The organism is Pseudomonas sp. B21-059 (genome assembly GCF_026016285.1).
GTDB classification, from domain to species: Bacteria; Pseudomonadota; Gammaproteobacteria; order Pseudomonadales; family Pseudomonadaceae; genus Aquipseudomonas; species Aquipseudomonas danubii.
In genome coordinates, this window is the sequence record NZ_CP087201.1 from 579,249 (window position 1) to 636,262 (window position 57,014).

A 57,014-nucleotide genomic window follows, 5' to 3' on the forward strand; every position below is an offset into this window, starting at 1 on the left:
GGGTACAGCATTGGCCGCGGCAGTTATGGCTTGCCTGAGGTGCATGACTGGCAGGAAGGTTCGACCCTGAGCATCGGTGCTTACTGCTCGATCGCCGAAGGCGTGCAGATTTTTCTTGGTGGTCACCACCGTGCGGATTGGGTCAGCACCTACCCCTTTCCCGCAATGCTACCCCAGGCCGCGCATATCAGCGGTTACGCCGGCACCAATGGCGATGTGCGGGTGGGCAGTGATGTATGGCTGTGCTCCAACAGCACACTGTTGTCCGGTGTGACCATTGGCCATGGCGCGATTGTCGCGGCGGGGGCTCTGGTCACCAAGGATGTGGAGCCCTATGCGGTGGTCGGTGGCAATCCGGCGCGCTTCCTGCGGTGGCGCTTCCCCGAAGAACAGCGCCAGCAGTTGTTGCAGAGTGCCTGGTGGGACTGGCCGGAAGCCGAGTTGCACGGGCTTGCCGACAAGCTGTGCAGTGATGATATCGAAGGCTTCCTGGCCTATGCCCGGCAGCGTCAGGCCTGACGTTCAGCGGCTCAATCCCCTATGACCTGATTCCCTGACAGCCTTGTGCGACTGTCAGGGTGCAGATGTGGTTGCAGGGTTTCAGTGAGCGCCTTGGCGCTCGTCGTTCGCAGGCAGTTGCTTCAGCAGGCCGGTTGCACGGGACATCGAGGTAGGCAGCGCATACCCCGCCTGTAGTGCATTCAGGTGCTCCTGGAACAGCCAGTTACTGTCTTCGCTATAGCGCTGCATGTGCCGCAGATTGCGCTGGCGCAGTGAAGTTCTCAGCGAGGAGGGGTAAACCCGCAAATCGGCAAGATCGATCAGGCCGAATTCGCCGTTCTCCAGGACCAGCACATTGGCCAGGTGAAGCGAGCGAAAGTACACCCCTTGTTCATGCAGGCGAGCCATGAACGTACCGAAGTCCTTGATCAACTGCGCGCGCTCTTCTGCCGAGCCTGCCAATTGCAGGCGCTGGCGTAGGGTCTGCCCAGGCAGTGGCTGGTAGCGCACGGCGTTGCTGCCGTCGGCAAGTCGGTACAGGCCCAGGATGACCGGGGTGGTAATGCCCAGATCACGCAGTTGCTCGCTGTTTGCGGCAAAGCGCTCGGAGTAGGGGTTGAACCCTCCCGAGGTGTACCAGCGACGAGGGCGGAACAGCTTGAAGAAACTGCCATCCTCCAGACGCAGGACCTTGGGCCCCAGGCCATCGGCTTCGATGACCTGGGCATTGGCGAGCAGTTGTTCGGCTGCGGCCGGGGGCAGTGAGGCTACCTGCACAGGTGGCGAACGTCTGGCGCGCTGGTGAATGCACAGGGCGGCGATCATGGCCAGGGGGATCCACAGCAGGAACCAGTGCTCCTTTGGACGCGAAAGAATCCCGCCGCCTTCTGTCAGGCCGGCGCCAATGCCAAAGACCAACCAGCTGGAAGCCAGGATCAGCAACGGTGTGGTACGAAGCTGCCAGCTCTTGAGCAGGGCCCAGGCCTGCATGAACAGCCACGGCAGCAGGCCGAAGATGCCCACATAGTAGAGAACCCCCAGGGCGAAGTTGTGTGGCTCTTCCAGAAGGAAGCCGATACCCGGGTCCAGGGACAGGCTGGCGTTATAGCCATGACCGATCCAGGGATGATTGACGATCTGCTCCAGCGCTAGGCGCCAGAGGTCGAAGCGCGAAGAGCTGCCACGCTCCAGAAGCATCTGCGAGAACAGGAGCAGGACCGCCGCGCCGCCTACTGCCATGCCCGCAAGCAACATCAACGAGCGGCGGTTCCAGCTGATGAAGCTCAGCCAGAGAGCGGCCAGGGTCAGCCCCACCAAGGGCGTCCTGGAGCCGGTGGCAATCAGTGCGGCAAACATGATGGCCATTGCCGGAATGCTCAGCCAGAGCATCTGGTAGCGGCGACAGGTCATGCTCAGGCTCAGCCAGTAGACGCAGAAGAAACCGAAGACGTGGGAGCTCAGCAGCGGATTGTCAAAGGCTCCGACACCCACCATGCGCAGATCGGGGGTGTGGTAGCGAACGAAGACGTACAGGTTGAAGATCGAGGCGAGCAGGGCAACGATCGCCGCGCAGAAGATCAGTGGCTGCACTATGTCATTGCGATAGCGCACCAGCAGGGTACAGCCGGCGAACAGCATCAGCGTATGCAAAGGGGTCTTGATCTCTCCCAGCACGCTGTCGACCGGCGGGCTCCAGGCCAGGCTGACGATGGCCCAGGTACAGAACAGCAGCATGGCGATGAAGATAGGCTCGCGCAGCAGTCCTTTCAGTTCGCTGGGGCGTGTGCACAAGGCAATCAACGTCGGGATGCTGAACAGGCCGTAGTACAGCTTGTGCAACTGACTGCGGCCGGGGAGGAAAAACAGCGCGCAGAGCAGCAATAGATACCCTAGCGGCAGAATCCACAGGCAAATGAAATCGAATACTCGATTCGACGTGTTGCGAAGAGCGTTGGGTTGCATGCTTAGACGTTCATCCCGGAAGTTAAGCCGGCAATCATAGCGATTAATACTAGGTGGTGTCGTTGGTCAGCTGAACAATCTCGGTCCCTTGGGAGTGCCGGTACCTCGAACAAGCTGTGCTAAAGTCAGCCTCCTTTTTGACGACATTCCCGTGATATGACCGACTCCAGTCCCAGCGCAAGCCCTTCGAGCTTGAAAATCTACTTCCGTCTGCTTGGCTATGTGCGGCCCTATATTGGTCTGTTTCTCATCAGCATCGTCGGGTTCCTGATCTTCGCTTCGACCCAGCCCATGCTCGGCTACATCCTCAAGTATTTCGTCGATGGCCTGTCCAATCCCGAGGCTGCGCTGTTTCCCACTGTGCCCTACCTGCGAGACATGCGGCTGCTGCAGGCGGTGCCACTGTTGATCGTGCTGATCGCTGCCTGGCAGGGCCTGGGTTCCTACTTGGGCAACTACTTCCTGGCCAAGGTTTCCCTGGGCTTGGTGCATGACCTGCGGGTGCAGTTGTTCAACAACCTGTTGACCCTGCCCAACCGCTACTTCGACAAGCACAACTCGGGACACCTGATCTCGCGCATCACGTTCAACGTGACCATGGTTACGGGGGCCGCGACCGATGCGATCAAGGTGGTGATCCGCGAAGGCATGACGGTGATCTTCCTGTTTGCCTCGTTGTTGTGGATGAACTGGCGCCTGACCCTGGTGATGATTGCCATCCTGCCGCTGATTGCGATCATGGTGCGTACCGCCAGCAAGAAATTCCGTAAGCAAAGCAAGAAGATCCAGGTGGCCATGGGCGACGTGACTCACGTTGCCTCGGAAACCATCCAGGGCTATCGCGTGGTACGCAGCTTTGGCGGCGAGACCTATGAGCAGCAGCGCTTTCTGGCAGCCAGCCAGGGCAATACCGACAAGCAACTGCGCATGACCCGCACCGGCGCGATCTACACGCCGCTGCTGCAACTGGTGATCTACAGCGCCATGGCGGTGCTGATGTTCCTGGTCCTGTATCTGCGTGGCGATGCGTCGGCGGGGGAAATGGTGGCCTACATCACCATGGCCGGGTTGCTGCCCAAGCCCATTCGTCAGCTGTCGGAAGTCAGCTCCACCATCCAGAAAGGCGTGGCCGGCGCGGAAAGCATTTTCGAACAGTTGGACGTCGAGCCCGAGGTCGATCATGGCACGGTGGAACACGCCAGCATCAGCGGACACCTGGAAGTGCGTAACCTGAGCTTCACCTATCCAGGTACCGAGCGTCAGGTGCTGGACGACATCAGCTTCAGCGTCGAGCCCGGAAAAATGGTCGCCCTGGTGGGGCGTTCCGGCAGCGGCAAGTCGACCCTGGCCAACCTGATCCCGCGCTTCTATCACCATGACAAGGGCCAGATCCTTCTGGACGGCACCGAGGTTGAAGATTACCGCCTGCTGAACCTGCGTCGGCATATCGCCCAGGTTACCCAGCACGTCACCCTGTTCAGCGACACCGTGGCCAACAACATTGCCTATGGCGACCTGGCCGGGGCACCGCGGGCGGACATCGAAAAGGCCGCGGCCGACGCCTACGCCATGGACTTCATCGCCCAGTTGCCAGAAGGCCTCGACACTCAGGTGGGGGAGAACGGCGTGCTGCTTTCGGGTGGCCAGCGTCAGCGCCTGGCGATTGCCAGGGCCTTGCTGAAGAACGCTCCGCTGCTGATTCTCGACGAGGCCACCTCAGCCCTGGACACCGAGTCCGAGCGGCATATCCAGGCTGCCCTGGACAAGGTCATGAAGGGACGTACCACCCTGGTGATTGCGCACCGTCTGTCCACTATCGAGAAGGCGGACATGATCCTGGTCATGGATCAGGGACGGATTGTCGAGCGCGGCACTCACGCCCAGTTGCTGGCCCAGAATGGCTACTACTCGCGGTTGCACGCCATGGGTCTGGAAGAGCCTGCACCCACCGGGATCGCCTGAGTCTTTCCGGGGAGCGAGCCCGCTCGTTCCCCGGAGCCTCCAGGGTGTGCAAGGCACCTTGGCATCATTTGTATGGCCCGTCTTACAGTCTTGACCAAGGCTAAATAATTCTGCGTTTCACGCTTGTTATGGTTCCCGCCTGAATCTTCGAATGGATCGAGAGGGCCATCCTTCTCGCGTGGGTACCGCAATGCTGCAACGTTTTGTGTGGAAGTTATTACCCAAGACCCAGCGTCATTTCCTGTTGGGTCGCCTGTCGGTGGTGGATCGTCAGGTGGTGAACAAGTCCATGTCCGCCAATGTGCGGTTCCCCGATGCTTTTGCCCGTCATTCCTGTCTGTTTATCCATGTTCCCAAGTGTGCCGGCAGCAGCGTCTGTTCGGCCCTGTTCGACGGGTGGATGCCGGGGCATCTGCCGTTGTACTGGTATGAGCAACAGTTCCCCCGGGAGTTTTCCAGCAGCTTCAAGTTCGCCTTCGTCCGCGATCCCCTGGAACGCGCCTATTCGGCCTATGCCTTTTTGCGGGGCAACCGCCTGGGGCGACGGGATCAGGCGGCCCAGAGCCTGGTGACGCACTACCGGGACTTCGACGACTTCGTCGGCCGCTGGCTGCACTCGGAGAATATCCACAGGCAGATGCATTTCGCGCCCCAGAGCGACTTCCTCACCGACTCCCTGGGGCGCCTGGCCCTGGACTTCATCGGCTATCAGGAATACTTGCAACGTGACTTCCAGCTGTTGTGCCAGCAGTTGGGGGTCGATGCCCAACTGCCCCATGTCAACGGCACTGCTCAACGCCGCACTACCCCTGTCAGGGAATTCTGCTCGGTACGCACCCGTCGCCTGGTGCGCCGTGTCTATCAACGCGACTACGAGATGCTGGGTTATGAATAAGCTCGCTTGTGCGCCTTTGGAGCAACTGCAGATCCGCCCCTACAGCCTGTCGCTGTCCATCGAGGCCCGGGCCGCCCTCAAGCAGCAGAAGCCCTGTTGTCTATGGCTGACGGGCCTGTCGGGGGCCGGCAAGTCGACCCTGGCCAACCTGCTGGAACTGCGCCTCAACGAGTTGGGCATGCATACCTTCGTCCTTGATGGTGACAATGTGCGCAGTGGGCTGTGCCGTGACCTGGGAATGGGGGCCGAGGCACGCAAGGAAAATATCCGCCGCATGGCCGAGGTGGCGCGGCTGATGGTGGAGGCTGGGCTGTTGGTGATCGTGTCGGCGATTTCACCGTTTCGCGCCGATCGTGATGCTGCCCGGGCGCTGTTCGGGGCTGGACAGTTTATCGAGGTGTACATCAGCACGCCGTTCCAGGCCTGTGCCCGGCGTGACCCCAAGGGCCTGTATCAGGCGGCCCTGGAGGGCCGTATCAAGGATTTCACCGGGCTCGACAGTCCTTACGAAGCGCCGCTGCAAGCCGATTGCGAGATCGATACGTCCTGCGTGGAGTTGCCGGAGGCGATCCGCCAGCTGCTGCAACTGCTGCCGTGCAAATGAATCGTAGAAAATCTTCGCCGGCCTCACTCAAGGCATAGAACTAGGCGGCGCCAACCCTGTGTTAATATCGCGCCCCTGTTCATTTTGTATGTGGGATGCTCCATGAAGTTGTCCATGCCGCGATTCGATCAAGCCCCTGTCTTGGTGGTCGGCGATGTCATGCTCGACCGTTACTGGCATGGTGGTACCTCACGGATTTCCCCTGAGGCGCCGGTGCCGGTGGTCAAGGTCGAGCAGATCGAGGACCGCCCGGGTGGTGCCGCCAACGTTGCCCTGAACATCGCCGCACTCGGTGCGCCCGCCTCCCTGGTCGGGGTGACCGGTGACGATGAGGCTGCCGACAGCCTGGCCAACAGCCTGCAAGGTGCGGGCGTACGTGCACTGTTCCAGCGCATTGCCCACCAGCCGACCATCGTCAAGCTGCGGGTCATGAGCCGTCACCAACAGCTGCTGCGCATCGACTTTGAAGAACCCTTTGCCACCGACGCCCTGGCCCTGGCGGCCGAGGTCGACGCTTTGCTCGACGGCATCAAGGTGCTGGTGCTGTCCGACTATGGCAAAGGCGCTCTGCGCAACCATCAGGTGCTGATCGCGGCCGCGCGGGCCCGTGGCATTCCGGTGCTGGCGGACCCCAAGGGCAAGGATTTCTCCATCTACCGTGGTGCCAGCCTGATCACGCCGAACCTCAGCGAGTTCGAAACCATCGTCGGCGGCTGCGCCGACGAGCACGAACTGGTGAGCAAGGGCGCCAAGCTCATGCACGATCTGGAGCTGGGGGCGCTGCTGGTGACCCGTGGCGAGCACGGCATGACCCTGTTGCGTCCGGATCATCCGGCCTTGCATCTGCCGGCCCGTGCCCGTGAAGTGTTCGACGTCACTGGGGCCGGTGATACCGTGATTTCGACCCTGGCGGCAGCGATTGCCGCCGGTGAAGAGCTGCCCCACGCGGTGGGCCTGGCCAATCTGGCCGCGGGCATTGTGGTTGGCAAGCTGGGTACGGCGGCCATCAGTGCACCGGAGCTGCGTCGGGCGATCCAGCGCGAGGAAGGTTCCGAGCGCGGTGTTCTGAGTCTCGATCAGCTGTTGCTGGCCATCGATGATGCCCGGGCGCACAACGAGAAGATCGTGTTCACCAATGGCTGCTTCGACATCCTTCACGCGGGGCATGTGACCTACCTTGAACAGGCCCGGGCTCAAGGGGACCGATTGATCGTGGCGATCAACGACGATGCTTCGGTCAGCCGCCTCAAGGGGCCTGGACGTCCGATCAACAGTGTCGACCGGCGCATGGCGGTGCTGGCGGGGCTGGGGGCCGTGGACTGGGTGATCAGCTTTTCTGAAGGCACTCCGGAAAACCTGCTGTCCCAGGTCCGCCCGGACGTGCTGGTCAAGGGTGGCGACTACGGCATCGATCAGGTGGTGGGCGCCGATATCGTCACGGCGTATGGCGGCACGGTGAAGGTGCTGGGATTGGTGGAGAACAGCTCGACCACCGCCATCGTCGAGAAGATCCGCAAGACCGACAAGGCCCAGTAACGGTTGCAGTCTGAAAAAACGGCGCCTGCTCCAGGCGCCGTTTTTTTTGCCTCAGCCTTGGCGCCTGGCCTTGGCGGGAACCATCTTGCGCAGGATCTGCCGGGCCTTGCCGGTCAGGCGCGAAAGTTTCGAGTCCTTTTCCGGTTCGCTCAGGCCTCGTTGCCTGAGCCAGTCCTTCCAGCGAATCCGCTCCTCACGCACCACCCAGCCTTCCTGCTGGGCGAAGCTTTCCGCCAGGTACAGGCCGCGGGTGCTGGCCGGGTGCAGTTGATCCTTCTTCAAGGTGTACAGCTCGGCACAGGGCTGGCCATTGTCCAGGGGCATCAGGTACAGATCCGGCCGCTTGCGGTCCAGGCGCGCCACCAACTGGTCGCCTTCCAGCCGCTCGTCGACGTGGAACAGGCTCAGCGACTTGGCTTCCTTGGGGACGTCCAGGCGCAGGTCGTAGATCAGTTGCAACGAGGCGGTGGGCAGGTGCACGTAGGCCCGGGGTCGCTCCAGCAATTGCAGGTTGGCGCAGCGTACCGGTCGCGCGGCTCCGGACAGTGGAGTCAGGCGAAAGGGCAGGGCCTCGCGATAATGCAGGGCCCCGGCGTAGGGGGCCGGTAGCCAAGTGTCGTTGAAGCGTCCGCCGAGCCAGCCTTCCGGGGTTTCCAGCAGGCATTCCTCGGCGATTTCCTGGATGGCCGTGTGCAGCGGCAGGTTCAGTTCATGGGCGGGTACGTAGCCGGAGATCAGCTTGAGCACCACGTCGCCGCGGTCCTGGCGTCGCTGGCGCACCAGCACCCAGTAGTCACGGTTCTGCCAGTGCAGGGTCAGGCGTACAGAAACCCCGAGGTTGGCCAGTTCCAAGGCAAACCTTTCGTGGTCTGCCACCGTCACCGCGCGCCGGCGCTGCAGGGTCTGAGCGAAGTTCAGCGGCCTCCCGACGCTCTGGTAGCAGAGGCCTTCGGGAGTCGCTTCGACGAACAGCGGCAGGGTCTTGAAGTTGCTGGGATTCTTTCTAATGAGCGGTCGCGACATCTCGGCTCCTTCTTGCGTCGGGGTCGGCCGCGTCGGCGGCATCAGTTTTTGCCTAAAACCTGTGCCACGGTCGCCACGTTATGGGCCAGGTGCAACGGGTTGATGGTCCCGACGATAGCACTGGCAACGCCGGGCCGCTCAAACAGCAGTTCGAAGCTGGCCCGAACCGGGTCGATGCCCGGACTCAGGCAGACATGGCCGCTGGCCAGGGCCTTTTTCACCAGGATGCCCTTGTGGTGGTCGGCGGCATAGTCAATGACCGCCCGCTCGGCCTGTTCGTTCAGATTGTAGGTAACCATGGCGCAATCGCCTTGTTCCAGAGCCTTCAGACCGCCGTCGACGGTCTTGCCGGAGAAGCCGAAGCCACGGATCTTGCCCTCCTGCTTGAGCTGCGCCAGGGTCTGGTAGACCTCGCTCTGGTCGAGAATGGCCAGGTCGTTGCCGTCGGAATGCACCAGCACCAGGTCGATGAAGTCGGTTTCCAGGCGTTGCAGGCTGCGTTCCACGGACAGTCGGGTGTGAGCGGCACTGAAGTCGTGGCGGGACACGCCGTCGGCAAACTCTTCGCCGACCTTGCTGACGATCACCCATTCCTGGCGCTGGCCGCGTAGCAGGGGGCCCAGGCGCTCTTCGCTGCGGCCGTAGGCGGGGGCGGTGTCGATCAGGTTGATGCCCAGGTCGCGGGTCAGCTTGAGCAGCATGCGGGCTTCCTGGTCATCCGGGATCTGGAAGCCGCTGGGGTACTTCACCCCTTGATCACGGCCCAGCTTGACCGTGCCCAGGCCCAGAGGCGAAACCATCAGGCCGGTGCTGCCGATCGGGCGATGCAGGTTATGCAGGGTCGGCTGGCTCATGGCAGCAGTTGCTCCCAGGCCGGTTGTGCCAGGGGCGGCTTGGGCAGGGCGGGAAGTGGATCACTGTGGCCTGGACGAATGCCGTCGCGCTCCAGAGCCGCGAGAACGCGGTCGGCGAAGTCCGGCGCCAGGGCCAGTTTGGTCGGCCAACCCACCAGCAGGCGATCCTGCTCGGCGAGGAAGGCGTTATCCGGCCGGGTCAGGCCCGATTGCGCCGGCTCGGCCCGATCCACTCGCAAGGTGGCCCACTGCGCTTGGCTCAGGTCGACCCAAGGCAGCAACTGTCCCAGTTCCTTTTGGGCAGCAGCGATCTGCGCCGCCGGTTCCCGGGCCACGCCTTCGGCTTCGGCGAGATCGCCTCCCAGGTACCAGACCCATTGGCCGTCGGCAGCCGGGTGAGTGGTGACGGTGATCCGGGGTTTGGGGCCGCCGCCCAGGCAATGGGCGTACAGGGGTTTAAGGGTTGGCCCCTTGACCAGCACCATGTGCAGCGGACGTTGCTGCATGGCCGGCTGACTCAGGCCGATAGCCTTGAGCAGGTCGGCATTGCCGGCACCGGCGCTGAGGACGATGCGTTGCGCGCGGATCTCGCGTTCATCGATCCGCAGGCCCACCAGATGATCATTCTCCAGTAGGGGCTCGATCTTCTGTCCGGCCAGCAGGCTATCGCCGCCGAGGTCTGCCAGACGCTGGATGACGCTAGGCACATCCACCACCAGCTCGGCCAGGCGATAGACCTTGCCTTTGAAGCGTTTGTCTTGCAGGGCCGGGGGCAGTTGTTCGCCCTTGACCTGATCGACCCGGCCGCGCACGGCCTTACTGGCAAAGAAGCTGGTGAGGTTGCCGGCCAGGGTGCCGGGAGACCAGAGGTAATGGGCGTCGGACAGCAGGCGCACGCCGGACAGGTCCAGCTCGCCGGTGCCGGCCAAGGCTTCGCGCCAGCGCCGCGGCATGTCGGCGATGGCTTCCGAGGCACCGGTGAGGGCGCCGTGCAGGGCGTATTTGGCGCCGCCGTGGATGATCCCCTGGGATTTCACGCTCTGTCCGCCACCGAGGCTGGCGCTTTCCACCAGTACAGTGGAAAAGCCCTGGCGCCGCAGGCGGGCGTTCAGCCAGAGACCGGCGACGCCTGCGCCGACAATCAGCACATCGGTAGAAATAGCGGATGGCATGCAGCGACCTCAGTGTTCAAAACGAGAGGCGCAGTATACAGGCTCGTGAATCTGTAGGAGCGGCCAGGCGAACCCCGTGACAGGTTGTCACGCGGTGGGCTGCTCGCCGGCAAGCCGGCTCCTGCATGAGCAGAGGGTCAGTGCCCGGCGGTTTTCGAGAACAGCTGGATCACCACCACGCCGAGGACGATCAGCGCCATGCCCAGCATGGCCGGGATATCCAACTTCTGGCCGTAGAGAAACAGGGCGGCGATGCTGACCATGACGATGCCCATGCCAGCCCACACTGCGTAGGCCACGCCTACCGGGACGGTGCGCACTACCAGGGTCAGCATCCAGAACGCCACGCCGTAGCCGACGATGATCAGCGCCAGGGGCAGCGGTGTGCTCAAGCCCTTGACCGCTTTCATTGAAACAGTGGCAATTACTTCCGCGCAGATGGCGATGGCCAGGTAGTAGTAAGCGTTCATGGGAGGGTTCCTCGTGTCTGGGACTGCTTTTCTGAGGTCGGCATTCTAGAGACTGTTCAGATGGGGTAAAGTCATTACCTATCTGTTATGAAGATAGGTTGCCCTATGAACATGCAATGGAACCTGGAGCAGTTGCGGCTGTTTGTCAGTGTTGCCGAGCTGCGCTCGTTTTCTGCAGTAGCCCGCCAGCAACGCAAGGCTCAGTCCGCCATCAGCAGTGCCATTGCTCTGCTGGAAGAGGACCTGGGAGTGAGCCTGTTCGAGCGCAGCAGCGGCCGTCAGCCAAAGCTCACCGAAGCCGGCAGTGCCTTGTTGCAGGAGGCCCGGGAAATCCTCCGCCAGTGTGATCGCCTCAATGGCCGGGCGCTGGCCTTGATGCGGGGCCAGGAGGCGCGGTTGCGCCTGGCCCAGGATGAGGCGATGCCCTATCAGCCGGTGCTCGACAGCCTGGAGGCACTGGCCGAGCGCTTTCCCAGCCTGGAAGTGCAACTGGCCAGCGGTGCTCAGGGGGACGTGGCGCGCAAACTGGTGGAGCGTCGGGCCGACTTGGGGCTGCTGTTTCACCATGAGCAGATGCCGGAAACCCTGGAGCGCCAAGCCCTGGGCAGCGTCGAGATGGTCACCGTCTGCGCCGTGGGGCATCCGCTGGCCCATGAGAAACGGGTCAATCGCCAGCTTCTGGCCCGGCACCGGCAGTTGTTGATCGCTCCCCAACTCAGCGGTTATCCCGGTGGCGAGCAGGTCAGCCCCCAGGTCTGGCGGGCTGACAGTTTTTATGTCATGGCTGAATGGCTGATGCGCGGCCTGGGCTGGGCCTGGCTGCCGCGGCATGTGGTGCAGTACCCGGCTTACCAGCATCAGATGGTCGAATTGGTCAGCGAATGGACCCCGCCGGCGCTGGTGGTGGAGTTGGCCTGGCGCCGCGACGAACCTCTGGGGCCGGCGGCGCGTTGGCTGGCGGAACGTTTTGCCGTGCACCTGAAGGCGATCGGCTAAAAAACCGATAAACTCCGCCGCCATGAATAGAACTCTCTATACCGCACTGTTTTACCTGGGGCTGCCATTGGTAGCGATTCGCCTGTGGCTGCGTTCGCGCAAGGCTCCGGCTTATGCCAAGCGCATTGGCGAGCGTTTCTCCCTTGGCTTGCCGGCCATGCAGACTGGCGGCATTTGGGTGCATGCGGTGTCTGTGGGCGAGAGCATCGCCGCCGCGCCAATGATTCGTGCCCTGTTGGCCCGTCATCCCCAGTTGCCGATCACCGTGACCTGCATGACGCCCACCGGCTCCGAGCGTATCCAGGCGCTGTTCGCCAATGAGCCGCGAATCCAGCATTGCTACCTGCCTTACGATCTGCCCTGCGCCGCGGCGCGGTTTCTGGATCGGGTGCAGCCCAAGCTGGCGGTGATCATGGAGACCGAGCTGTGGCCCAACCACATTGACCAGTGCGCCCGGCGCGGGATTCCGGTGGCCCTGGCCAATGCCCGGCTGTCCGAGCGTTCGGCCAAGGGCTATGGGCGTTTTGCCCGCCTGACCGCGCCCATGCTGGGGCAAATGAGCCTGTTCGCGGTGCAGACCGAAGCCGAAGCCGAGCGTTTCCGTCAACTGGGTGCACGTCCCGAGACGGTGGAAGTCACAGGCTCGATCAAGTTCGACCTGAGCATTGACCCGCAACTGCTGGAGCGTGCCCGGGATCTGCGCAAGCAATGGCAGGCCATGGAGCGCCCGGTGTGGATCGCCGCCAGTACCCACGAAGGTGAAGACGCCGTGGTGCTCGACGCCCATCGGCAACTGCTGGCCAGTTACCCGAATGCCTTGCTGATCCTAGTGCCACGGCACCCGGAGCGCTTCAACTCGGTGTTCGAGCTGTGCCAGCAACAGGGATTCGCGACGGTTCGCCGCTCCGCCGGGGAACCGGTGGGCGCCACCACCTCGGTGTTGCTGGGGGACACCATGGGTGAGCTGCTGTTCCTCTACGCCCTGGCCGACAGCGCTTTTGTCGGCGGCAGTCTGGTCGCCAATGGCGGGCACAACCTGCTGGAGCCGGCGGCCCTGGCCAAACCGGTGATCAGCGGGCCGCACCTGTTCAACTTCCTGGAAATCGCCGCGATGCTGCGCGAGGCCGGTGCCTTGCAGGAGGTGGATGACGCTGAGGGACTGGCGGTGGCGGTGCAGCGCCTGTTCGAGTTGCCCCGGGATGCACAGAAGATGGCCGAGGCCGGGCTCAAGGTGCTCAAGGCCAATCAGGGCGCTTTGCAGCGTTTGCTCGATGGGCTCGACCGTTTGCTCAAGGAGCGCTGAGTCGTAGCTCCGAAAGCGCTTTGCCGGCATGCAAAAAGGCCACCCGCTGGGGTGGCCTTTTTTATGGCTGCGGCCTTCAGGGGCGAGCCTTGAGTTGCTCTTGTGCGGCCTTGGCCAGGTCCGGCGGCAGGAAGTCGCGGTCCGGGTTGTAGTCGGCCTTGAGGTAGCGCGACAGGTCTTGCAGATCACCGGGGTTGAGGGTGCCGGCGGCCTGCTTCAGGCGCAGGTTGTCGAGGATGTAGTCGTAGCGGCTGTTGTTGTAGTTGCGCACCGAGGTGTACAGCTGGCGCTGGGCATCGAGCACGTCGACGATATTGCGCGTCCCCACCTGATAGCCGATTTCCGTGGCTTCCACCGCACTCTGGTTGGAGATGATCGACTGGCGTCGGGCCTGGACCTGCTCGACATCGGTGTTCACTGCGCGGTGCAGGTTGCGGGTGTTCTCCACCACCTGGCGGCGCAGGGATTCACGCTGCTGTTCGGTCTGGCTCAGGCGCGAATAGGACTCGCGAACCTGGGAGCTGGTCAGCCCGCCGCTGTAGATCGGGATGTTCAGCTGCAGGCCGATGGAGCGCTGTTCGACATCGCTGCCGTAGCGCGTCAACGGATTGGGGTTGCTGAAGCCCAGGGCGTCGTTGTCGCCTTTCTTGTACTGCGCCACGGCGTCCAGGGTCGGGGCGTGCCCGGCCTTGCGCTGCTTGAGGGTTTCCTCGGCGGCGCTGACCGCGTAGTTGCTGGCCAGCAGGTTGAGGTTCTGCTTGGCGGCGGTGTCGACCCAGGCCTTGGCATCGTTGGGGGTCGGCGCCAGCACCGGCAGGGTATGGACGATGCCCTGGATCGCGTTGTACTCGCGGTTGGTCAGGGTGATCAGGGCCTCGAAGGCGTCGTCCACCTGGCGCTGGGCAAGGATGCGGTTGGCCCGGGCGGTGTCGTAACTGGCCTGGGATTGCAGTACGTCGGTCTTGTCCGACAGGCCCACATCGAAGCGCTCGTTGGACTGATCCAGCTGGCGTTTGAACGCGGCTTCCTCGGCCTTGGTCGAGGCCAGGTTGTCCTGGGCGCGCAGCACCGCGAAGTAGTTCTCCGCGCTTTGCAGGATCAGGTTCTGCTCGGTGGCCGAGAGTTGCAGGGAGGCTTGCTCGTTGATGTCCTTGGCGGCTTGCAACTGGAACCAGCGATCGGCACGGAACAGCGGCTGGGCCAGGGTCGCCTGGTAGACGTTGCCGCTGCGGGTCGAGGTCATGGAAGGCTCATCGAACTTGGTGCGGGTATTGCTCATGTCCGCGCCGGCCGAGAGGTTGGGCAAAAGCCCGGCGCGAGCCTGGGGCACCACTTCCTTCTGGGCGCCGTACTGGGCGCGTGCAGCGGCCAGATCGGCATTGTTGTCCACCGCTTCCTGATAGACGCTGACCAGGTCGGTCTTGGTGGTCAAAGGCGCTTCTACTGCCCAGGCCATTCCATTGGACGCACAAGACACGGCAACAGCCAGTGAGAGTTTGCGCAGCATTCGGCGATCCCTAGAGTTGATATTACGGAGATAATCCAGGCGCCAAGGCTAAGGCGCGACCCATAGAGCGTCAAGGTTCGACACAGGGCAAGGAGTGTAGAGCCGCTGGCAGGTCGCAACAATCCGCTAATTACGCCATTCATCCTGCTTATTGCACGGGGGTTGGCGTTCTGTCCCGGCTTTGTCTAGACTGGCCCGGTTCTTGTCGGGGTGCCTTGCTATGAGGCTGAGATCGGATAATCCGGATCCCGTTGAACCTGATCAGGTTAGCGCCTGCGTAGGGAACAAGATTTCTCGTCACCCGGCGAGTCCTCTTGTGCTTCGTCCGGGATGTTGTTCGACAATCGAACACCCCTCGAGTACCAAGCACTGCACTCACTAGTTGCTTAGACAGGGTGCGTCCGTCCGTTACAGGTTCGCTCCGACAAAATCCCACTGCCTGGATGCTGTCTGGAGAGCCCGTGATGACGACAAAACTAAAAAACGCTAGCAACCTCAGTGAGTCGGCCCAAGTCGACCAACAATCGGTGCAGCCCTTTACCCGCTCGCAAAAAGTCTATGTCCAGGGTTCCCGCCCGGACATCCGCGTGCCCATGCGCGAAATTACCCTGGACGTGACCCCCACCGATTTCGGCGGCGAGATCAACGCGCCGGTCACTGTGTACGACACCTCCGGTCCCTACACCGATCCGAACGTGGTGATCGATGTGCGCAAGGGCCTGGGTGATGTACGTTCGGCGTGGATCGAAGACCGTGGCGACACCGAGCGCCTGGCGGGCCTGAGCTCCAACTTCGGTCAGCAGCGTCTGGCGGACCCGGAACTGACCAAGCTGCGTTTTGCCCACGTCAACAACCCGCGCCGAGCCAAGGCCGGGGCCAACGTCAGCCAGATGCACTACGCGCGCAAAGGCATCATCACCGCCGAGATGGAATACGTCGCCATCCGCGAAAACATGAAGCTGCAGGAGGCCCGCGCCGCCGGCCTGCTGAAGCAGCAACACGCCGGTCACAGCTTCGGCGCCAGCATTCCGAAAGAAATCACCCCAGAGTTCGTCCGCGAGGAAATCGCCCGCGGCCGCGCCATCATCCCGGCCAACATCAACCACGTTGAGCTGGAGCCGATGATCATCGGCCGCAACTTCCTGGTGAAGATCAACGGCAATATCGGCAACAGCGCCCTGGGTTCTTCCATCGAGGAAGAAGTGGCGAAACTGACCTGGGGCATCCGCTGGGGTTCGGACACGGTGATGGACCTGTCCACCGGCAAGCACATCCATGAAACCCGCGAGTGGATCATCCGCAACTCGCCGGTGCCGATCGGTACCGTGCCGATCTACCAGGCCCTGGAAAAGGTCAACGGCGTGGCCGAGGACCTGACCTGGGAGCTGTTCCGCGACACCCTGATCGAACAGGCCGAGCAGGGCGTGGACTACTTCACCATCCATGCCGGCGTGTTGCTGCGCTATGTACCGCTGACCGCCAAGCGCGTCACCGGCATCGTTTCCCGCGGCGGTTCGATCATGGCCAAGTGGTGCCTGGCGCACCATAAAGAGAACTTCCTCTACACCCATTTCGACGAAATCTGCGAAATCATGAAGGCCTACGACGTCAGCTTCTCCCTGGGAGATGGCCTGCGTCCGGGGTCGATTGCCGACGCCAACGACGAAGCACAGTTCGGTGAGCTGGAAACCCTCGGCGAGCTGACCAAGATCGCCTGGAAGCACGATGTGCAGTGCATGATCGAAGGCCCGGGCCACGTGCCGATGCAGTTGATCAAGGAGAACATGGACAAGCAGCTGGAGTGCTGCGACGAGGCGCCGTTCTACACCCTGGGCCCGCTGACCACCGACATCGCTCCGGGCTACGACCACATCACTTCCGGTATCGGCGCGGCGATGATCGGCTGGTTCGGTTGCGCCATGCTTTGCTATGTCACGCCCAAGGAGCACCTGGGCCTGCCGAACAAGGATGACGTGAAGACCGGGATCATCACCTACAAGATCGCGGCCCATGCTGCCGACCTGGCCAAAGGTCACCCTGGCGCGCAGATCCGCGACAACGCCCTGTCCAAGGCGCGTTTCGAGTTCCGCTGGGAAGACCAGTTCAACCTGGGCCTGGACCCGGACACCGCACGCTCCTACCACGACGAAACCCTGCCTAAGGATTCGGCCAAGGTGGCGCATTTCTGTTCCATGTGCGGGCCGAAGTTCTGCTCGATGAAGATCACTCAGGAAGTGCGCGAATACGCGGCCAACCAGCGCATCGAAGCGGTGGACGTGGACGTCGCCAAGGGTCTGGCCGAGCAGGCCGCGCGCTTCAAGCAGGAAGGCAGCCAGCTGTACAAGAAGGTCTAAGCCACGAGCTGCAAGCTGCAAGCTGCAGGCTGCAAGCGGAAAGCAAAGGCCGAAGTGCTTTTTCTTGACGCTTGAGGCTTGAGGCTTGCAGCTTGCTCCTGTTCTTTCTGAGATAGATCCCTTGCGCAGGGCAAGTACCTACTCTCCCGATCTCGCGGTGCCGGCCGACCAGCGCGTGTTTCGCGCCATTGGCCCAGTACCAGAGCTTCCTGCTGTTGATCGGCTCGGCATTTGCGCCGTTGTTTGGCGTGGTGCTGGTGGATCACTTCATACTGCGTCGCCGCAGCGGGCAGATCCCGCACGCAGCCCTGCGCTGGACGGCGCTGCCGGCCCGGTTGGGTGGGGTGAGCACCTATCACCTGCTGGCCAATTTGTATCCGGAAGTCGGTGCAACCCTGCCGTCACTGGTACTGGCAGGGCTGTTGCAATGGCTGCTGGGGCGGGCGTTCAGTTCTCGGGAAACAGCTCGGGCTTGAGCACGCCCTTGAGGCGGTCGTAGGGAATCTGCAATTCGATATGACCTAGGACCGATGGCGCAATGGTGGTGACGTCGTACTTGAGGGTCACGGCTTTCTGGGTCAGGGCCACGTTCGGGGTTTTCTGGAACGGCCAGGTCTTGACGAATTCGGCTTCGCGATCCAGGTGGGTGCTGATCAGCCAGTTGTTGTGGGCAACCCGCGCAGCCTTCCAGAACATGTCCTCCTGGCCGGGCAGGAGCATGTCTGCCAGGTTCAGGGCCTTGTGTTGCTGGCGCGAGTAGTTGACGAAGCCCCGTCCCGGGGTGCCATTGGCGGCGCCGGTGTCCAGGTAGCTGGCCAGTTCGATGATCACCAGTCCGTCATGCTGCTCGCGTACCTTGGATTGCAGGTACATGCCGTGGCGGTCTGCTGCGCTGCGCAGGAACTGTTCGCGGTAGGCGCTGAGGCTGGCCGGCAGTGGTGCGTCGGGGCTGGTGCGGGTCATTTGCAGCAAGCGTTTTTCGACGATGGCGTCCAGTTGCGGCTCGGCGGGAAAGTGCACGGTGTCAAGGTTGACCAGTGGGCATTCGGCGCCACTGCAGCCGGGTTTGAGTTGTTCGGATTTCTCGCGCTTGGTTTCCAGCGGGGTGTTGTAGCTTGGCTGAAACAGGCTTTGGCAGGCGCCCAGGGTCAGGGCGATACAGGCCACGGAGGCGATTTTGACAAGCGACATGGGCGTCCTTCATAAACCAGGGGGGAGGCAAAAGTTACCGGCTTCGACTGTCTGCGAGGCAGTCGGTTCGCCACTAAGCTCAATAGAAGCAATTAGAGTAGGTTTAGCCCCTCGCCGTCTATCCCGCTGAGGGTAAAGGGGCTGCATCGGCAGCCACGGGCGCGTTAGGATGGCGCGAAGTCGAGGGGGATCCTCGGGTCGAATACGCTGTACACGAGGATTGTTATGACTGACTTTGCCAACTCCACGCCAAGTGCCGTTGAGATCATCCGGCGTGAAAACTGCTTCCAGGGGTTCTACCGGCTCGATCGCTTGCAATTGCGCCACGAGCTGTTCGCCGGTGGCATGGGGCGGGAAATCAATCGTGAAGTCTTTGTCCGTCACGATGCGGTCTGCGTACTGCCGTACGATCCGCAACGCGATGAAGTGGTGCTGATCGAACAGTTCCGCGTTGGCGCCATGGGCAAGACCGCTACGCCCTGGCTGGTGGAACTGGTGGCCGGGCTGATCGACAAGGACGAGCAACCGGAACAGGTTGCTCGGCGTGAGGCACAGGAGGAAGCTGGCCTGGACATCTCTGCGCTGTGGCCGATGACCCAGTATTTTCCGTCGCCGGGGGGCAGCACCGAGTTCGTCCACCTGTTCCTGGGCCGTTGCGACAGCAGCGCTGCCGGCGGGCTGCATGGGCTGGAAGAAGAGGCGGAAGACATCCGGGTTTCGGTGATGGCTTATGAGGATGCGTTGCAGGCCATGCGTGACGGGCGGATCTGCAATGCCGCCAGCATCATTGCCTTGCAGTGGCTGGCGCTCAATCGCGCTGAAGTGAGGGGGTTATGGTCGTAAACAAGGTACGCGACCGCTATCGGGTTGATCTCGCGGGGCTGCAAGCGTCCTGCGAGGCCAACTACGCTCGGCTGATGCGCCTGTTGCCTGACATGCGCAATCAGCCTGTGGCACGGCGCATTGCCGTGACCCAGGGCGACCAGATGCTCGGCGTACTGGCCCTGGAAGTGGTGCTGGCCTGCCCCTACACCACCACCTTGCAGGTGCGTCAGGAGCACAGCTTGCCGTGGCTGCCCGTGCCGCAACTGGAAGTGCAGGTCTATCACGATGCGCGGATGGCGGAGGTCATCAGTGCCGAGCATGCCCGGCGTTTTCGCAGCATCTATCCCTATCCCAATGCCTTTATGCATCAGCCGGATGAAAAGGCTCAGTTGAATGTCTTTCTTGGGGAGTGGCTGAGTCATTGCCTGGCCTGTGGCCACGAGTTCGAAGCCGTGCGCTAGATGTGAACTGGGTCCGTTTCCCAGGTTTCCTCTTTTGCATTTCCCCCAGCATAATTGCCGCCTTCATCATGCTTTGTGCCCTTGCTCCGGGAGAACGCCGTGCCAAGCGTATCCGCACTGACTGCCGACGATTCCGTACTGCTGGTGCAACTATCTGACAGCCATCTGTTTGCCGACGCTGATGGCACCTTGCTGGGCATGAACACCGCCGACAGTCTGCAGCGAGTCATCGAGCAGGTGCTGGCGCAGCAGCCGCGGATCGACCTGATGCTGGCCACCGGTGATCTGTCCCAGGACGGCTCCCTGGAGTCCTATCAGCGCTTTCGTCAGTTGACCCGACAGATTCCGGCACCGGGCCGCTGGCTGCCGGGCAACCATGACGAGCCGCAGGTCATGCAACTGGCGACGCAGGACAGTGACTTGCTGGAGCCGGTAATGGATATCGGCAACTGGCGCATCACCTTGCTGGACTCGGCGGTGCCCGGCTCGGTGCCGGGTTACCTGCAGGACGACCAACTGCAATTGCTGGCCCGCTCCCTGAGCGAGGCGCCTGAGCGCCATCACCTGATCTGCCTGCACCATCACCCGGTATCCATTGACTGTACCTGGATGGAGCCCATTGGCCTGCGCAACGCCGAGGCACTGTTCGCCGTGCTCGATGCTTTCCCTCAGGTCCGTGCCTTGCTCTGGGGGCATGTGCATCAGGAAATCGACCGCCAGCGCGGCGCCGTGCGGCTATTGGCCTCACCCTCGACCTGCATCCAGTTCGAGCCCGGCAGCGACGACTTCAAGGTCGAGGAGCAGGTGCCTGGCTATCGCTGGCTGCGGTTGTGGCCCGATGGACGGTTGGAAACCGGCGTGGAACGGGTCCTGGGCTACGAATTCACCATCGACTACGGTAGCAACGGCTACTGAAGCGGCTTCGTAACCTGTCGTCATCCCTGTAAACTGCGGCTTTTGCCCAGGTGCACAGGGAGTTCGCATGTCCGGTTCGATCCTTTATATCCACGGCTTCAACAGTGCTCCCGCGTCGACCAAGGCCTCTCAGCTGCGGCGTGTCATGGAGCAGTTGGGGCTGGCTGAACAATTGCGGGTACCGGCCCTGCATCATCATCCGCGACAGGCCATTGGCCAGCTGGAGCAGGCGATTGCCGAGCTCGGTCGACCATTGCTGGTCGGCAGCTCGCTCGGCGGCTACTATGCGACTCACCTTGCCGAGCGCTACGGGCTCAAAGCCCTGCTGATCAACCCTGCTGTCAGCCCGCACCGGATGTTCGACGGTTATCTGGGCACGCAGAAAAACCTGTATACCGATGAAACCTGGGAGTTGACCCATGACCATGTGGCGGCCCTGGCAGCGCTGGAAGTAGCGCCGCCTCAGGACCCACAGCGTTATCAGGTGTGGTTGCAGACTGGCGACGAGACGCTGGACTATCGCAGCGCCGAGCGCTATTACCGTGCCTGCGCCTTGCGCATTCAGGCCGGCGGCGATCATAGTTTCCAAGGTTTTGCCGGACAATTGCCGGCGATGTTGAATTTTGCCGGCATCACTGCCGATCAGTACCAGGCGATCGACTTCACGGCACTGTGAAGCCTCGCCCCATATTCATTGAACGACTAACGACGAGAACCCATGGCCACTCCCAGCGCTAGCTCTTATAACGCAGACGCCATCGAAGTCCTCTCGGGACTCGACCCGGTGCGCAAACGCCCGGGCATGTACACCGACACCACGCGGCCCAACCATTTGGCCCAGGAAGTCATCGACAACAGTGTCGACGAAGCCCTGGCCGGCCATGCGAAGTCGATACAGGTCATCCTGCACGCCGACCATTCCCTGGAAGTCTGCGACGACGGCCGCGGCATGCCCGTGGATATCCATCCGGAAGAGGGCGTGTCCGGGATCGAGCTGATCCTCACCAAGCTCCATGCCGGCGGCAAGTTTTCCAACAAGAACTACCAGTTCTCCGGCGGTTTGCACGGGGTGGGTATTTCCGTGGTCAACGCCCTGTCGAACCAGGTGCGGGTGCGGGTCAAGCGCGACGGCAACGAATACCAGATGACCTTCGCCGACGGTTACAAGGCCACCGAGCTGGAAGTGGTCGGCACCGTGGGCAAGCGCAACACCGGTACCAGTGTGTACTTTGCCCCGGACCCGAAATACTTCGATTCGCCGAAATTCTCCGTCAGCCGCCTCAAGCATGTGCTCAAGGCCAAGGCGGTACTGTGCCCGGGGCTGCTGGTGAGCTTCGAGGACAAGTCCAGCGGCGAAAAGGTCGAGTGGCATTACGAAGATGGCTTGCGCTCCTATCTGGTGGATGCGGTCAGCGAATTCGAACGCCTGCCCAGCGAGCCGTTCTGCGGCAGCCTGGCCGGTAACAAGGAAGCGGTGGACTGGGCCCTGCTGTGGCTACCGGAAGGTGGCGACAGTGTTCAGGAAAGCTACGTCAACCTGATCCCCACGGCCCAGGGCGGCACCCACGTCAACGGCCTGCGCCAGGGCCTGCTGGATGCCATGCGCGAGTTCTGCGAATTCCGCAACCTGCTGCCCCGTGGCCTGAAGCTGGCTCCGGAAGACGTCTGGGAACGGATCGCCTTCGTCCTGTCGATGAAGATGCAAGACGCCCAGTTCTCCGGCCAGACCAAAGAGCGTTTGTCGTCCCGTGAGGCGGCGGCTTTCGTTTCCGGTGTGGTCAAGGACGCCTTCAGCCTGTGGCTCAATGCCAATCCCGAGCTGGGCATGCAACTGGCGGAGTTGGCCATCAGCAACGCCGGTCGCCGCTTGAAGGCCAGCAAGAAGGTCGAGCGCAAGCGCATTACCCAGGGCCCGGCGCTGCCCGGCAAGCTGGCGGACTGCGCCGGCCAGGACCCAATGCGCTCCGAACTGTTCCTGGTGGAAGGTGACTCTGCTGGCGGTTCGGCCAAGCAGGCGCGGGACAAGGAATTTCAGGCGATCCTGCCGTTGCGCGGCAAGATCCTCAACACCTGGGAAGTGGACGGCAGCGAAGTCCTGGCCAGCCAGGAAGTGCACAACATCGCTGTGGCCATCGGGGTCGATCCAGGCGCCGAGGACATGAGCCAACTGCGCTACGGCAAGATCTGCATCCTCGCCGATGCCGACTCCGACGGTTTGCACATCGCCACCTTGCTCTGTGCCTTGTTCGTCCAGCATTTCCGCCCGTTGGTGAATGCCGGTCACGTCTATGTGGCCATGCCGCCGCTGTACCGCATCGACCTGGGCAAGGACATCTTCTACGCCCTCGATGATGCCGAGCGCGACGGCATTCTCGATCGCCTGGTGGCCGAGAAGAAGCGCGGCAAGCCCCAGGTCACCCGATTCAAGGGGCTGGGTGAGATGAACCCGCCGCAACTGCGTGAAACCACCATGGACCCGAACACTCGGCGCCTGGTGCAGTTGACCCTGGACGACGTCGAGGCCACCGCAGAAATCATGGACATGCTGCTGGCGAAGAAGCGCGCCGGTGATCGCAAGTCCTGGCTGGAGTCCAAGGGCAACCTGGCCGAGGTGCTGGCCTGATGCACAGAGGTTTTGCCCTGGCCCTAGCGCTATTGGCAACCTCGGTGGTGGCCGCGCCAGTGCCCGAACTGACCTTGTTGTCCGAGCATCCTGTGGAAGGCATGCGCGGCGGCAATCTGTCCGGGCTGGCACTCTGTGGCCAGGATTTGTGGACGGTTTCCGACCGCGATGACGATCAGATCTACAAGCTCGATACCCGCGACAGTGCTTGGCAGGCCGATGCCGTCAAGCTGGAGGTGCCTGCAGTACCCGATACCGGCTTGCCCTGGGGCTTGAAGTCACGGACCTGGGCGGCGTCCTTCGTGCGTGGTGGCGACCTGGATTTCGAAGGCATCTCCTGCGACGCCGCCAGCAACAAGTATGTGATCAGCGAGGCTCATGCCGCGGTGCTACAAGTGCCGGCGCAAGGCGCGCCGGCCTGGTTGAAGATCTCCCCGATCATGGTCCGTGAAGCGCGGGCCAGTGGCATGCTCCTGCATTTCAACGCCTTGTTCGAAGGCCTGGCGGTGAGCCCTGCCGGCGACCGTATCTGGTTGGCGGCGGAGCGTGAGCGGCGCGGGCTGTTGCTGATCAAGCGCGGGCAGACCACCTGGGACTGTGATGGTGGTTGCGTGCTGCTCAGTGAGGCTGGCTCGGAAATGCAGCCGGAGCAGGTGCCCAATGCCAAGGCGGTGTCCCGGGATTTTGCCGACGTGTCGCTGTTCGACGGCAAGTTGTTCACCCTGGAGCGTAACGCCTATCAGATCTGTCGCCGGGATGCGCAGACCGCCAAGGTCGAGCAGTGCTGGTCCTATGCCGCCGAGGCGCTGGTGGAGCATCGACGTTATCCACAGCCCTATGGGTTGGCGGAAGCCTTGGTGGTGGATGCCAAGGGGGCCTGGATCGGTGTGGACAACAACAATGGAGCCCGCGCCGATGGCGAGGCCCGTCCCATCGTCTGGCGTTTTGCTGCGCCTGAAGGTGGCTGGAGTAGCAAGTCATGAGCCAGCAACCGGGCAAGAGTGCCGGACGCGTGATGCTGATCATGGCCTGGGCCGCTGCGCTGTTTCTGACCACGCGGTTCTTCGCCGATTGGGAGGCCCGTCAGGAGAACCCGAACACGGTCGTCAGTTCGCAACAACATGAGGGTTATATCGAAGTGAAACTGGTCGGCAACGGCCAGGGGCATTTCGTCGCCAGCGGCCATATCAACGGGCAGCCGGTGCAATTCATGCTCGATACCGGCGCCACCGAGGTGTCGATTCCTTCCGGGCTGGCCGAGCGTCTGGGCCTGGAACGTGGGGTGCCGGTCACCCTGAGCACGGCCAACGGGCGCAGCGAGGGTTATCGGACCCGCATCGAGCGTTTGCAACTGGGGGATATCGTTCTCCAGGACGTCAGGGCCCTGGTGGCCCCGGGGCTCGACGGCGACCAGATTTTGCTGGGTATGAGCGCTTTGAAGAAACTTGAATTTACTCAGCGCGGCGGCACTATGCTGCTGCGCCAGACAACGAACCAATGAGGCCCGCATGAGCGACTCCCTTGATCTCAGCCTGGATGGCGTAGAACGCCGGTCACTGGCTGACTTCACCGAAAGTGCCTACCTCAACTACTCCATGTACGTGATCATGGACCGTGCTTTGCCGCATATCGGCGACGGCCTGAAACCGGTACAGCGGCGTATCGTCTACGCCATGAGTGAGCTGGGGCTGGATGCCGATTCCAAGCACAAGAAATCCGCGCGTACCGTGGGTGATGTGCTCGGTAAGTTCCACCCTCACGGGGATTCCGCCTGCTACGAAGCCATGGTGCTGATGGCACAACCCTTCAGCTATCGCTACACGCTGGTGGACGGCCAGGGCAACTGGGGTGCGCCGGACGATCCCAAGTCCTTCGCGGCCATGCGTTATACCGAGGCGCGTCTGTCGCGCTATTCCGAAGTGCTGCTCAGCGAGCTGGGCCAGGGCACTGCGGACTGGGGGCCGAACTTCGACGGCACCTTGCAGGAACCTCTGGTATTGCCGGCGCGTCTGCCGAATATCCTGCTCAACGGCACCACCGGTATCGCCGTGGGCATGGCCACCGACGTGCCGCCGCACAACCTGCGGGAAGTGGCTTCGGCCTGCGTGCGTCTGCTGGACGAACCCAAGGCCACGGTGGAGCAGCTCTGCGAGCATATCCAGGGGCCGGATTACCCCACCGAAGCGGAAATCATCACCCCGCGCGCCGACCTGCTGAAGATCTATGAAACCGGCCGTGGCTCGGTGCGCATGCGCGCCGTGTATCGGATCGAGGATGGCGACATTATTGTCACCGCGCTGCCGCATCAGGTCTCCGGGGCCAAGGTGCTGGAGCAGATTGCCGCGCAGATGCAGGCCAAGAAACTGCCGATGGTGGCCGACCTGCGGGACGAGTCGGATCACGAGAACCCCTGCCGCATCGTGATCATCCCGCGCTCCAACCGGGTCGATCCCGATGAACTGATGCAGCATCTGTTCGCCACCACCGAGCTGGAGTCGACCTACCGGGTCAACATCAACATCATCGGTCTGGACGGCAAGCCGCAGTTGAAGAACCTGCGGGCGTTGCTGGTGGAATGGCTGGAGTTCCGGGTTAGCACTGTGCGCCGGCGCCTGCAGTTCCGCCTGGACAAGGTCGAGCGTCGCCTGCACCTGTTGGACGGTTTGCTGATCGCTTATCTCAACCTGGATGAGGTGATTCACATCATCCGTACCGAGGAGCATCCGCGGGCCAAGCTGATCGAGCGTTTCGCCCTCAGCGAAATCCAGGCCGACTATATCCTCGATACGCGCCTGCGGCAGTTGGCGCGTCTGGAAGAGATGAAACTGCGGGCCGAGCAGGATGAATTGCTCAAGGAGCAGGCCAAGCTGCAAGCCCTGCTCAACAGCGAGAGCAAGCTGAAGAAGCTGGTACGTACCGAATTGCTGCAAGACGCGGAAACCTACGGCGACGACCGTCGCTCCCCGATCGTTGCCCGTGCGGAAGCCAAGGCACTGTCGGAAAACGAACTGATGCCCACCGAGCCGGTGACCATCGTTTTGTCGGAAAAAGGCTGGGTTCGCTGCGCCAAGGGGCATGATATTGACGCCACTGGTTTGTCTTACAAGGCCGGTGACGGTTACAAGACTGCTGCTGCGGGGCGTTCCAACCAGTTCGCGGTGTTCATCGACTCCACCGGCCGCAGTTACTCGGTGGCGGCCCACACGCTGCCATCGGCCCGTGGTCAGGGTGAGCCGTTGACCGGTCGTCTGACGCCGCCACCGGGTGCGACGTTCGAGTGCGTACTGTTGCCCGATGACGATGCCTTGTATGTGATCGCTTCTGACGCGGGCTATGGCTTCGTGGTCAAGGGCGAAGATCTGCAGGCCAAGAACAAGGCGGGCAAGGCGCTGTTGAGCCTGCCGAACAACGCCAAGGTCCTGGCGCCGCGGCCGGTGGCCGACCGCGAGCAGAACTGGCTGGCCTCGGTGACCACCGAGGGGCGTCTGCTGGTGTTCAAGATCAGCGACCTGCCGCAGCTGGGCAAAGGCAAGGGCAACAAGATCATCGGCATTCCCGGTGAGCGCGTGGCCAGCCGCGAAGAGTACGTCACTGACATCGCGGTGCTGCCCGATGGCGCGACCCTGGTGTTGCAGGCGGGCAAGCGCACCTTGTCGTTGAAGGCCGATGACCTTGAACACTACAAGGGCGAGCGCGGGCGTCGTGGCAACAAACTGCCTCGCGGTTTCCAGCGGGTCGATGCGTTGTTGGTAGAGCCGCTCAGTTAAGGGCGGGCTAGAGCGTTCGATCTTGGACTTAAGCGCCAGATCAACGCTAGAACACTGGAGTCATGGCGCATATTCACGGATGATATGCGCGTTTCAAACGCTGGCGTGGCCGGGCGTTATTCAATTTTTTTGAGTATTTACACTGTGGCCAGCCTTGTGGCCGCCACTTGGATGGGATGATGACTGCTCTGCGCCTTCCTCTTGTTTTCTTGCTCGCGGGCGTTTTTGGCCTGGCGGGTTGCAGCGTACACCAGCCGGTGTCGCTGTATCAGCTGGACAGCGGAAGTCCAGCTCAGCCGGCCAGTGCCGGCATGTCGGTATTGTTGGGGCCGGTGTTGATCGCTGACTACCTGCAACGGGAAACCCTCCTGCAACGCCAGGACGATGGCAGCCTGCAAGCCTCCACCGATGGTCGTTGGGCCGGTAGCTTGTCTTCGGACATCGACCAGTTGCTGTTGCGCCAGGTGGCCGGCCATCTGGACAGCCAGCGCGTGGTACTGGCGCCGGCCACCAGCGGCTTCACTCCGGATGTCCAGGTACTGCTGTCGATCACTCGCCTGGATTCCGGCAAGTCGCAACCGGCGGTACTGGATGCTCAGTGGCGCTTGATCGATCGTCGTGGTCAGGTGCGGGACAACCGCATTGTTCACCTGCAGGAGCAGCATGCGGGTACCACGGCGTCTCAGGTCCAGGCCCAGGGCGTGTTGTTGCAGCGTCTGGCTGAGCAATTGTCGGTCGCCCTCAAACCCTTGGCCAATCAGCCGGCGGTGGCAGAAGTGCCACGCAAGGCGCCGCCGGCACCTGCGCCCAAGCCTGCCGAGCATGAGAAGCAGCCGAAGATCCCAATGGCCACGCCAATCCGGACGGATATGGAAGTGTTCAGATTCTGAGTTGAGCCGCTGCAAGACAAGGCCCGCCTAATCCGCGGGCCTTTTCGTTACTGGCTGTGGCAGGTGTTCCATATGGCCAGCACCATCCCTGCATTCTGCGAGCAGGCCGCAGTCATGCCTCGCGCTAAAGCTCCTTCGGGGCTTGTTGCTGGCTGCGTCAGTGGCTACACGAAGGCCACAAAAAAGCCCGCACTTGGCGGGCTGTTTCTTGCACGGTGCCAGCCTTACAGCTTGGCCCGTGTCTCATGCATGCGCGCCAATTGCCGTTCCAGCATTGATGGATAGGGCTCCATCAGCCGTTCGACACAGCAAGCTCCTTCCGGGCTGGCGATAGGGCGGATACGTGCGCGCTGACGGATCAGCGCGTCGTCATTGATCTGGCGCTCCACCAGCAGCAGATTGCGGCTGTGCTGGGATAGCGCCAGGGCGTCCTGGGCGGTTTCGGTCAGCAGCAGGTCGATCTGGCTCAGGCCGAACAGTCCTTCGCCCAGCGTCAGGCCCAATTGCAGTTGCAGGGTGATGCCGCTGTCCGCCACTTCGATCTGCAGGGCATGGCCCAGAGCACGCAACAGCTCGCCGCAGCAGATGGCGTTGGTGAGGTAGTCGTCGCCGCTGTCTTCGCTATGGAACAGCATCAGCGTGCTGCCATCGTTCAGGGTGTGCAGTTCGCTCTGGTACAGCGAGGCCGCCTGGTCGAGGCAATCGCGATAGCGCTCCAGCAGTTCCATCAGCCGCGCGCGGGGCAGGCGGCGCAGTTGCTCCTGGGCTCCCAACTGCACTGCGAGTACTGCGCTGTGCTGAGGCTGTGCCGGGACCTGAGGTTGCAGCGCAGGTTTGGGGGCGGGAGTCGAGGAGTGATCACGCAGGTCGGCGAACGGATCTTCTTCGTCCAGTTCGTCCTCCTCGGCGCTGACCAGATGCCGTGGCGCAGGCTTCAGACCGGCGAGCGGGGTACTTTCATCAAAGCTTGGGTCACGCAGGTTACGCACTTCGAACGCGGCTTCGTGTTCCTCGTCATCCTGCTCTTCGAGCTCTGGCTGCGGCTCTGGCTCGGGCTTTTCCGGTACCAGGCGAGCGTGCAGTTGGCGCGCCAGATCACCAATTTCGTCCTGGCGCTGGGTCGCCGGGGTGTGCTCATCCAGGTCCCGCAGCCAGACCCGCAGTTGCAGCAGCGGGGTGGAGATGTGGCGACCCAGACGCAGGCTCAGGGCCAGGGCCAGGGCCAGCAGGATGGCGCTGAGAATGCCCATGCTCTGCAGGCTGATGGTCATCGGCTGCTGGAACTGCGCCATGTCCAGGCTGATCCGCAGGTTGCCGGCGGTCACGTCCTGGAAGGTGATCTTGGTCTGGTAGACACCCTCGGTTTCACCCAGCAGGCTGCTCTTGGGGCGTTGCCCGGCTTCGGCGAGGATGCGGTTGTCGACGCTGTAGATCGCCGCATGGGCCACGAGCGGGTTCTTGGTCAGGTTGTTGAGCAGGACGTTGAGGCTGAGGATGTCATTGGACACCAGCAGCTCGGTGGCCGAAGTGGCGGTCTGGGTGGTCAGGCTCTGACCCAGGGCGTCGGCTTGTTCGTGCATGGCTTGCTTGAACTGCAGGCCCATCACGCCGGCATAGATCACCAGGGCCAGGGCGACCAGGATCACGTTATGGCTGGCAATGCGCAATGCAATCGGCACACGGCGGTGGCGCAGTGCACGGAAGATCAGCAGGAAGAAGTTATCGGTTTTAACTGGCGTGGGCCGGTTCACTGAGCTCGGCTCTTTTGTCCGTGAAGTTGACGCGCAGTATAGCGACAGGCCCTAGACCGGCAAAGCGCTGGCTGTGCCCGATGGTCACCGAAAGTGGGTAGAATGCGCTTTTTTTCCACCTCGGGGGTGCGCCTTGCGCGAAATTGTCCTGATAAACATCACCGGCGAAGATCGTCCCGGTCTGACTGCGGCCATTACGGGTGTTCTGGCCCAGGGTGGTGTGAACATTCTCGACATCGGTCAGGCGGTGATCCACGACACCTTGTCGTTCGGCATCCTGGTTGAAATTCCCAGCAACGAGCAGAGTTCGTCGGTGCTCAAGGACATTCTGTTCACCGCCTACAAGCTCGATCAGCAGGTGCGTTTCACACCGGTGTCCGAGGAGGACTACCAGCAGTGGGTCGACGGGCAGGGCAAGCAACGCCACATCGTCACCCTGCTGACGCGCAAGGTCACCGCCGAGCAGTTGCAGCGAGTGAGTTCGATCACCGCCAAGTACGGTCTGAACATCGATCACATCGATCGCCTGTCCGGGCGCATGCCCCTGGATATGCCAGCCGATCAGGGCAAAGGCTGCATCGAGTTTTCCGTGCGTGGCGAAGCCGCCGATCCGCAAGCCCTGCGAGCCGAATTCCTCAGCGTGGCCCAGGAGCTGAACGTCGACATCGCCTTCCAGGAAGATTCGCTGTTCCGCCGCAACCGCCGCCTGGCGGTGTTTGACATGGACTCGACGCTGATCGAAGCCGAGGTCATCGACGAGCTGGCCAAGGCGGCAGGCGTGGGTGAGCGGGTGGCAGAAATCACCGAGCGGGCCATGGCCGGCGAGCTGGATTTTCGTGCCAGCTTCAAGGAGCGCCTGGCGTTGCTCAAGGGGCTGGACGTCAGCGTGCTGGATTCCATCGGCGCGTCCCTGCGTCTGACCGAGGGCGCCGAAACCCTGTTTGCCGAGCTCAAGCGCCTGGGCTACAAGACCGCGATTCTCTCCGGCGGCTTCACCTACTTTGCCAAGCAGTTGCAGGCCAAGCTGGGTATCGATTACGTGTTCGCCAACGAACTGGAGGTGGTGGACGGCAAGGTCACCGGCGTCGCCATCGAGCCGATTGTCGACGCTCAACGCAAGGCCGATCTGCTGCGCGAGCTGGCCCACAAGGAAGGCCTGCGCCTGGAGCAGACCATCGCTGTGGGTGACGGCGCCAACGATTTGCCGATGCTGGGAATTGCCGGCTTGGGCGTGGCGTTCCGTGCCAAACCGCTGGTCAAGCAATCGGCCAAGCAGGCGATCTCGACCCTGGGTCTGGACGGCGTGCTGTATCTGCTGGGTTTCCGCGATCGCGACGGGCAGCTCTGAGTCCCGGGAAAAATCCCCGCCCATAAAAAACGCCGCTGATCAGCGGCGTTTTTTGTGTCCGGCATTCAGGTCTCAAGCCTTGGGCAGACCCATACCCTGGCCCATCCGCACTGGCGAGCCGGCGGCCAGTTCTTCAGCCCACTGCACCTGATCCGGGCCAAACAGCACGATGGCCGTGGAGCCCAGTTTGAAGCGACCCATCTCTGCGCCTTTTTCCAGATGGATGGGCGCGCGGGCTGCTTCGTCGTAGCGCACGGTCTTGAGCTCGCGTTTGGGTGGCGTTACCAGGCCGGCCCAGACGGTTTCAATCGAAGCGACGATCATTGCGCCGACCAGTACCAGCGCCATCGGGCCGCGCTCGGTGTCGAAAATGCACACCACGCGTTCGTTGCGGGCGAACAATTCCGGGACATTCTCGGCGGTGGTCTGGTTGACCGAGAAGATCCGCCCGGGCACGTAGACCATTTCCCGTAGGGTGCCGGCCAGGGGCATGTGCACTCGGTGATAGTCCTTGGGCGACAGGTAGACGGTGGCGAAGTCGCCGCCCATGAAAGGCGCGGCCAGGGCCGGATCGCCACCCAGCAGTTCCAGCACGCTGTAGCTGTGGCCCTTGGCCTGGAACACCCGGCCGTGTTCGATTGGCCCCAGTTGGCTGATGGCACCGTCGGCGGGGCTGAGGATTGCGCCTGGGGTTGGGTCCAGCGGGCGTGCGCCCTCTTTCAGGGCGCGGGTGAAGAAGGCATTGAAATGTTCGTAGGCCGTCACGTCCTCCACCTGGGCTTCGGACATGTTCACTTGGTACTGCTTGGCGAACCAGCTGGTGAACGCATTCTTGAACCAGCGCACACGGCACTCGGCAATGCAGCCGGCCAGGCGCGACAGCAGGTGATGAGGCAGCAGGTACTGACTGAGGATGAACAAACGCTTTTTCATTGGGTGTCCTTAAAAACCTTAAATCTCTACGGGCGTATCGGGATGATTGCCCCATTCGCCCCAGGAGCCGGCGTAGCCCTTGACCCGTGGGTAGCCCAGCGCCTTGGCCACCAGATAGGTGAAGCCCGAGCGGTGGTGGGTCTGGCAGTGGGTGATCACTTCTTTGTCTTTGCTGATGCCCAGGTCCGCGAGGATCTGTGGCATGTCGCGGCGGATGCGCAGATGGCGCGCCTGGTCCATGCCGGCGGTCCACTCGAAGTTCACCGCGCCGGGAATGTGTCCGCCCTTGGCGGCCAGGACTTTCTCCCCGGAATATTCCAGCGGGCCGCGAGCGTCCCAGATGGCCAGGTCGGCTGCGCCGAGACGGCTTTGCAGGTATTCGCGGGTGGCGGTGGGTTCGTCATGCAGGATCAGGGGCACTGGGCCGCCTGCCGGGGCTGGGACTTCGGTGGTCACTGGCAGGCTTTGTGCCAGCCAGGCCGTGAGGCCGCCGTCCAGATAGTGGTAGTGACTGTGGCCGATCACGTCCAGCAGCCAGATGAAGCGGCCGGCCCAGCCTCCGCCTTCGTCGTCATAGACCACGTAGACCGCGTCCGGGTTGTGCCCGAGCTCGCCGAAGAGCGCTTCAAGGGCGTTCTGTGGCGGCAGCAGTCCGGGGGCGGGGGGCTGGCCGAGCTGGGTGCGCTTGGGGTCGACGAAGCGCGCCCCGGGAATATGCCCGGTTGCATAGCGGGCAGCGCTGGTCAGGTCGACCAGGATTAGTTCGCGGGCGTCGAGGCGGGCGAGCAAGTCGCTCGGTTCGATGACCAGCGGCAAGCCAGAGAAGTCAGACATGTCAGGTCCCCAGGGCACAAAGGGAAGGATTGTAGCGCAAGCGTCATTGGCTGCGGTTGGTAAAGCTATGCAAGGCTTTTTCGATGCACTGAGCGGTCTTGCCGAACGCCTGGACGCTGATTTCCGAGAACGGAACGCCGCCCTGATCGGCCACGGCCAGCATCAGTACCCGGCCGTTGCACGACAGGGAGCGCATCAGCAGGTGCTCGCCCCGAAACAACTGGCGCAGGGAGGTTGGCAGGTGGGCGGAGAACTGCCCATTGTTGGCCGGCGTCAGGCGCACCTGGGCAGATTTTTCCAGCAGACGTTGCAGGACCGTGCTCTGTTTGGCCTGCAGTGTCAGCCCTGCTGTTTCCTTGGGCAGACCGTAGAGTTGCTGTACCCGCAGGTGGCTTTGGCTGCGGTCAACCATCAGTAACAGCACTCGACGCATGCCGCAGGCCACCAGGGCATCTCGGGCAAAGCTGGTGAGGTGCACGGCATTGGTGAAGGGGCTGGGTTCCAGTAGAAGTTCGCTGCAGAGCTTGCGCCATTTGGCCAACTCCTCGGCTGTCGGAGCCGGTACCGGCTGTTCACCGTTGTGCAGGCGCCGGACATCCCAGGGCCAGACCAGGGCCTGGGCTGGGTGCCAGAGATCGGGTTGGCTGTCATTGCGAGCGCTGGTTGCGGCCTGCTGGTGTAGCTGTTGCTGGACCTGGGCGACCGGCATTTGTAGATACAGGCCGGTGAGGTTTTGCCAGCGTCGGCCATGAGCGTTGTTCCAGGAGTGCTGCGCCGCCAGGGCCAGGCCGTTGGCCAGCAGGACGCAGTTGGCTGGCTGGTTCAGCCAGCGCTGCAGGTCCGGATCGGCATCCAGGCGCTGTTGCTGGCGCAGCGGATGTTCGCTGTCGCGGGCGATCAGCATGACCTTGGCCAGTTGACGCTGCTCTTGGGTCAGCAGGCGATAACCCTGCCGCACCCAGATTGGCAGGTGCCAGGCATGGACCAGGGCCTGGCACAATTCCATCAGCCGAACGCCGAACAGTTGCATTTCTACCTGGCGAGCCGACTCGTGCTTATAGATGACTCGCAGTTCCCATTCTTCCACGAGCTTGGGGTAGACCAGGGCCATGGCCCACAGTGGCGAGAGAAACAGCAGGCTGCCCCAGTGAATGTCCTGCCACAGTCGCGCCAGGCGCCCGGCGAAAAAACCGTTGGCTTGCTGGGTGGCGTGCTGGCTGATCAGTTGCAACTGACGCAGAGCCTGCGGAATTTGTTCCTCTGGCAGGGTGGGCAGTTGTTCGAGCAGTTCTTCGGTGCGCTTGAGTCCCAGGCGGTTGACCGCGACCTCCAGGTTTTCTGCCGGTTCGCTCATGCTACCGTGGGAGTGCCGGTTGGCTTCGCGGATCACGCTCAGGGCCAGCGCCGGGCTGTTTTGCATCAGTTCGGCAATGTCCCGCAGCGAACTGCGATTGTTGGCGATGGCTTTGCACACTCGATCATGACTGGCTTGCGGCACGGGCAAGCGCACGCCATTGAGGAGCTTTACCCAGGCGTCGAGAGAGGTGGGCGGGGAATGTGGGACGTTGGTTTCATTAGACATGGTCGGGCGCAATCATCGTCTGCTGTGAACACGCCCAGAGCGGGCCAAACTGGCTTTTCGCCTTAACTGGCTATAGTCTGGCGCAGTTTTGCCGATAAGTAGAAGAAGAGTTTTAAGAACTTCCGAATATGACCTTGAACCCGACTCAGTAAGTACTCTCCTACCTATGGCTAAAATTATCGGCATCATCGTCGTATTCGCGAGCGTGCTCGGCGGATACGTGCTTTCACACGGCAAAATCGCGGCACTGATCCAGCCTTTCGAGGTTTTGATCATTGGTGGTGCTGCCTTTGGCGCATTCCTCCAGGCCAACCCAGGCTATATGACGATGCATGTCATCAAAAAGTCGTTGGGTATGTTCGGTTCGCGCTTTACTCACACCTTCTATCTAGAAGTGCTGGGGCTGATCTACGAGATCCTCAACAAAAGTCGTCGCGAAGGCATGATGGCCATCGAGGGTGACATCGAGGACGCTGCGGCCAGTCCGATTTTCGCCAAGTATCCTGCGGTGCTCAAAGATGAGCGCATGACCGCTTTTGTCTGTGACTACCTGCGCATCATGTCCTCCGGCAACATGGCTCCTCACGAGCTGGAAGGGTTGTTCGACATGGAACTGTTCAGTCTCAAGGAAGACCTTGAGCATCCCTCCCATGCAGTCACCGGGATCGCCGATGGCATGCCCGGTTTCGGTATCGTGGCGGCGGTATTGGGGATCGTGGTGACCATGGCGTCCCTGGGGGATGGCGACCAGGCGTCCATTGGCCTGCACGTAGGTGCAGCCTTGGTCGGGACCTTCTTCGGTATCCTCGCGGCCTATGGTTTCTTTGGTCCGTTGGCCACTTCCCTGGCGCACGATGCGAAGGAAGAGCTGAACGTCTACGAAGCCATCAAGGCGTCCCTGGTCGCTTCGGCTTCCGGCATGCCGCCTTCGCTGGCGGTGGAGTTCGGGCGCAAGGTTCTGTACCCAGCGCACCGTCCTAGCTTCGCCGAGCTGGAACAAGCGGTTCGCGGTCGCTAAGTCATGGAAAATAATCAGCCGATTATCATCAAGCGCGTCAAGCGCTTCGCTGGCGGGCATCACGGGGGCGCTTGGAAAATCGCCTTCGCCGACTTCGCCACGGCGATGATGGCGTTCTTCCTGGTGCTGTGGCTCTTGTCCACCGCAACCCCGGAACAGAAGATCGCCATCGCCGGTTACTTCAAGGACCCGATCGGCTTCTCGGAAAGCGGCACACCCTACATCATTGATCTGGGTGGCTCTCCCGAACTGGCGCCGGATAACACCCTAAACCCCGAGATCAAGTCCCAGCCGCAACCGGACAAGGTCACGGTGGATGCCGATCAGGTGGAGGGCATGGCCGAGCAGGTGGAGCGCGAGCGTCTTGAACTGCTGCTACAAGAGTTGCAGAACAAGGTTGAAGAGAATCCCCAACTGCAGAAGTTCAAGGACCAGATCCTCTTCGAAATCACTCCGGACGGCTTGCGGATCCAGATCATGGATGCCGAGAACCGGCCTATGTTCGACTCTGGCAGCGCACGTCTGAAGCCGTATTTCGAAGACATCCTGCTGGCCATGGCCGACACCATCAAGGCGGTGCCGAACAAGATCAGCATCAGCGGTCATACCGATGCCACGCCCTATGCCGGCAGTGGTGAATTCGGCAACTGGGAACTGTCCGCCAACCGTGCCAACGCTGCGCGTCGGGCTCTGGTGGCTGGCGGTTATCCCGATCCGCAAGTGGCGCGGGTGGTGGGCTTTGCCTCCTCTGCGCTGTTCGACCGCAAGAATCCGGTCAACCCGGTCAACCGGCGGATCGATATTGTGGTGCTGACCAAGAAGGCCCAGCGCGCTATCGAAGGCGAGCAGACGGATCCAAACGCTCCTGCGCCCAACCAGGGTACTGGGGCGCCAGGTGAAGTGCCGGGTGCGGCGGCGGACCCGAATGCCTTGCCGCCGGGTAGCGAGCCGTTGCCCGCTCATGAAGTGCGCCAGCGCATGAACATCTTCGAGGATGGCGTACTGAGGATGGATGAGCAGGGATCGGCCGGCCAGGCGCCGGCTCCCAAGCCGGTTGCTCCGGCTCCCAAGCCGGTTGCTCCGGCTTCTGCGCCGGGAACCGTCAGGTGACAAACAACAAGGCCGCGAAGATCGCGGCCTTGTTGTTTCTACGGTGCTCGGCTCAGTAGCCGCTGTCTGGCAGGCTGGCGAGGATCGAGCGGTAGCTGTTCATCCGTTGCTGCTGGATGCGCCCGTCTTCCAAAGCCTTGAGTAATGCACAACCCGGCTCGCGATCGTGCTTGCAGTCGCGGAAGCGGCAGGTACCCAGCAAGTCGTTGAACTCGATGAAGCCAGCTTCTACATCGGCGCGGCTGACATGCCCCAGGCCAAATTCGCGGATGCCGGGGGAGTCGATCAGCTCGCCGCCGCCCGGGAAGTGGAACAGTCGCGCGGTCGTGGTGGTGTGGGTGCCCTGTCCGGAGTATTCCGACAGCGGGCCGACTCGGGTTTCGACTTCCGGCAGCAGGCTGTTCACCAAGGATGACTTGCCCACCCCCGATTGCCCCACGAATACGCTGATGCGTCCGTCCAGCAAGCCTTGCAGTTGCTCCATGCCGTCGCCGTGGTGGGCCGAGACTTCCAGCAGCGGATAGCCCAGTTGGCGATAGACCGCCAGCAAGGCGTTGAGTGCCGGAGCGTTCTGCTCGTCGATCAGGTCGGCCTTGTTCAGCAGCAGCAGCGGCCGAATCCCGGCGTGCTCGGCGGCAACCAGGTAGCGGTCGATAAGATTGGCGTGGGGTTCGGGCATGGGGGCAAACACGATCACGATCATGTCGACGTTGGCGGCCACCGGCTTGAGCTGGCCACGGCTGTCCGGTCGGCACAGCTCGGTGCTGCGCGGCAATTGCGCGACGATCACCCCGATGCCCTGATTGCCGGCGCGCCAGACCACCTGATCACCAGTCACCAGCGCTGGCAGGTTGGCTCGCAGGTAGCAGCGGAACACCTGGCCTGCCAGCTCACCTTCCCGGGCTTCGACCTCGACCTGCACGCCGAAGTGAGCAATGACCAGGCCGGTCTGTTCCGGGCCGAGGTCGCCACCCTCCAGCGCCTCTACGGCGGAGGACTCGCGTTTGGCGGCGCGGGCAGCGCGCTCACCCTGAATCTTTTCGATGCGCCAGTTTTGGCGACGATTGAGCTGGCGTTTGGCCATTGGTGTTCCGTGTTGATAATTACGGCGGATAGGTAAAACGGCGGCGAGTTTAGCACGCCGGGCAGGCCCTCTAGGCTAAACTGCGCAACTACGCCGAGGAGCCCCCCATGCAAAACCCACAGAACCTGATTTGGATCGATCTGGAAATGACCGGTCTGAACCCCGACACCGACGTCATCATCGAGATGGCGACCATTGTCACTGACAGCAATCTGAACACCTTGGCTGAAGGGCCGGTCATCGCTATCCACCAGAGCGACGAGATCCTTGCCGGCATGGACGAGTGGAACACTCGTCAGCACGGTGGTTCCGGCCTGACCCAGCGGGTTCGCGAAAGCCGCATCAGCATGGCCGAAGCCGAAGCCCAGACCATTGCCTTTCTGGAGCAGTGGGTACCCAAGGGCAAGTCGCCCATCTGTGGCAACAGCATCTGCCAGGATCGGCGCTTCCTCTATCGCCACATGAAGGCTCTGGAAAGCTACTTCCATTACCGCAACCTGGACGTTTCGACCCTCAAGGAGCTGGCCGCCCGCTGGGCTCCTGACGTGCGCGACAGCTTCAAGAAAGGCAGCACCCATCTGGCCCTGGACGACATCCGCGAGTCCATCGCCGAGCTGCAGCACTACCGCAAGCACTTCATCAAATTCTGACCTGCAGGAGCCGGCTTGCCGGCGAACGGGCGCACGCTGCAAGCGGCGCCCGTACCCGCCCTCTTTTGGTGCTCGCCTCAACTGAGTAGACTGCGCGCCTTCCTGTAAGGACCGCCATCATGCTGTTGATGCTTTATCTGATCGCCATTACCGCCGAAGCCATGACCGGCGCCCTGTCTGCCGGCCGGCGTGGCATGGACTGGTTTGGCGTGGTGCTGATCGCCTGTGTCACTGCGCTCGGCGGTGGTTCGGTGCGTGATGTGCTGTTGGGGCATTACCCGCTGACCTGGGTCAAGCACCCGGAATACCTGGTACTGACCTCGGTGGCGGCGTTGGTGACGATCTTTATCGCGCCCCTGATGCGTCACCTGCGTTCGCTGTTTCTGGTGCTCGACGCCGTGGGACTGGTGGCCTTTACCCTGATCGGCTGCATGACCGCCCTGGAAATGGGCCACGGCATGCTGGTGGCGTCGGTCAGCGGGGTGATCACCGGGGTCTTTGGCGGCATCCTCCGGGATATCTTCTGCAACGACATTCCCCTGATCTTCCGCCGTGAACTGTACGCCAGCGTGTCCTTCGCCGCGGCCTGGTGCTACATGCTGTGCATCTATTTGCAGCTGCCCAGCGAGCAGTCGATCCTGGTCACCCTGTTCGGTGGCTTTCTATTGCGCCTGCTGGCGATCCGTTTTCACTGGGAAATGCCCAAGTTCGTCTACAACGACGAGCATTGACGGTTGGCGTGCTGCGCCAGGGCCCATTGCACGTGTTCGCGGACCAGTTCCGAGGGATAGTCCTGGCGGGCCTTGAGCGCTTCCAGCACCGGAATGCTTGAGGGCGCGTTGCCCAGACCCACCGCCAGGTTGCGCAGCCAGCGCTCATAGCCGGCACGGCGCAGGGGCGAGCCTTCGGTGCTGCTGAGGAACTTGTCCTCGTCCCACATGAACAGTTCTGCCAGTTCGGCATTGTCCAGGTTGTGCCGGGGTTTGAAGTCGCCTTCTCCCGAGGGGCGGGCGAAGCGGTTCCAGGGGCAGACGATCTGGCAGTCATCGCAGCCGAATACCCGATTGCCGATCAGTGGGCGCAGGTCTTCGGGAATGGCGTTTTTCAGCTCGATGGTCAGGTAGGAAATGCAGCGCCGGGCATCCAGTACATAGGGGCCGACGAAGGCATTGGTCGGGCAGATGTCCAGGCAGGCGGTGCAGCGTCCGCAATGTTCAGTGGCGTGGGGCTCGTCCACGGGCAGCGGCAGGTCGACGAACAGCTCGCTGAGGAAGAAGTAGCTGCCGGCCTTGCGGTTGAGCACCAGGGTGTTCTTGCCGATCCAGCCGAGCCCGGCCTGCTCGGCGATGGCTTTTTCAAGCACCGGTGCGCTGTCGACGAACGCGCGATAGCCAAAGGGGCCAATGGCTTGCTGGATGCGTTCGGCCAACTGCTGCACACGTTTGCGGATGAGCTTGTGATAGTCGCGGCCCAAGGCGTAGCGCGAGACATAAGCCTTGGACGGTTCGGCCAGGCGCTGGGCCATCTGGGTGTCGCCGGGCAGGTAGTCCATGCGCAGCGATACCACCCGCAGCGTGCCGGGCACCAACTGATCGGGATGGGAGCGTTTGCTGCCATGGGCGCCCATGTATTCCATTTCGCCGTGGTAGCCGGCGGCGAGCCAGCGCTCCAGATGCTGCTCATGCTCGGCCAGGTCCAGGCCGCTGATACCGACTTGTTGAAAGCCCAGTTCGCGGCCCCAGTCCTTGATCGATTGGGCGAGAGCGGGGAGATCCTGGGTAATAGCGGGCATGAGGCGAGAGAAACCGGAGCTGAGGTGCGTATAATTCTGCCAGACATCGGAGCCCGAAGACGCATGCCGCAGACAAAACACCCTTTACTCGACGTTCAACTGCTGACTGACACTCATTTGCCGCGATTGGAGGCTCGTCCTCTGGATGCTCATAAGGGGCAATTCGGTCATTTGTTGCTGATCGGTGGCGACCGCGGCTTTGCTGGCGCCGCGTTATTGAGTGCGGAAAGTGCCTTGCGCAGTGGTGCGGGGCTGGTGTCCCTGGCAACTCGCAATGAGCACGTAGCGGCGGCCGCTGCGCGGCTGCCGGAAGTCATGACCCAGGGCACTCATTCGGCCAACCAACTGATGGGGTTGTTGGCGCGGGCCACGGTACTGGTGGTTGGTCCCGGACTGGGGCAGGGCGCCTGGGGGCGCAGCCTGTTGTCGGCAGCGGCCAACGCGCCTTTGCCTCAGGTATGGGATGCCGATGCCTTGAATCTCCTGGCCTTGGGCGGTCTACAGCTGCCGGCGGCCAGCGTGATCACCCCCCATCCCGGGGAGGCGGCTCGTCTGCTGGGGATCTCCATCGCCGAGGTTCAGGGTGATCGTCCGGCGGCGGCCCGAGCCTTGAGCGCAAAATACGCCGCGGTTGCCGTGCTCAAGGGTGCTGGCAGCCTGATCGCCAGCCCCGAGGGGCAAGTGGCCCGCTGTGATGCTGGGCATCCGGCGATGGCCACGGCGGGACTGGGGGATGTGCTCGCAGGATTGATCGGTGCGTTGCTGGCGCAGGGACTGTCGACATTCGATGCGGCTTGCCTGGCGGTCTGGGTACACGCCCGCGCTGGCGAGCAGCAAGGCAAATTGGGCCGAGGGCTGGCGGCCAGTGATCTGATTCCAGCCATTCGTCAGTTGTTGGAGGAGCAATCACCGTGTCTGAGTTAACCCTTTATCTGGCCGACGAGCAGGCCATGGTGGAATTTGGTGCACGCATTGCTCGCGTCACTCAGGGCGTGGGGGTGATTTTTCTTGAGGGCGATCTGGGGGCGGGCAAAACCACCCTGTCCCGGGGGATCATCCGTGGCCTGGGGCATGACGGGGCGGTAAAAAGTCCGACCTTTACCCTGGTGGAGCCCTACGAGATAGGTCCGGTGCGGGCTTTTCACTTCGACTTGTATCGTCTTGTGGACCCGGAGGAGCTGGAGTTTCTGGGGATTCGCGACTACTTCGAAGGCGATGCACTGTGTCTGTTGGAGTGGCCCCAGCGTGGTGCAGGCTTTTTGCCAAAGCCCGACCTGACCATTACCATTACCCCGCATAACAATGGGCGTTCTGTGCATCTGTTGTCTCAAGGCTCGCGAGGCGAGTCCTGGTGTGCCGCTTTGGCGTTGGAATTCAAATAATTGATGGGGTTAGGTATGCGCATTCGCGCGTTGGTTGCTGTCGTAGGACTGTTGCTTACGGCATTGGCCGTCGATGCTGTGGCCGCTACACAGGTTCGCAGCGTCCGCCTGTGGCGGGCACCGGATAACACGCGACTGGTCTTCGACCTGTCCGGTCCGGTTCAGCACAGCGTCTTTACCCTGACGGCCCCGGATCGTCTGGTGATCGATATCAATGGCGCGACCCTCGGCGGTCCGCTGAATGTCGCCACGGCCAATACGCCGATCACCGCCATGCGCTCGGCGCAGCGTACCCCCAGTGACCTGCGAGTGGTCATCGACCTGAAAAAGGCCGTCACCCCCAAGAGTTTTACCCTGGCGCCCAACGCCCAGTATGGCAATCGCCTGGTAGTCGACCTGTTCGACAACCCGGCTGATGCCGCACCGCCTGCTGCTCCGCCCCCTGCTGTGGCCACCGTTCCCGCCGTGCCAGTCACGCCTGCGGAGCCCGCGATCAAGCTGCCGCCGGCCCCGGCGGGCAAGCGCGACATCATCGTGGTGATCGACGCCGGTCACGGCGGTGAAGACCCGGGTGCCTCCGGCTCCCGTGGCCAGCATGAGAAAGACGTGGTGCTGGCCATCGCCCGTGAACTGCAGCGCCAGATTAATGGCATCAAGGGGTTCCGCGCCGAGCTGACCCGTACTGGCGACTACTTCATTCCGTTGCGCGGTCGTACCGAGATCGCTCGGAAGAAGGGCGCTGACCTGTTCGTTTCGATCCACGCCGATGCCGCGCCTTCGACGGCAGCCTTTGGCGCCTCGGTATTCGCCCTGTCCGAGCGCGGCGCCACATCGGAAACTGCCCGCTGGCTGGCGGACAGTGAAAACCGCTCCGACCTGATCGGTGGTGCCGGCAACGTCAGCCTGGATGACAAGGACCGGATGCTGGCCGGGGTGCTGCTGGATCTGTCGATGACCGCATCCCTGACCTCCAGCCTCAATGTCGGGCAGAAAGTCCTGAACAACATCGGCCGGGTCACACCGCTGCACAAGCAGCGTGTGGAACAGGCTGGGTTCATGGTGCTCAAGTCCCCGGATATTCCATCGATCCTGGTGGAGACCGGCTTTATCTCCAACTCCAATGAAGCCTCGAAGCTGGCTACTGTCAGCCATCAGCAGGCCTTGGCTCGCTCCATCAGCAGCGGCGTGCGGCAGTTCTTCCAGCAGAACCCGCCACCGGGCACCTATATCGCCTGGCTGCGAGATTCCGGGAAGATTGCCCAGGGGCCTCGCGATCACCGGGTCAACCCGGGGGAAACCCTGGCGATGATTGCGGTGCGCTACCAGGTATCGGCGCCCGCCCTGCGCAGTGCCAACAATCTGAAAAGCGATGAATTGAAAGTGGGGCAGGTCCTGACCATCCCCGGCACTGAATTGGCGGCCAAGGAATGAGTGACTCGGTAATCAGCGGCGCGCGCATCGAGCTGCTCAGTCCGCGCCTGGCTAACCAGATTGCCGCGGGTGAGGTGGTTGAGCGCCCGGCTTCGGTGATCAAGGAGCTGCTGGAAAACAGCCTGGACTCTGGCGCCAAGCGCATTGATGTGGATGTCGAGCAGGCTGGAGTCAAGCTGCTGCGGGTCCGTGATGATGGCAGTGGCATTTCCTCCGACGATCTGCCTCTGGCGCTGGCGCGGCACGCCACCAGCAAGATCCGCGACCTGGAAGACCTCGAGCGGGTGATGAGCCTGGGGTTTCGCGGTGAAGCCCTGGCCTCCATCAGTTCCGTGGCGCGCTTGACCCTGACGTCCCGTACCCGTGATGCCGATCAGGCCTGGCAGGTCGAAACCGAAGGGCGCGACATGGCGCCGCGAGTGCAGCCGGCGGCCCACCCGGTAGGCACCTCGGTGGAAGTGCGTGACCTGTTCTTCAATACTCCAGCCCGACGCAAGTTTCTCAAGGCGGAGAAAACCGAGTTCGATCACCTGCAGGAGGTGATCAAGCGTTTGGCTCTGGCGCGTTTCGACGTGGCCTTCCATTTGCGCCACAACGGCAAGAGCATCCTCAGTCTGCATGAAGCCAAGGATGATGCAGCTCGCGCCCGGCGCGTGGCGGCGGTTTGCGGCTCGGGCTTTTTGGAGCAGGCGCTGCCCATTGAGGTCGAGCGCAACGGTCTCCATCTTTGGGGCTGGGTGGGCTTGCCAACCTTCTCCCGCAGCCAGGCGGACTTGCAGTATTTCTACGTCAATGGTCGTGCGGTACGGGACAAGCTGGTGGCCCACGCGGTGCGTCAGGCCTATCGCGATGTGCTGTTCAACGGCCGGCATCCGACTTTTGTGCTGTTTTTCGAGGTCGATCCCTCGGTGGTCGACGTCAATGTGCACCCGACCAAGCATGAAGTGCGCTTCCGTGATGGGCGCATGGTGCATGACTTCCTTTATGGCACCTTGCACAGGGCTTTGGGCGATGTGCGCCCCGAGGACCAGTTGGCAGCGCCGGCGGCGGTAGCAGGTATTGTGCGGCCAAGCGGTATCGAAGCCGGTGAGTTCGGACCCCAGGGTGAAATGCGCCTGGCCGCGAACCTGGCCCTGGAGCAGCCGCAGTCCCAGCCGAGCTTCAATGCGCCGGGCTCTGGTGCTGGTAGTGGCTATCAGTATCAGTACACACCACGGCCCCAGCCAGTGCTGCCGGCTGCGGAGTCCCAGGGAGTCTATCGCGAGTTCTTTGCGCCCTTGCCTGGGGCTGCGGCCACAGCCCTGCCGGAGGGGCAGGAGGATATTCCGCCATTGGGCTATGCCCTGGCACAGCTCAAGGGCATCTATATCCTTGCGGAAAACGCTCTGGGCCTGGTGCTGGTGGATATGCACGCTGCTCATGAGCGGATCATGTACGAGCGTTTGAAGGTGGCCATGGCCAGCGAAGGCTTGAGTGGCCAGCCGTTGCTGGTGCCGGAATCGATTGCTGTCAGCCAGCGTGAAGCCGATTGCGCGGAAGAGCATGTCGCCTGGTTCCAGCGTCTGGGCTTCGAGTTGCAGCGCCTGGGACCTGAGTCTCTGGCGATCCGGCAGATTCCGGCGCTGTTGAAGCAGGCTGAAGCCAATCGCCTGGTGCATGATGTGCTTGCTGATTTGATGGAATACGGCACCAGCGACCGAATTCAGGCTCATCTCAATGAACTGCTCGGCACCATGGCCTGCCACGGCGCGATTCGCGCCAACCGGCGCCTGGCCCTGGCGGAAATGAATGGCCTGTTGCGGGATATGGAAAACACCGAGCGCAGCGGCCAGTGCAACCACGGTCGACCGACCTGGACCCAATTGGGTCTGGACGATCTGGACAAACTCTTTTTGCGCGGCCGTTGATGACTCAGCTTCCTCCAGCGATTTTCCTGATGGGCCCGACCGCTGCGGGCAAGACCGACCTGGCCATCGAGCTGACCAAGGTGCTGCCTTGCGAGTTGATCAGTGTCGATTCGGCGCTGGTGTATCGCGGCATGGATATCGGCACCGCCAAGCCCTCCAAGGAGTTGTTGGCGCAGTTTCCCCATCGCCTGATCGATATTCTCGACCCCGCCGAAAGCTACTCGGCGGCAGATTTTCGCACCGATGCCCTCGCGGCCATGGCCGATATCACCGCTCGGGGCAAAATTCCGCTGCTGGTGGGGGGCACCATGCTGTATTACAAGGCGCTGCTTGAAGGCCTGGCGGATATGCCGCCAGCAGACCCGCAGGTCCGCGCCGAACTCGAAGACGAGGCTCAACGCCTTGGTTGGCAGGCGCTGCATGATCAACTGGCGGCTGTGGACCCCGAATCTGCGGCGAGGATTCATCCCAATGATCCTCAACGCCTGACCCGAGCGCTGGAAGTCTATCGGGTCAGCGGTCTGACAATGACCGCTCATCGTCAGCGTCAATTGGCGCAAAGTGCTGAGGCAGGCGCATCGGGACGCGGTCAATTGCCCTATACTGTCGCCAATCTGGCCATCGCTCCGGCGAATCGTCAGGTACTGCACCAGCGTATTGCACAAAGATTCACACAAATGTTGGAACAGGGATTCATTGACGAGGTCGTAGCTCTGCGCTCAAGAAGTGACCTGCATGCCGGGTTGCCGTCTATACGTGCAGTGGGTTACCGCCAAGTCTGGGATCATCTGGATGGCAAGCTGACGTCAGCCGAAATGCAGGAGCGGGGCATCATTGCCACGCGCCAATTGGCGAAACGGCAGTTCACCTGGTTACGCAGTTGGGCTGACCTGCAATGGTTGGACAGCCTGGATTGCGACAATCTGCCACGCGCCTTGAAATACCTAGGGACGATCTCCATATTGAGCTGAGTCCTTGCAATTGCCGTCTATCCTTGGGGGTGTGACGGTTTGAGCTATCTGTTTTCCGATTTTTATTATTGATCCTTAAAGGAGTGCGGCACATGTCAAAAGGGCATTCGCTACAAGACCCTTACTTGAATACATTGCGTAAAGAGAAAGTTGGGGTTTCCATCTATCTGGTTAACGGGATCAAACTGCAAGGCACGATCGAGTCCTTCGACCAGTTCGTTATCCTGCTGAAAAACACCGTCAGCCAAATGGTTTACAAGCACGCTATCTCTACAGTGGTTCCAGTTCGCCCAATTCGTCTGCCTAGCGCATCCGAATCCGAACAGGGTGACGCTGAGCCAGGTAACGCCTGATAGGAGTCTCCTTTGTTCTTTGAGCGCCACGGTGGTGGTGAACGGGCCATTCTCGTTCACTTGGATGGTCAGGACCCTGAGGCGCGCGAAGATCCGCAGGAGTTTCAGGAGCTGGCATTATCGGCCGGCGCCGAGACCGTCGCGTTTGTTAGCGTGCCGCGTCATCGGCCAACCGCCAAATACCTGGTTGGCAGCGGCAAGGTCGAGGAATTGCGCGATCTGGTCAAAGCCGAACAGGTAGACTTGGTGATTTTCAATCACATCCTCACGCCCAGTCAGGAACGTAACCTCGAACGTGTATTCGAGTGTCGCGTGATTGATCGCACGGGTCTGATTCTCGATATCTTCGCTCAGCGCGCACGCACTCATGAGGGCAAGCTCCAGGTAGAACTGGCACAGCTTGAGCACATGAGCACGCGATTGGTTCGTGGCTGGACTCACCTTGAACGGCAGAAAGGCGGTATTGGTCTGCGTGGTCCGGGTGAGACTCAGTTGGAAACCGACCGGCGCCTGCTGCGAGTGCGTCTGCGGCAGATCAAGGCGCGTCTGGAAAAGGTTCGCAGCCAGCGCGAGCAGGCTCGTCGAGGCCGTAAGCGTGCCGACATTCCTTCAGTTTCGCTGGTGGGCTACACCAACGCTGGCAAATCCACGTTGTTCAATGCTGTCACCGCGTCCGATGTATTCGCCGCCGACCAGCTGTTCGCTACCCTCGATCCGACTTTGCGCCGCTTGGAGCTGGATGATCTGGGGCCGATTGTGCTGGCTGATACCGTCGGTTTCATTCGCCACCTGCCGCACAAGCTGGTGGAGGCGTTTCGGGCTACCCTCGAAGAGTCCAGCAACTCCGACTTGCTGCTTCATGTGATCGATGCTCACGAGCCCGAGCGCATGGCTCAGATCGAGCAGGTGATGGTGGTACTGGGTGAGATCGGGGCTCAAGACTTGCCGATCCTGGAGGTCTATAACAAACTCGATTTGCTCGAGGGGGTGGAGCCGCAGATTCAGCGCGATCCCGATGGCAAGCCGCAGCGTGTCTGGTTGTCGGCCCGTGATGGCCAGGGACTTGATCTGCTCAAGCAGGCCATTGCGGAGCTGCTGGGTGAAGATTTGTTCGTAGGCACCTTGCGCTTGCCTCAGCGTTTTGCTCGACTGCGAGCACAGTTTTTCCAGTTGAACGCTGTGCAGAAAGAAGATCACGACGACGAAGGGGTCAGTTTGCTGGCCGTTCGCCTGCCGCGGGCCGAGTTGAACCGGCTGGTCAGTCGCGAAGGTCTGCAACCGTCGGAATTCATCGAGCAACACACTTTGCAATAAAAGCCTGGGCATGCGGTTGTGCCGCTGTAGCAGGCATTCTGTAGCATTGGTCGGCGCGCCGTGGGTGCGTCTTTGCTTTATCAGATGGAGAGCGCTATGGCTTGGAATGAGCCGGGTGGCAACTCGAATAATCAGGACCCTTGGGGTGGTAAACGCCGCAATAATGGCGATCGCAAGGGGCCACCAGATCTCGACGAGGCCTTCCGTAAGCTGCAGGAAAGCCTGAATGGGTTGTTCGGTGGTGGTAAGAAACGTGGTGATGACGGCGGTAGCTCCGGCAAGGGCGGTGGTTTCGGCTTGCTGGGCATTGGTCTTGTCGTGCTGGCGGCCGTGTGGCTGTACAGCGCGGTTTATGTAGTCGATGAGCAGGAGCAGGCCGTGGTGCTGCGCTTCGGCAAATACTACGAAACCGTCGGCCCGGGTCTGAACATCTACTTCCCGCCGATCGATCGCAAGTACATGGAAAACGTCACGCGTGAGCGTGCCTACACCAAGCAGGGGCAGATGCTCACCGAGGACGAGAACATCGTCGAAGTGCCGCTGACCGTGCAGTACAAGATCAGCAATCTGCAGGACTTCGTGTTGAACGTTGATCAGCCGGAAATCAGTCTGCAGCATGCAACCGACAGCGCCCTGCGCCATGTGGTGGGTTCCACCGCCATGGATCAGGTGTTGACTGAAGGTCGTGAATTGATGGCCAGTGAAATCAAGGAGCGGTTGCAACGCTTCCTCGACAACTACCGCACCGGTATCACCGTGACTCAGGTGAACGTACAGAGCGCAGCTGCACCACGTGAAGTGCAGGAAGCCTTCGATGACGTGATCCGAGCTCGTGAAGACGAACAGCGTTCGCGCAACCAGGCTGAAACCTACGCCAACGGTGTTGTGCCGGAGGCTCGTGGTCAGGCTCAGCGCATCCTCGAAGATGCCAATGGTTATCGCGACGAAGTGGTATCGCGGGCCAAGGGTGAGGCTGATCGCTTTACCAAGCTGGTTGCCGAGTACCGCAAGGCTCCTGAAGTGACTCGTCAGCGCCTGTACCTGGACACCATGCAGGAAGTCTTCAGCAATACCAGCAAAGTTCTGGTAACCGGCAGCAAAGGCGGGCAGAACAACCTGCTCTACCTGCCGCTGGACAAGATGATCGACAGTGGTCGTAGCGGCGGTGTTCCGGCAACGGGATCAGCGTCTGCGACCAGCAATGAAGCGAATGCGCGCGCCGCTGCGGAGCACATGCAGCAACAGCAGCAGACGCGTTCTAGGGAGAGTCGCTGATGAGCAATAAATCGCTGATCGCCCTGATCGTGGGCGTTGTCGTGGCGGTGGTTGCCTGGAACAGCTTCTACATCGTCGCTCAGACCGAGCGCGCGGTGTTGCTGCAGTTCGGTCGTGTGGTCCAGGCTGATGTCCAGCCTGGCCTGCATGTGAAAGTGCCCTATGTGAATCAGGTGCGTAAGTTTGATGCGCGCCTGATGACCCTGGATGCACCGACACAGCGCTTCCTGACCCTGGAAAAGAAAGCCGTCATGGTGGATGCCTACGCCAAGTGGCGAGTGAAGGATGCTGAGCGCTTCTACACCGCGACTTCCGGTCTCAAGCAAATTGCCGACGAGCGTCTTTCCCGTCGTCTGGAATCGGGCCTGCGTGACCAGTTTGGTAAGCGCACCCTGCATGAAGTGGTTTCCGGTGAGCGTGATGCGCTGATGGCGGATATCACGGCTTCGCTGAACAGGATGGCGGAAAAGGAGCTGGGTATCGAAGTGGTCGATGTCCGGGTCAAGGCCATCGATCTGCCGAAGGAAGTGAACCGCAGCGTGTTCGAGCGCATGAGCACCGAGCGTGAGCGTGAGGCTCGCGAGCACCGTGCCAAGGGTAACGAGTTGGCCGAAGGTATTCGTGCTGACGCTGATCGTCAGCGTCGCGTGCTGCTGGCTGAAGCCTATCGCGAGTCTGAAGAGGCGCGCGGTGATGGTGATGCTCAGGCGGCGGCGATCTACGCCAAGGCCTACGGCCAGGATCAGGAGTTCTACGCGTTCTACCGTAGCCTGCGTGCCTACCGTGAAAGCTTTGCAAACAAATCCGACGTCATGGTTCTGGACCCAAGCAGCGACTTCTTCCACTACCTGGAAAAGTCCAAGCCTTGATCAGGCCCTGATCCTTGGGCACCCCGCCGGGCGGCTAAAATGCCTCGCGGGGTGATCCTTTGGGAAAACGGGTGTATGATGCGGCAGCCGGGAAATTCCCGGCTTTTTTGCGTCTGCATCTTTGATTGGCCGTGGCTCGTTCAAGAGCTCGGCAAGATTTTTCGAGGAAAATAGTCTGTACAGCTGATTCCTGGCTGCCTGTCCGGCTGAGCTCGCGTCGGATGCGACTGTTTTCTGCTTCACTCTAAGGCTGGCCCCAGGCTTGCCGCCCGGACCATAGGGGAATGGCGTAATGGCAACGGTAGACCGCTGGCTGCTGCCAGATGGCATCGAAGAAGTATTGCCGCCGGAAGCGGCGCGCATTGAAGTGGCGCGTCGTCAGGTGTTGGATCTGTTTCAGAGTTGGGGTTACGAGTTTGTCGTGACTCCCCATATCGAATACCTGGAATCCCTGCTGACAGGTGCCGGCCAGGACCTGGATCTGCGTACCTTCAAGGTCATCGACCCGCAGTCGGGTCGGCAGATGGGGTTCCGTGCCGACATTACGCCACAAGTGGCGCGAATCGATGCCCACACCCTGCGTCGCGAAGGGCCGAGCCGCCTGTGCTATGCCGGCAGCGTGCTGCATGCTCAGCCGCGGGCCTTGTCGTCCTCGCGCAGCCCGATCCAGTTGGGCGCCGAGTTGTACGGCGACGCCAGCCCGAGCAGCGACGTTGAGGTCATCAGTCTGATGTTGGCCATGCTGCAGTTGGCCGATGTGCCGGATGTGCACATGGATCTGGGGCATGTGGGCATCTACCGCGGCCTGGCCCAGGCTGCCGGCCTGTCCGGTGCCGTGGAGCAACAATTGTTCGATGCCCTGCAGCGCAAGGCGATCGATGAAGTCATCAGCCTGACCCAGGGCCTGCCGGCCGATCTGGCCGACATGCTGCGCTCCCTGGTGGAGTTGTGTGGTGGCCGCGAAGTATTGGGCGATGCTCGCCGTCGCCTGGCGGGTGCGCCGACCTCGGTGCTGCTGGCCCTGGATGAGTTGCTGACGATCGCCGAGCGCTTGTCGGTGCGTTTCCCTGACTTACCGTTGTATTTCGATCTGGGCGAGCTGCGGGGCTATCACTACCACACGGGTGTGGTGTTCGCGGTGTTTGTACCGGGCGTGGGTCAATCCATCGCCCAGGGCGGTCGCTACGATGACATCGGAGCCGATTTTGGACGTGCCCGTCCAGCGACCGGTTTTTCTACCGATTTGAAAACCCTGGTGACCCTGGGGCGTGCTGAGGTCGAGCTGCCGTCTGGTGGTATCTGGATGCCTGACAGCACCGACGCGGCACTCTGGCAGACCGTCTGCCAGTTGCGCAGTGAGGGTCAGCGTGTCGTTCAGGCTCTGCCTGGGCAACCTTTGGCCGCCGCCCGTGAAGCGGACTGCGACCGGCAATTGATTCAGCAGAATGGGCTTTGGCAAGTATTGCCGCTGGCTTCTTGAGTTTTCCTGCCGGCGGCTGCCGGCACCAAGTTTGCGCGAATGAGGACAAGTGTTATGGGTAAGAATGTCGTAGTCCTGGGCACCCAGTGGGGTGATGAGGGCAAAGGCAAGATCGTTGATCTGCTGACCGAACATGCCGCCGCCGTAGTGCGCTACCAAGGTGGCCACAACGCTGGCCACACTTTGGTAATCGATGGCGAGAAGACCGTCCTGCACCTGATTCCGTCCGGCGTGCTGCGCGAAGGCGTGCAGTGCCTGATCGGTAACGGCGTAGTGGTAGCACCGGATGCCTTGATGCGTGAAATCGTCAAGCTGGAAGAGAAAGGCGTACCGGTGCGTGAGCGCCTGCGTATCAGCCCTTCCTGCCCGCTGATCCTGTCCTATCACGTAGCCCTGGACCAGGCCCGCGAGAAGGCTCGTGGCGAGCAGAAGATCGGTACTACCGGTCGCGGCATCGGCCCGGCTTACGAAGACAAGGTTGCCCGTCGCGGGCTGCGCATCGGTGATCTGTTCCACCGCGAGCGTTTCGCCGCCAAGCTGGGCGAGTTGCTGGACTACCACAACTTCGTGCTGGTCAATTACTACAAAGAGCCGGCCATCGACTTCCAGAAGACGCTGGACGAGTGCATGGAATACGCCGAGCTGCTCAAGCCGATGATGCTCGACGTCACCGCCGAGCTGCACCAGCTGCGTCGCGCCGGCAAGGACATCATGTTCGAAGGCGCCCAGGGTTCGCTGCTGGACATCGACCACGGCACCTATCCGTATGTCACCAGTTCCAACACCACCGCTGGCGGCATCGCCACCGGTTCGGGCGTGGGCCCGATGTACCTGGACTACATCCTGGGCATCACCAAGGCCTACACCACGCGTGTGGGTTCGGGTCCGTTCCCGACTGAGCTGTTCGATGACGTCGGCGCTTTCCTGGCCAAGCGTGGCCACGAGTTCGGTGCGACTACCGGTCGTGCCCGTCGTTGTGGCTGGTTCGATGCCGTGATCCTGCGTCGCGCCATCGACGTCAACAGCATCTCGGGCCTGTGCCTGACCAAGCTGGACGTACTGGACGGCCTGGAAACCATCAATATCTGTGTTGGCTACAAGAACCAGGATGGTGCAGTCATCGACGCGCCTACCGACGCCGACAGCTACATCGGCCTGGAGCCGGTGTACGAGCAGATGCCGGGCTGGAGCGAATCGACCCTGGGTGCCAAGACCCTGGAAGAGCTGCCTGCCGCTGCTCAGGCCTACATCAAGCGCATCGAAGAGTTGGTCGGCGCGCCGATCGACATTATTTCGACGGGCCCGGACCGCAACGAAACCATCGTTCTGCGCCATCCGTTTGCTTGATAAGTCGTTGATGTAAAAACCAAAGGGCCCTTGATCGGGCCCTTTGTCGTTTCTGTCCGCCGTGCGGCACGACCCTTGCTGTGAAACTCGCTTCTAGAGTGCCATCAGAATAATGGCGCCAAAAGTAGAGGGATTTCCTGTGTCGGCCGTTCTCTCACTGTTACAAAGCCGTTTACTGCGGCCTGTGTTCGTTACTCTCGGTATCGCCCTTTTGGTGCAGGTAGTGCTCGCCGTTGCCCTGACTCGGAGCACGGTGACTGCCCTGGAGGCCGATCTGGCTGCGCGTTTGGGTGTTGATAGCCAGAAGTTGTCTGGCGAACTCGAGCAGGCGGGCAAGGAAGTCACTTCCAGTCTGGAAAGCCTGTCCAGCAGTACGCGTCAGCGTCTGACGGCGGGGCTGTCTTCGCGTCTAAAGGAGGAGCAGGTCCAGCTGCGTGCAGCGCTGGAGAAGGACCTCAAGGACTCCGCCAATGATATGGCCCAGTTGCTGGCCTCTGTGGCGCCTCGTGCCATGTGGGACAGTGATGTGCCGACTCTGTCCGAGTTCGCACGGCGTGCCCAGCGTAACCCCAACGTACTGTTCGTGGTCTATGACGATGCAGCAGGTGAGCATCTGACTCGCTATCTGAATCGTGAGAATCCGATCAACAAGGCCCTGTTGGAAAAGGGCAAGGGCGATCGGGCCTTGGACAAGGTTCTGAATGCCGCCAAGAACGATCCTTCTGTCTACTACCTTGAGGCGTCGATCAATCCTAATGGAGTGGAAATCGGCAAGGTGCTGATGGGGGTGTCCACGGCTTCGGTAGAGGCAGATATCGCCGCCTTGGATCAGCGCTTCGGGGCATTGATCGCCAGCAGTGACCAGTTGGTTGGAGACAGTCTCAAGGGAGCCTCCGCCGACAGTTCGGCGGCCATGCGCTCGCGCTTGCAATCGGCTCAGGCCACTGCCGCGCAAATGCAGGCCAATACCGCAAGCACGGTGCAGGAGGCTGCGGCCACCTTGCGCTGGCAGATCGGTGTTGGCCTGGCGCTGGTGGGGTTGGCCCTGCTGCTGTTGCTGGCGGTAGTGTTGGGGCGGCGAGTGGTGAACAAACTGCATCTGTTGATCACGGCTCTCAACGACTTGGCAGCGGGCGAAGGGGATCTGACCAAGCGCGTGCCCCTCAACAGCAATGATGAAATTGGTGATATGGCCTCGGCGGTGAACCGCTTTGTGGATAAGTTGCAGCCCATTGTGCGTGAAGCGGGCGATGTGGCGCAGCGTACCGGTGTGGAGATTGGGGCTATGAGCCTGCGCAATGCTGGGGCGGATGCAGCGGCTGAGGCGCAGCGTGACGAAGTGGCCGAAAGCTTGCGGGCGCTATCGCAGATGGCTGATGAGGCCCAGGCGGAAAGCCAGGCGATGCAGGCGGCGCTGCAGCAGGTGGTGGAGATCCGTCAGGCCACTGACGAGAACACCCGCACTTCGGAGCAGGTCGGCAGCCTGATCGAAGCCCTGGCCGGGCAGGTGGATACCGGGGCCAAGGTGATCGAGCGCCTGGCTCAGCAGAGCGAGCAGATCGAGGTGGTGCTGACGGTGATTCATGGCATTGCTGAACAGACCAACCTGCTGGCGCTGAATGCGGCGATCGAAGCAGCGCGCGCCGGTGAAACCGGGCGCGGGTTTGCCGTGGTGGCGGATGAGGTGCGAGCCCTGGCCAGCAAGACCCAGAGCTCCACAGGCGATATCCAGGCCCATATCGGCGCGTTGCAACAGGGCGCGCGAGAGGCGGTGGCGGCTATTGGGCAGGCCGGCCGTCAGGCCAGCGAGGGTTTGCTGGTGCTGCGTGACAGTGTCCGCCTGCAGCAGACGGTGCAGTCTTCGGTCGAACAGGTGCATGCCGCGATTGGCTTGGCCACCCAGGCTGCAGCGCATCAGGCTCAGGGCGCGCAAGCGGTGCGGGGGCGGGTGGAAACCATTCATGCCCAGGCCGAGCGAGCGGCTCAGGCTGTGGTGGAGACCACCGCCAGCGGCAAGGTACTGGACAGCCTGGCGGCGCAGCTCAAGGCCAGTCTGGGGCAGTTCCGCGCTTGATCTTTCGCTGGCCGGCTGGCTCCTACGTTGCTTTGTAGGAGTCGGCGTGCCGGCGAAGCACTTCTCAACGGCTCAGATACATCCGCGTCGTCAGCAGATACACCGGCAGCCCAGACACCAGAATCAGCAGTGCTGCATAAGGTGCCGCGGCCGCAAACTCCACATTCGCGGTATGGGCCCAGACCTCTGTGGCCAGGGTATTCAGCCCGGTCGGGCTGAGCAGCAAGGTTGCAGTCAGCTCTTTCATCGCATCCAGAAACACCAGGGCGAAGGCCGCGCCCAGTGCTGGAAAGATGATCGGCAACGTCACCCGGCAAAAAGCACTGAATGACGATGCTCCCAGGGTTCTTGCCGCTTCTTCCAGTTGCGGCGCGGCCTTGTTCAGGGCGGTGCGGATGGGCGCCTGGGCCAGGGGCAGGAACAGCAAGGCATAGGCGATCAGTAACAGCGCCGAGGTTTGATACAGTACCGGCACATAGTGCAGGGCGAAGTACACCAGCGTCAGGGCGATCACCAGGCCGGGCAGGGCATGCAACAGGTAGGGCAGACGCTCGGCCCAGATGGCCAGTCGTCCCTTGTGACGCACCACTAGCAGTCCCACAGGAACCGCCAGCGCCAGGCACAGGGCGGCACCGCCCAGGGACAGCGCCAGGGAGGAAAGCAGTGCTTCGCCGATGGCTGCCACCGGGAAAGCGGCCGATGAACCCACGGCCAGCCAGTAGGCAAGCATGCCCAGGGGAACGCCGCTGCCAATCAAGGCCAGTAGCAGGCAGTAGATTTGTCCGCCTGCGGACCAGCGTCCCAGGCGTACCTGTTCTGCATGTCGCGCTGCACCTTGGCCGGTGCGTACGTGACGCCCCTTGCCACGAACCCGCAGCTCTAGACCCAGCAGTATCAGGCACAGCACCAGCAGTACCGCCGAGAGCATGGCTGCGTTGGCGTTGCTGAACTCCAGCTCGAATTGCTGATAGATCGCCGTGGTGAAGGTTTGCAGGCCGATGATCGACAGGGCGCCGAATTCCACCAGCATGTGCAGGGCAATCAACAGGGCTCCTGCCAGTAACGATGGCCAGAGCAGGGGCAGGGTGATCTTGAAGAACACGCCCCAGCGATTTTGCCCAAGGGTGCGTGCGGACTCTTCGAGGGAGGGGTCAAGATTGCGTAGGGTGGCTGCCACTGGCAGGAACACTAGGGGGTATTTGGACAGGGTCATCACCAGGATCGCACCGCCCAGTCCTTCGAATCCGGCGCTCAGGGACACCCAGGTGAAGCTGCTGATGACGGCCGGTACGGCGAAGGGCAGGCACAGCACTACGCCCCAGATCCGTCGCCCTGGCAGATCGCTGCGTTCCAGCAGCCAAGCCAGGGATAGGCCGATCATTGCGCAGGCGATGGTGACTCCCAGCATCAGTAGCAAGGTGTTGCTTAGCAGGCGGAATACATAAGGGCGCCACAGCAGCTGCAGCGCTTCGGCCCAGCCGGCTTGCCAGGCCTTGAGCCCGACATACAGCAGAGGCAGCAGGCTCAGGCAAACCAGTAGCAATACCGGCAGCAGCAGCCAGATCGATGGTCGCTTGCGCCTCGGCACGTAAGGCGTGCGCGAGGCGGGGGCGCAGAGTGGTGGACTCATCAGTTCAGGCCGACGTCGCGTTCCAGGTCCAGTGCTTCCTCGGCATTTCCGAGGTCGGCCGGGGTTACTTTCGGAGCCTGCAGTTCACTGAATGGCTTGAGGCCGCGATCCGACTCCATGCCTTTATGCAGTGGGTACTCGGCGGTGGTCTGGGTGATCACCCGCTGACCCTCTTCGCTGGCCATATAGGCAAGGAACTGTTGAGCTTCTTTCGGGTGTTTGCTGGACTTGAGCACTGCGGCGCTGGAGACCGTGATCAGGCCACCAACATCGCCGCCGGTGAAATAGTGCAGCTTCGAGTCCAGTTGACCTTTTTCCCGTTGCAGTGCGAACCAGTAGTAGTTGTTCACCAGGACGCTGGCCACTTCGCCGTTTTCCACGGCCTTGAGGGCTACCATGTTATTGCTATAGACCTTGCCGAATGCCCGCAGGCCGGTCAGCCACTCTTCTGCTGCATCCATGCCGTGCAATTTGATGATGGCCACGGCTTGTTCCTGGAAGGCGCCGCTGGTCGGTACGAAACCGACCTTGCCTTGCCACTGTGGCTGGGAGAACTCCATCACCGACTTGGGCAGGTCTTTTTCATTGATCAGTTTCGGGTTGAAAGCCACCACTCGCACTCGAGCGGTGATGCCGATCCAGGTGCCGTTGCTGGCCACGTATTCCTTGGGCAGGACGGCCAGGGTCGCGGCATCGGTCTGGGCAAGCAGGCCTTGTTCGCCCAGTTTGTTCAGGGGCGGGGACTCTTCGGTGTAGATCACATCAGCGGGGGAGCGATCGCCTTCTTCGACGACCTGGCTGGCCAACTGATTGCTGCTGCCCTTGCGCACGTTGACGTGGATGCCGGTCTTGGCTTCGAAGGCCTTGGCAACGGCATCGCCGACTTCCTTGTGCTGGCCGTTATACAGGGTCAGGGAAACCGGATCGGCTGCCTGGGTGAGTGGAGATGCCAGGGTCAGTCCCAGCAAAGTGATGGTCAAGCCACGCAGAAGGGATGTTGGAAGGAGGGTATTTCTGAACATCATTCGCAGGTTTCCTCACTGTAGTGCCGCAAAAACTTGTAACAAT

At 61.8% G+C, this 57,014-nt stretch carries 49 protein-coding genes, 1 pseudogene and 1 riboswitch (1 of these 51 only partly in view); of the genes and pseudogenes, 35 read left to right on the plus strand and 15 right to left on the minus strand.

Annotation, left to right across the window (positions count from 1 at the left end):
* Window positions 1-519 carry the 3' portion of a CatB-related O-acetyltransferase gene (locus LOY69_RS02590; RefSeq protein WP_102862875.1) on the plus strand. 102 nt of this gene lie to the left of the window's left edge, so the window shows 519 of its 621 coding nt (coding positions 103-621); its start codon lies beyond the left edge, outside the window; it ends in the stop codon at window positions 517-519.
* An 81-nt stretch (window positions 520-600) separates the two neighbouring features.
* On the opposite strand, the gene LOY69_RS02595 is transcribed toward LOY69_RS02590, so the two are convergent.
* A complete protein-coding gene (locus LOY69_RS02595) occupies window positions 601-2,463 on the minus strand; it encodes an O-antigen ligase family protein (RefSeq protein ID WP_265074101.1) in 1,863 nt (620 codons plus the stop codon).
* Between the two features lie 156 nt (window positions 2,464-2,619).
* Between LOY69_RS02595 and msbA the strand changes: the two genes are divergently transcribed.
* The 4 genes from msbA (at window position 2,620) to hldE (ending at window position 7,460) form a co-directional block, all read left to right on the plus strand.
* Entirely contained in the window at window positions 2,620-4,425 is a 1,806-nt protein-coding gene (msbA, locus tag LOY69_RS02600) for a lipid A export permease/ATP-binding protein MsbA (RefSeq protein ID WP_102862877.1), read from the plus strand.
* A 190-nt stretch (window positions 4,426-4,615) separates the two neighbouring features.
* Window positions 4,616-5,320: a sulfotransferase family 2 domain-containing protein gene (locus LOY69_RS02605; protein WP_102882031.1), complete on the plus strand. Its 705-nt coding sequence runs from the start codon at window positions 4,616-4,618 to the stop codon at window positions 5,318-5,320.
* A complete protein-coding gene (gene cysC / locus LOY69_RS02610) occupies window positions 5,313-5,924 on the plus strand; it encodes an adenylyl-sulfate kinase (protein WP_110650965.1) in 612 nt (203 codons plus the stop codon). Before LOY69_RS02605 ends, cysC begins: the two co-directional genes overlap by 8 nt.
* 102 nt (window positions 5,925-6,026) lie before the next feature.
* Window positions 6,027-7,460, plus strand: a complete 1,434-nt coding sequence (gene hldE / locus LOY69_RS02615; protein ID WP_102863061.1) for a bifunctional D-glycero-beta-D-manno-heptose-7-phosphate kinase/D-glycero-beta-D-manno-heptose 1-phosphate adenylyltransferase HldE — start codon at window positions 6,027-6,029, stop codon at window positions 7,458-7,460.
* 51 nt (window positions 7,461-7,511) lie between these two features.
* Here hldE and LOY69_RS02620 read toward each other — a convergent pair whose 3' ends face one another.
* From LOY69_RS02620 to LOY69_RS02635, 4 genes are all read right to left on the minus strand, one after another.
* On the minus strand, window positions 7,512-8,483 hold the full coding sequence (locus tag LOY69_RS02620) for a metal ABC transporter ATPase (protein ID WP_102862880.1): 972 nt from the start codon (window positions 8,481-8,483) through the stop codon (window positions 7,512-7,514).
* A gap of 41 nt (window positions 8,484-8,524) precedes the next feature.
* Window positions 8,525-9,337, minus strand: a complete 813-nt coding sequence (locus LOY69_RS02625; RefSeq protein WP_110650959.1) for an aldo/keto reductase — start codon at window positions 9,335-9,337, stop codon at window positions 8,525-8,527.
* Window positions 9,334-10,509 carry an NAD(P)/FAD-dependent oxidoreductase gene (locus tag LOY69_RS02630; RefSeq protein WP_123391313.1) on the minus strand — a complete coding sequence of 392 codons (1,176 nt, stop codon included), beginning with the start codon at window positions 10,507-10,509 and terminating at the stop codon, window positions 9,334-9,336. Before LOY69_RS02630 ends, LOY69_RS02625 begins: the two co-directional genes overlap by 4 nt.
* Before the next feature lie 137 nt (window positions 10,510-10,646).
* Window positions 10,647-10,979, minus strand: a complete 333-nt coding sequence (locus LOY69_RS02635) for a DMT family transporter (RefSeq protein ID WP_011058907.1) — start codon at window positions 10,977-10,979, stop codon at window positions 10,647-10,649.
* 111 nt (window positions 10,980-11,090) lie between these two features.
* Here LOY69_RS02635 and LOY69_RS02640 point away from each other — a divergent pair, with 111 nt between their 5' ends.
* Together LOY69_RS02640 and waaA are read left to right on the plus strand one after the other, a co-directional pair.
* Window positions 11,091-11,975: a LysR family transcriptional regulator gene (locus LOY69_RS02640; RefSeq protein WP_162884166.1), complete on the plus strand. Its 885-nt coding sequence runs from the start codon at window positions 11,091-11,093 to the stop codon at window positions 11,973-11,975.
* 22 nt (window positions 11,976-11,997) lie between these two features.
* The gene (waaA, locus tag LOY69_RS02645) at window positions 11,998-13,278 is read left to right on the plus strand and encodes a lipid IV(A) 3-deoxy-D-manno-octulosonic acid transferase (RefSeq protein WP_265074102.1); all 1,281 of its coding nucleotides are present in this window, start codon (window positions 11,998-12,000) and stop codon (window positions 13,276-13,278) included.
* A 76-nt stretch (window positions 13,279-13,354) separates the two neighbouring features.
* Here the strand turns inward: waaA and LOY69_RS02650 are convergent, their stop codons facing one another.
* Window positions 13,355-14,785 (minus strand): TolC family outer membrane protein, encoded by a 1,431-nt coding sequence (locus LOY69_RS02650; protein WP_110650955.1) that lies wholly within the window; start codon window positions 14,783-14,785, stop codon window positions 13,355-13,357.
* Window positions 14,786-14,981: 196 nt separating this feature from the next.
* Window positions 14,982-15,086, plus strand: a riboswitch (TPP riboswitch).
* A 163-nt stretch (window positions 15,087-15,249) separates the two neighbouring features.
* Between LOY69_RS02650 and thiC the strand changes: the two genes are divergently transcribed.
* On the plus strand, window positions 15,250-17,139 hold the full coding sequence (gene thiC / locus LOY69_RS02655; protein WP_102862886.1) for a phosphomethylpyrimidine synthase ThiC: 1,890 nt from the start codon (window positions 15,250-15,252) through the stop codon (window positions 17,137-17,139).
* A gap of 173 nt (window positions 17,140-17,312) precedes the next feature.
* Window positions 17,313-17,615 (plus strand): annotated as a pseudogene (locus tag LOY69_RS02660) (putative hydroxymethylpyrimidine transporter CytX); the annotation flags it as partial.
* Here the strand turns inward: LOY69_RS02660 and LOY69_RS02665 are convergent.
* Window positions 17,587-18,330: an RsiV family protein gene (locus LOY69_RS02665; protein ID WP_265074103.1), complete on the minus strand. Its 744-nt coding sequence runs from the start codon at window positions 18,328-18,330 to the stop codon at window positions 17,587-17,589. The pseudogene LOY69_RS02660 and the gene LOY69_RS02665 sit on opposite strands and share 29 nt — an antisense overlap.
* A gap of 225 nt (window positions 18,331-18,555) precedes the next feature.
* Between LOY69_RS02665 and LOY69_RS02670 the strand changes: the two genes are divergently transcribed.
* The 9 genes from LOY69_RS02670 to LOY69_RS02710 all read left to right on the plus strand — a co-directional run bounded on the left by LOY69_RS02670 (window position 18,556) and on the right by LOY69_RS02710 (window position 27,811).
* Window positions 18,556-19,173: an NUDIX domain-containing protein gene (locus LOY69_RS02670; protein ID WP_102862888.1), complete on the plus strand. Its 618-nt coding sequence runs from the start codon at window positions 18,556-18,558 to the stop codon at window positions 19,171-19,173.
* Complete coding sequence (locus tag LOY69_RS02675; RefSeq protein ID WP_011058915.1) at window positions 19,164-19,616, plus strand: DUF1249 domain-containing protein; 453 nt, start codon at window positions 19,164-19,166, stop codon at window positions 19,614-19,616. The genes LOY69_RS02670 and LOY69_RS02675 overlap by 10 nt, the downstream gene beginning before the upstream one ends.
* A gap of 99 nt (window positions 19,617-19,715) precedes the next feature.
* Window positions 19,716-20,531: a 3',5'-cyclic-AMP phosphodiesterase gene (gene cpdA / locus LOY69_RS02680; RefSeq protein WP_110650953.1), complete on the plus strand. Its 816-nt coding sequence runs from the start codon at window positions 19,716-19,718 to the stop codon at window positions 20,529-20,531.
* A 67-nt stretch (window positions 20,532-20,598) separates the two neighbouring features.
* A complete protein-coding gene (locus LOY69_RS02685) occupies window positions 20,599-21,207 on the plus strand; it encodes a YqiA/YcfP family alpha/beta fold hydrolase (protein WP_102862890.1) in 609 nt (202 codons plus the stop codon).
* A gap of 42 nt (window positions 21,208-21,249) precedes the next feature.
* Window positions 21,250-23,154, plus strand: a complete 1,905-nt coding sequence (parE, locus tag LOY69_RS02690; RefSeq protein ID WP_102882023.1) for a DNA topoisomerase IV subunit B — start codon at window positions 21,250-21,252, stop codon at window positions 23,152-23,154.
* Window positions 23,154-24,137 (plus strand): esterase-like activity of phytase family protein, encoded by a 984-nt coding sequence (locus LOY69_RS02695; protein ID WP_265074104.1) that lies wholly within the window; start codon window positions 23,154-23,156, stop codon window positions 24,135-24,137. Before parE ends, LOY69_RS02695 begins: the two co-directional genes overlap by 1 nt.
* Window positions 24,134-24,655: a TIGR02281 family clan AA aspartic protease gene (locus LOY69_RS02700; RefSeq protein ID WP_265074105.1), complete on the plus strand. Its 522-nt coding sequence runs from the start codon at window positions 24,134-24,136 to the stop codon at window positions 24,653-24,655. The genes LOY69_RS02695 and LOY69_RS02700 overlap by 4 nt, the downstream gene beginning before the upstream one ends.
* A gap of 7 nt (window positions 24,656-24,662) precedes the next feature.
* Window positions 24,663-26,921 (plus strand): DNA topoisomerase IV subunit A, encoded by a 2,259-nt coding sequence (gene parC, locus LOY69_RS02705; protein WP_110595436.1) that lies wholly within the window; start codon window positions 24,663-24,665, stop codon window positions 26,919-26,921.
* Between the two features lie 179 nt (window positions 26,922-27,100).
* Complete coding sequence (locus LOY69_RS02710) at window positions 27,101-27,811, plus strand: membrane integrity-associated transporter subunit PqiC (RefSeq protein WP_102882020.1); 711 nt, start codon at window positions 27,101-27,103, stop codon at window positions 27,809-27,811.
* Window positions 27,812-28,035: 224 nt separating this feature from the next.
* On the opposite strand, the gene LOY69_RS02715 is transcribed toward LOY69_RS02710, so the two are convergent.
* On the minus strand, window positions 28,036-29,562 hold the full coding sequence (locus LOY69_RS02715; RefSeq protein WP_102862896.1) for an AhpA/YtjB family protein: 1,527 nt from the start codon (window positions 29,560-29,562) through the stop codon (window positions 28,036-28,038).
* A 133-nt stretch (window positions 29,563-29,695) separates the two neighbouring features.
* Between LOY69_RS02715 and serB the strand changes: the two genes are divergently transcribed.
* Entirely contained in the window at window positions 29,696-30,910 is a 1,215-nt protein-coding gene (gene serB, locus LOY69_RS02720; protein ID WP_102862897.1) for a phosphoserine phosphatase SerB, read from the plus strand.
* Window positions 30,911-30,982: 72 nt separating this feature from the next.
* Here serB and asd read toward each other — a convergent pair whose 3' ends face one another.
* The 3 genes from asd to LOY69_RS02735 are packed head-to-tail and all read right to left on the minus strand — an operon-like array spanning window position 30,983 to window position 34,259.
* Window positions 30,983-31,843 (minus strand): archaetidylserine decarboxylase, encoded by an 861-nt coding sequence (gene asd, locus LOY69_RS02725; RefSeq protein ID WP_102862898.1) that lies wholly within the window; start codon window positions 31,841-31,843, stop codon window positions 30,983-30,985.
* An 18-nt stretch (window positions 31,844-31,861) separates the two neighbouring features.
* The gene (gene rhdA, locus LOY69_RS02730; RefSeq protein WP_110595437.1) at window positions 31,862-32,677 is read right to left on the minus strand and encodes a thiosulfate sulfurtransferase; all 816 of its coding nucleotides are present in this window, start codon (window positions 32,675-32,677) and stop codon (window positions 31,862-31,864) included.
* A gap of 43 nt (window positions 32,678-32,720) precedes the next feature.
* Window positions 32,721-34,259 carry an HDOD domain-containing protein gene (locus LOY69_RS02735; protein WP_265074106.1) on the minus strand — a complete coding sequence of 513 codons (1,539 nt, stop codon included), beginning with the start codon at window positions 34,257-34,259 and terminating at the stop codon, window positions 32,721-32,723.
* A gap of 166 nt (window positions 34,260-34,425) precedes the next feature.
* Between LOY69_RS02735 and motA the strand changes: the two genes are divergently transcribed.
* Window positions 34,426-35,277 carry a flagellar motor stator protein MotA gene (motA, locus tag LOY69_RS02740; protein WP_102862901.1) on the plus strand — a complete coding sequence of 284 codons (852 nt, stop codon included), beginning with the start codon at window positions 34,426-34,428 and terminating at the stop codon, window positions 35,275-35,277.
* Between the two features lie 3 nt (window positions 35,278-35,280).
* Window positions 35,281-36,387 carry a flagellar motor protein MotB gene (motB, locus tag LOY69_RS02745; RefSeq protein WP_265074107.1) on the plus strand — a complete coding sequence of 369 codons (1,107 nt, stop codon included), beginning with the start codon at window positions 35,281-35,283 and terminating at the stop codon, window positions 36,385-36,387.
* A gap of 52 nt (window positions 36,388-36,439) precedes the next feature.
* On the opposite strand, the gene rsgA is transcribed toward motB, so the two are convergent.
* Complete coding sequence (gene rsgA, locus LOY69_RS02750) at window positions 36,440-37,471, minus strand: small ribosomal subunit biogenesis GTPase RsgA (protein ID WP_110595440.1); 1,032 nt, start codon at window positions 37,469-37,471, stop codon at window positions 36,440-36,442.
* A gap of 107 nt (window positions 37,472-37,578) precedes the next feature.
* On the opposite strand from rsgA, the gene orn reads away from it, so the two are divergent.
* Window positions 37,579-38,121, plus strand: a complete 543-nt coding sequence (gene orn, locus LOY69_RS02755; RefSeq protein ID WP_011058931.1) for an oligoribonuclease — start codon at window positions 37,579-37,581, stop codon at window positions 38,119-38,121.
* Between the two features lie 116 nt (window positions 38,122-38,237).
* Window positions 38,238-38,852, plus strand: coding sequence for a trimeric intracellular cation channel family protein (locus tag LOY69_RS02760; RefSeq protein ID WP_169893104.1), 615 nt, complete (start codon window positions 38,238-38,240; stop codon window positions 38,850-38,852).
* Here the strand turns inward: LOY69_RS02760 and queG are convergent.
* A complete protein-coding gene (gene queG, locus LOY69_RS02765; RefSeq protein WP_102882014.1) occupies window positions 38,834-39,913 on the minus strand; it encodes a tRNA epoxyqueuosine(34) reductase QueG in 1,080 nt (359 codons plus the stop codon). The two genes, LOY69_RS02760 and queG, sit on opposite strands and share 19 nt — an antisense overlap.
* 63 nt (window positions 39,914-39,976) lie before the next feature.
* On the opposite strand from queG, the gene LOY69_RS02770 reads away from it, so the two are divergent.
* From LOY69_RS02770 to LOY69_RS02825, 12 genes are all read left to right on the plus strand, one after another.
* On the plus strand, window positions 39,977-40,837 hold the full coding sequence (locus tag LOY69_RS02770; RefSeq protein WP_265074108.1) for an NAD(P)H-hydrate dehydratase: 861 nt from the start codon (window positions 39,977-39,979) through the stop codon (window positions 40,835-40,837).
* Window positions 40,825-41,295, plus strand: coding sequence for a tRNA (adenosine(37)-N6)-threonylcarbamoyltransferase complex ATPase subunit type 1 TsaE (gene tsaE / locus LOY69_RS02775; RefSeq protein WP_102862906.1), 471 nt, complete (start codon window positions 40,825-40,827; stop codon window positions 41,293-41,295). The genes LOY69_RS02770 and tsaE overlap by 13 nt, the downstream gene beginning before the upstream one ends.
* Before the next feature lie 3 nt (window positions 41,296-41,298).
* Entirely contained in the window at window positions 41,299-42,726 is a 1,428-nt protein-coding gene (locus tag LOY69_RS02780; RefSeq protein ID WP_205413457.1) for an N-acetylmuramoyl-L-alanine amidase, read from the plus strand.
* Window positions 42,723-44,633, plus strand: a complete 1,911-nt coding sequence (gene mutL, locus LOY69_RS02785) for a DNA mismatch repair endonuclease MutL (protein ID WP_102882012.1) — start codon at window positions 42,723-42,725, stop codon at window positions 44,631-44,633. Before LOY69_RS02780 ends, mutL begins: the two co-directional genes overlap by 4 nt.
* The gene (gene miaA, locus LOY69_RS02790) at window positions 44,633-45,604 is read left to right on the plus strand and encodes a tRNA (adenosine(37)-N6)-dimethylallyltransferase MiaA (RefSeq protein WP_102862909.1); all 972 of its coding nucleotides are present in this window, start codon (window positions 44,633-44,635) and stop codon (window positions 45,602-45,604) included. Before mutL ends, miaA begins: the two co-directional genes overlap by 1 nt.
* Before the next feature lie 92 nt (window positions 45,605-45,696).
* Window positions 45,697-45,957, plus strand: a complete 261-nt coding sequence (gene hfq, locus LOY69_RS02795; protein ID WP_007921378.1) for an RNA chaperone Hfq — start codon at window positions 45,697-45,699, stop codon at window positions 45,955-45,957.
* 12 nt (window positions 45,958-45,969) lie between these two features.
* Window positions 45,970-47,271 (plus strand): ribosome rescue GTPase HflX, encoded by a 1,302-nt coding sequence (gene hflX / locus LOY69_RS02800; RefSeq protein ID WP_102862910.1) that lies wholly within the window; start codon window positions 45,970-45,972, stop codon window positions 47,269-47,271.
* 96 nt (window positions 47,272-47,367) lie between these two features.
* Window positions 47,368-48,546 (plus strand): FtsH protease activity modulator HflK, encoded by a 1,179-nt coding sequence (gene hflK, locus LOY69_RS02805; RefSeq protein ID WP_102862911.1) that lies wholly within the window; start codon window positions 47,368-47,370, stop codon window positions 48,544-48,546.
* Window positions 48,546-49,415, plus strand: a complete 870-nt coding sequence (gene hflC / locus LOY69_RS02810) for a protease modulator HflC (protein ID WP_102862912.1) — start codon at window positions 48,546-48,548, stop codon at window positions 49,413-49,415. The genes hflK and hflC overlap by 1 nt, the downstream gene beginning before the upstream one ends.
* A 292-nt stretch (window positions 49,416-49,707) precedes the next feature.
* Window positions 49,708-50,895, plus strand: coding sequence for an ATP phosphoribosyltransferase regulatory subunit (locus LOY69_RS02815; protein ID WP_102862913.1), 1,188 nt, complete (start codon window positions 49,708-49,710; stop codon window positions 50,893-50,895).
* Window positions 50,896-50,949: 54 nt separating this feature from the next.
* Window positions 50,950-52,242, plus strand: coding sequence for an adenylosuccinate synthase (locus LOY69_RS02820; protein ID WP_047283686.1), 1,293 nt, complete (start codon window positions 50,950-50,952; stop codon window positions 52,240-52,242).
* Window positions 52,243-52,381: 139 nt separating this feature from the next.
* Window positions 52,382-54,316: a methyl-accepting chemotaxis protein gene (locus tag LOY69_RS02825; RefSeq protein ID WP_265074109.1), complete on the plus strand. Its 1,935-nt coding sequence runs from the start codon at window positions 52,382-52,384 to the stop codon at window positions 54,314-54,316.
* Between the two features lie 64 nt (window positions 54,317-54,380).
* Here LOY69_RS02825 and LOY69_RS02830 read toward each other — a convergent pair whose 3' ends face one another.
* Window positions 54,381-55,946, minus strand: a complete 1,566-nt coding sequence (locus LOY69_RS02830; protein WP_265074110.1) for an ABC transporter permease — start codon at window positions 55,944-55,946, stop codon at window positions 54,381-54,383.
* On the minus strand, window positions 55,946-56,971 hold the full coding sequence (locus tag LOY69_RS02835; RefSeq protein ID WP_110595443.1) for an extracellular solute-binding protein: 1,026 nt from the start codon (window positions 56,969-56,971) through the stop codon (window positions 55,946-55,948). Before LOY69_RS02835 ends, LOY69_RS02830 begins: the two co-directional genes overlap by 1 nt.
* Window positions 56,972-57,014: the final 43 nt, after the last annotated feature.

Excerpts from the sequence above, each read along its gene's own strand:
- LOY69_RS02595 (WP_265074101.1), bottom strand. The coding sequence starts at position 2,463 with ATGCAACCCAACGCTCTTCGCAACACGTCGAATCGAGTATTCGATTTC.
- msbA (WP_102862877.1), top strand. The coding sequence starts at position 2,620 with ATGACCGACTCCAGTCCCAGCGCAAGCCCTTCGAGCTTGAAAATCTAC.
- LOY69_RS02605 (WP_102882031.1), top strand. The coding sequence starts at position 4,616 with ATGCTGCAACGTTTTGTGTGGAAGTTATTACCCAAGACCCAGCGTCAT.
- cysC (WP_110650965.1), top strand. The coding sequence starts at position 5,313 with ATGAATAAGCTCGCTTGTGCGCCTTTGGAGCAACTGCAGATCCGCCCC.
- hldE (WP_102863061.1), top strand. The coding sequence starts at position 6,027 with ATGAAGTTGTCCATGCCGCGATTCGATCAAGCCCCTGTCTTGGTGGTC.
- LOY69_RS02620 (WP_102862880.1), bottom strand. The coding sequence starts at position 8,483 with ATGTCGCGACCGCTCATTAGAAAGAATCCCAGCAACTTCAAGACCCTG.
- LOY69_RS02625 (WP_110650959.1), bottom strand. The coding sequence starts at position 9,337 with ATGAGCCAGCCGACCCTGCATAACCTGCATCGCCCGATCGGCAGCACC.
- LOY69_RS02630 (WP_123391313.1), bottom strand. The coding sequence starts at position 10,509 with ATGCCATCCGCTATTTCTACCGATGTGCTGATTGTCGGCGCAGGCGTC.
- LOY69_RS02635 (WP_011058907.1), bottom strand. The coding sequence starts at position 10,979 with ATGAACGCTTACTACTACCTGGCCATCGCCATCTGCGCGGAAGTAATT.
- LOY69_RS02640 (WP_162884166.1), top strand. The coding sequence starts at position 11,091 with ATGCAATGGAACCTGGAGCAGTTGCGGCTGTTTGTCAGTGTTGCCGAG.
- waaA (WP_265074102.1), top strand. The coding sequence starts at position 11,998 with ATGAATAGAACTCTCTATACCGCACTGTTTTACCTGGGGCTGCCATTG.
- LOY69_RS02650 (WP_110650955.1), bottom strand. The coding sequence starts at position 14,785 with ATGCTGCGCAAACTCTCACTGGCTGTTGCCGTGTCTTGTGCGTCCAAT.
- thiC (WP_102862886.1), top strand. The coding sequence starts at position 15,250 with ATGACGACAAAACTAAAAAACGCTAGCAACCTCAGTGAGTCGGCCCAA.
- LOY69_RS02665 (WP_265074103.1), bottom strand. The coding sequence starts at position 18,330 with ATGTCGCTTGTCAAAATCGCCTCCGTGGCCTGTATCGCCCTGACCCTG.
- LOY69_RS02670 (WP_102862888.1), top strand. The coding sequence starts at position 18,556 with ATGACTGACTTTGCCAACTCCACGCCAAGTGCCGTTGAGATCATCCGG.
- LOY69_RS02675 (WP_011058915.1), top strand. The coding sequence starts at position 19,164 with ATGGTCGTAAACAAGGTACGCGACCGCTATCGGGTTGATCTCGCGGGG.
- LOY69_RS02685 (WP_102862890.1), top strand. The coding sequence starts at position 20,599 with ATGTCCGGTTCGATCCTTTATATCCACGGCTTCAACAGTGCTCCCGCG.
- parE (WP_102882023.1), top strand. The coding sequence starts at position 21,250 with ATGGCCACTCCCAGCGCTAGCTCTTATAACGCAGACGCCATCGAAGTC.
- LOY69_RS02695 (WP_265074104.1), top strand. The coding sequence starts at position 23,154 with ATGCACAGAGGTTTTGCCCTGGCCCTAGCGCTATTGGCAACCTCGGTG.
- LOY69_RS02700 (WP_265074105.1), top strand. The coding sequence starts at position 24,134 with ATGAGCCAGCAACCGGGCAAGAGTGCCGGACGCGTGATGCTGATCATG.
- parC (WP_110595436.1), top strand. The coding sequence starts at position 24,663 with ATGAGCGACTCCCTTGATCTCAGCCTGGATGGCGTAGAACGCCGGTCA.
- LOY69_RS02710 (WP_102882020.1), top strand. The coding sequence starts at position 27,101 with ATGACTGCTCTGCGCCTTCCTCTTGTTTTCTTGCTCGCGGGCGTTTTT.
- asd (WP_102862898.1), bottom strand. The coding sequence starts at position 31,843 with ATGAAAAAGCGTTTGTTCATCCTCAGTCAGTACCTGCTGCCTCATCAC.
- rhdA (WP_110595437.1), bottom strand. The coding sequence starts at position 32,677 with ATGTCTGACTTCTCTGGCTTGCCGCTGGTCATCGAACCGAGCGACTTG.
- LOY69_RS02735 (WP_265074106.1), bottom strand. The coding sequence starts at position 34,259 with ATGTCTAATGAAACCAACGTCCCACATTCCCCGCCCACCTCTCTCGAC.
- motA (WP_102862901.1), top strand. The coding sequence starts at position 34,426 with ATGGCTAAAATTATCGGCATCATCGTCGTATTCGCGAGCGTGCTCGGC.
- motB (WP_265074107.1), top strand. The coding sequence starts at position 35,281 with ATGGAAAATAATCAGCCGATTATCATCAAGCGCGTCAAGCGCTTCGCT.
- rsgA (WP_110595440.1), bottom strand. The coding sequence starts at position 37,471 with ATGGCCAAACGCCAGCTCAATCGTCGCCAAAACTGGCGCATCGAAAAG.
- orn (WP_011058931.1), top strand. The coding sequence starts at position 37,579 with ATGCAAAACCCACAGAACCTGATTTGGATCGATCTGGAAATGACCGGT.
- queG (WP_102882014.1), bottom strand. The coding sequence starts at position 39,913 with ATGCCCGCTATTACCCAGGATCTCCCCGCTCTCGCCCAATCGATCAAG.
- LOY69_RS02770 (WP_265074108.1), top strand. The coding sequence starts at position 39,977 with ATGCCGCAGACAAAACACCCTTTACTCGACGTTCAACTGCTGACTGAC.
- LOY69_RS02780 (WP_205413457.1), top strand. The coding sequence starts at position 41,299 with ATGGGGTTAGGTATGCGCATTCGCGCGTTGGTTGCTGTCGTAGGACTG.
- mutL (WP_102882012.1), top strand. The coding sequence starts at position 42,723 with ATGAGTGACTCGGTAATCAGCGGCGCGCGCATCGAGCTGCTCAGTCCG.
- miaA (WP_102862909.1), top strand. The coding sequence starts at position 44,633 with ATGACTCAGCTTCCTCCAGCGATTTTCCTGATGGGCCCGACCGCTGCG.
- hfq (WP_007921378.1), top strand. The coding sequence starts at position 45,697 with ATGTCAAAAGGGCATTCGCTACAAGACCCTTACTTGAATACATTGCGT.
- hflK (WP_102862911.1), top strand. The coding sequence starts at position 47,368 with ATGGCTTGGAATGAGCCGGGTGGCAACTCGAATAATCAGGACCCTTGG.
- hflC (WP_102862912.1), top strand. The coding sequence starts at position 48,546 with ATGAGCAATAAATCGCTGATCGCCCTGATCGTGGGCGTTGTCGTGGCG.
- LOY69_RS02815 (WP_102862913.1), top strand. The coding sequence starts at position 49,708 with ATGGCAACGGTAGACCGCTGGCTGCTGCCAGATGGCATCGAAGAAGTA.
- LOY69_RS02820 (WP_047283686.1), top strand. The coding sequence starts at position 50,950 with ATGGGTAAGAATGTCGTAGTCCTGGGCACCCAGTGGGGTGATGAGGGC.
- LOY69_RS02830 (WP_265074110.1), bottom strand. The coding sequence starts at position 55,946 with ATGAGTCCACCACTCTGCGCCCCCGCCTCGCGCACGCCTTACGTGCCG.
- LOY69_RS02835 (WP_110595443.1), bottom strand. The coding sequence starts at position 56,971 with ATGATGTTCAGAAATACCCTCCTTCCAACATCCCTTCTGCGTGGCTTG.